This is a genomic window from Cohnella cholangitidis, from assembly GCF_014107495.1.
GTDB classification, from domain to species: domain Bacteria; phylum Bacillota; class Bacilli; order Paenibacillales; family Paenibacillaceae; genus Cohnella; species Cohnella cholangitidis.
Window position 1 is genome coordinate 6,310,996 of sequence record NZ_CP041969.1, and the last position, 54,005, is coordinate 6,365,000.

A 54,005-nucleotide genomic window follows, 5' to 3' on the forward strand; every position below is an offset into this window, starting at 1 on the left:
AACCGGTCCAATAATTACTTCCATACTTCATATTTCGTCCAATAGTTATCGGTGTATACATGGTCCATCACCTCAAATAGCCTTTCATTTTTTTACGATAGATCGGTATTTTAATTAAATCAATACATTCGACAAAGCTTCCTAGTATATCTGTTAATGCGATTAAAAACACAAAAAAACGCCATTATTGGCGGCCTAAGCAAGTTGATATTAGTTATCGAACACTTCTTTATGGATATTTATCATTCTCTGTATCTCACGCTTGTTTTGAAGCATTAGTTTTGAAATATAAGTGTTAATGAGTTGCGCCTTCTCAACGTCAGGACTATCAACACTAATATCCCCGAAGTAAAAAAACTCTGGCAATTTCATTTCCAACGCAACAATGATTTTTTCAAGAGTATCTAAGGAAATGTTCCGTTCTCCCCGTTCGACTCCACCAATATATGTACTTTGAAGTTGGGCCCGTTCTCCAAGTTGTTCTTGTGTTATCCCACGTTCTTTTCTTATTTGCCGGATTCTTGCTCCAACTAGATTGGATAGTTCCGCCATTCATACCACCACCTGAAATAAGCGTAGGAAAGTATTAATGCGAACGACAGATCACCATACTATATATTCCATTGATAAAACCACTTATAAGTTTTATATTTGTGTAATAAACACATCATGGAGTGAACATCAATGGATAGAACTATGCCTCAACAGATAGTAATTGAAAACGTAATACAGAGCAAAATGCGAGGAAAAGTAATTTATCAGAGTAGTGTACCTGCAGCAGTAGCACTAAGTCTGACCGTAGTTAAACCGTTTGATGATGCTTCTGGTAAGGGGTATCAAAGACCAGTTGACCCAAAAAGGTGTCATGATTTTGCCCTCTACCTTTCTAAAGGTGACGATGCACTTTTCACACCAATTCTTCTTAATGCAAGTGCGAATTGGGAGTTTAATGCCTACGATAAGCAAAGGTTAAACATTGGTAGATTATTTTGCAAAGGAAAAGCATCTCTAATGGATGGACAACATCGAGTCGGTGGTATTAAACGATATGTTCAAGAAACCAATGCGGATATCATGGTTCCATTCCTCGCTTTTCACTCGCTTGATGAAGACGAGGAAATTCAATTATTTGATACAATTAATACAAAAGCAAAAGGAATCGGCCCTTCGCTAAGTAAATATTTGCGTAGAGATTCCGATGAATTAAGTTGGATCGCTACTGAGCTATTGGTTCGTAAAGACAGTCCTTTTTATAACATTGGAAGTATTATTGGTAGACGTGTTAAAGGACGTCACATTACTTTGCAAAACCTGTATCGAACTCTTCACTTTTTGTTCAAAAAGGAAGAAATCACCTTAATGCCTAAAGAGGAAAAATTAAACATTGCCCTCTTTTACTACAATTCTATAAAAGAAACATTCACCTATGAATGGCTAGATTATAGTGGTCATAGAATAACACACATTGTTTGTCTTGATGCTTTGTCTATTGCGGGTGGATCGATTCTAAATGAGTTTTTTTCGATTGAGAATAAAAAAAGTGATTATAACTCAATGACTAGAGCAATATTTCAACTAAAGAAAGTTGATTGGGGATCTAACGGACATCTACGGTATTTAAAAGGGTTGTCTGGTTCAAAAACACTGGCAAGTGAGCTTACAAACATTATGCTAAGTAACAAATGAAAGAGTTGAATTTCAAATAGTCACATGAAATATTAGCAAAAAGAGCAATCTTATTGATCGCTCTTTTTTACTTTGAAGTTAACTTAGTTTTCAAGGAAAATAAAGTATTAGACTACAGGTGTTGACCCTACGCGGTTTTTCGAAATCACAAAACCATCTGACTTCGAAAAAATAAGTAATAGATTGACCCAAATAATAGAAAAAGCGGCAGCCAGAGATGTGAAAATAAAGTCCTAGATTACCGCTGTTTTATTGAACTTCATTTTCCGTTTAGCTTAACAGGGTTTTAGTATGACGTGCTCCAGGTATCGTTGCAAGGATCCGGTCACGTAACCGCTCGCCAAGTTCCTCAACAGACCTCCAGACGATATGATTCATCTGTCTCGTGTCAAAGTGGCAGTTCTTAATATCGTCTTCGTGGACAGTCCAGATGACTTCCAGGCCGAGTCCTTTCGCATACCCGGCCTCGTAATATACACCGTGTTTTTGCTGCGTAAAATCCGCTACTACGAACCTAGAATTCTTAATCTCGTAAATGATCCGGTCCACGATGTTTTCATTATGCTGAACGATGTCGACGGTGACCGGTTCAAAGCCCGTCTCGCGGATCCTCGGCATGACATGTTCCTTGAACGAATGTAGCAGATCAAGTGAAAAAGACATTGCGATAAAGCATTGGGTTGACTTAATTCGTCGGTTAAGAAGGTCGTATCCTATCTCCAACCCTTCTGGAGTCATGATAGTACCCCGTGAAGAGATGTCTACATAACCCTTCGGATCTAAATACCCTTTGGATTTCAAGTAGTCCAATAATGAATATAATTCCGTTGACTTTGGTGAGTATGTCAGATTGAAATCTGTTTCGCTTAAGTAGACCGGTTCCCCGATAACCGCAGTGTTTCGGTACAGATATACGATCAACTTGTCCACCTTATCACGAACGTGTTTCGGAATGAGCGGAGAACGGACGATCTGGTCAATATTGTCCGCGTCAATATGTACACGTTGAGCATCTTCGGATAACTCACGTATGTAACCAGAGATGATGTGCTCTTGGTACTGTCCCATCTTATAGTCGTCATAACAATTACGATCAATCGTATACCAGCCCTTCCCTGCGGTGCAGAGACAGGAGAAATACAAAACTTCGTCTTTAATTTGGGTTTGGCCGATTGTTTGACAGAACAGACATGGCAAGTTTTCAGGCAAGATCATATGGTGAAGTCCTCCTCGATAATATCAGCCTATAGAGCACAACACCGTTCTCAGTACATGTGTCGACGTTCCATCAAATCTAAATACGTTTATATGTACCAGATTCATAATGTAATTCAACTTCTGCCCATTACCTTAATGGCGCATTATTAGTCTCACTCTATAACTTTATTTTTCAGTCTTATACGGTATTTTCTTTCAACACTTAGAATATTAGTTTCCTTCAATACTTGGTCCATTTGATAGAAAATCTACTAATCTGATTGCTTTCTTTGCAGCTGTATGAGCTGGAATATAAAGTTCTGTGCTTAATACTGCTAGTAGACCAGGTAGATCTTCCTCATCATAAGCAGACTCAGCCAAAATTCTAATCCAGTACAATTTAGATCGTGTATCATCAATTTGAACTCTATTCTCAATAATATCTATTAGCACGTCCCCAATGCTTATGTTTCCTTCATATGCTTCAGTGATAACAACCTCAGCATCTCTAGATAACTCCCTATAAGATCCTTTACTTCTTTGTATTGATTCATTTAAGTGCTCTTTCTTAGATTCTGCGCTTTCATGGGCTAATAAGAGTTCCTGAACAAATGGCGTTATTTCAGATAATGGAGTATTGTTAATGATTGAATCTAAGCCTTGAATTATTTCAGTCCTTCTATTTCGTAAATAACCTGAACCAATTTCAATTACCCTTAGAATTTGAGCCTTTAATTGATTTAAGTCAACAGTTGCTCTTACTAAAAACCAGAATGGTCCCGCTGTTCCGTTTACCGAGAGACTGGAGACAATAAAAGGCCATGATTCATGTGGAGTTAAGAATTGACCAGTCTGTATAACGTTCAGATTGTTCAATCGTAATACAAATGCATCGAGAACAAAATCTGCAGGTGGAAGATCTAATGTACCTTGTGTCAATCTACCGTTTGCATTACCTATATCTGCGAACCATTGATCACGAATTTGCGTGAATTCTCTCCTTAGATATTGTGGGGCTATGGGTAATGCATTTGGGTCATTATTTCGAACAACAACAGGAAGCCCTTCCCCCCCACCATTTACTCTTAAAAGAGTAGCCGGTACTGCATTCTCAAGAACATTTAGTAAATAAGCAATATCTCCTTCACGTGGTGAAATAGAAATTCTGTCAAACGCATTTAGCCATTCTGGCTGTTCTTCTGGTATTTCTGGCAATACTAAAAATACTGAAGATAATAGTCGTGCTTGTTCATTCAGATTCGTGGTTTCTCTAATACTACGTGCTATATCTTCAACTACAAGTGTCCTATCCCTAACTATGTTAGGTGTTTGAGGGATATTGGGAAGGTATGGTTTAATTCTATTTGACAATGCTAGTTCATTTAGAAAAGAAATAACATCATTAGCTGCAATTAAACTCACATCAAATGAAGGTCCGTTTCCTGTATGAAGACCACTTGCTCTTAAAGTTATTAGCAGTTTAAATCTGCGGGTGTGCTCATAAATCTTGGTAAGGTGCTCTGTCGGATTTTGAATCCCTTTTGAGATAAAACTTAATCGTGGAACTGGATTTCTTAATAATCTTCTGAATTCTTCTAATATTGTTGCACCAGACTTAAAATGACCATTACTTAGTTGTAAGGCATCCGGACCATTAACTTGAATTAACATCGAGCTCATAGCTAATTCAGCTGAAACTCCAATAAGTCCAATTGGAGCTGCATTATTTACATTAGCATCCCTTAAGATTAACCTTCGCGGTAGTCCTAAACCCGCAATTGCTAGACTGAGAGATTCTGCACTTGCTTCAAGTAATCGAATCGAATCTTTTCTTAAGTAAGTTGGCATTCAAGTATCCTCTTTTTGTTAATATATTGTTTTACGATACTTGTTTAAGTAGTAACTTGAAAGCAGAAAGAATGCTATGATAGACAGCTTACTGCTTAAGGATCAATTAATTAGCCTCAGTGAGCTTTCCATAAGTGGTTCTAAGCTATTAGTCTTTTGGAGAAGTATTCAATCCTTTTTTTCCCTAACAGACTGAATAATAAAATAAGAGTTTGAAAATTACGTCCTTAAAATTATTCACTTGACTGTTTATACATGGATAGCATTGGAACAAGATTCTCATATGGACGAATTCTAGTATGAAGTAGGAACTCATCCGTTTTAGTTAGACTGTCTCTAAACAACTGGATATTCCCACCGAACAATTCAACGATCAACGACCACTGTTCTTCTAACATTGCTCCATCTTGTAGTAAGTTTTCGAGCAATGGTCTAAAACCCGACCTCCATGTATAACATCCAATGGGTGTCCAAGGCCCCAAATAATGCTCGTGGTGTCCAATATAAATCACACTTAGTAACCACTCAAACAGATCAAAAGAATCTGTATACTCTTCAATAGTAGGTAGGATGGACTTTAAATATGGTTGTAGTGTTTCAAATAAATGTTCACTTGCAGGTGTATATGCATTGGGTATTCTTCCCGGAAGAATCTTTTCACTACTACTGAAAACTGAATATACATGATGCTCTGAAATAAAGGTGACTAAGGAGCGCTCATTTGATTTATACCGGCCCCTATGAAGTAAAATGGTTTTTAGCCAGTCATAGCGTTTATATGCGATTGCCGAGATACCTGCAGCATACATGGTTAGTAGTGCGGGGTAATGTCTTAACTGAATAAGCCAAGTTGAACCGCCCTTTAATGGTAAGGATCCTCCTATTCTAGAAAGTGCGTTTTTATATATTTCATGGTGTAGTGGATCATCTCCAAAAGCAGCTAGTGGGATGATTAAGCCCAATAACTTAGATGTAATGTGAGGATATTGTTCCACTTGCATTAAAAATTCATCTTGCACACCTGATAAAGACATATCTAAAATTCTATTTCTAACGGTTGCGCTTTCCTCATTGATAACATCTTGCAAAAGTATATTTTGATTGGTTGAAACTAACTTCTTACTTAAGGCTAAGGCTAAATCAAATGTTAGTGGATGATTCTTTTGGGCGTTTGAGATACCCTCAATCTGGTTTCTGAGTGCCTCAAAGAAGTTATCCGCCCCGTCCATTCGAATCACCTTTGCATGGCGATGTTGAATTAGCCTCTCCGCAGCTTCTGACACACCCCCAACTGCGAGCCAAAACCACGAATAGCGCCTATTGATGGCGCGATACATAGCTTTTTTCAATGCTTCATCCCATTCCCCCGACCAACCTGCTACAATTAAACCAAATTCATCAAGGATTCGATCTAAAACTGTATTTACTTCATCTGGATAAACACTTAATTCTTCTGGTGTATTTCTAATCCGTGTATCCCGGTAATCACCATGAATTTTAATGATCGTGCAATTTGAATGTATAATTGGGCGAATGCCTTTTAGCGCGTCTTCCGTGCTAGCTACGTCAAAAGATACCCCCTCTTCTTGAAGTGCCATTTCCATAAGTGGGTCAAAATTTGTTGTAAGAATTACTCTTATGTATCCCATTTTAACTAGCCAAGCAATCGCTTTATGTGCAGGCGTTGGTAGTTTATGCCCTGATTCACGCGTTGCCTCTGTCTGTTCAAAGTACTGTTTAAGTAATGCTTGCCGTTCGTCGGGCGTACTGCAGATCGTTTCGAGTAAATCATCATATCTAACTTCTAGCCCGAATTTCTCTGTATACCATCGGTCAGGAGAACCTTTTGTATTTTCCCCATGTGCAGCTGCTAATTTCTCGCATAAATCAAGAACAATTTGCCAGCCAGTAGGTATTTGTGCGCTGCGGGAAACACCAGAACCTAATAAAACAGCATAAACCCCAGGAGTAGAATGAATTGAAAAAGCTAACGAAATCATAGGATCCACGATAACACCCCCATATTTTTTCTAATATATCATAATGCTACCAAAACATCTGTAACGAAGAAATGTGTAACCTCAGGATTTTTTGAAAATAATATTTCTAAATGGTAACATCAGTTCCGCGGAGAATCCTCTAAGCAAATACTTTCAAGCGATTTAATATGTAGCAGTCCATTGCTAGTCCACGAAAATTTTGATATGACATAACAAGGGGTTAAAAGGATTATTCTGGTGATCACCCTTTATCGAAATTGGTATAGATTATATAGACTTCCTAATTAGGATTGGAGAATTATGGATGGATGAACTAATAGTAAAGATAAAATCTATGGATGTTTATCACAATACAAGTTATTACACTTGTCATTTAGAATTGCCACTATGGCGCCACTTTAGTGGAAGTGAATGGAATGGTATTCCATTTTATATTAGTTCATTGTGTAAAGAAACAAAGCGTTTAATCATTGAAAGCCGTTTGTCTCAAGAAGAAATATTGTATTTCATCGCAAATTCAAAGGGTAATACCTCATATTTTTTTGTTGCGCAGAACATTCTTGTTTATGGTATTTCAAAGAATTTAAATGATATAGAGAGATTTTCTATAGTCTCAGGAGAAGTTCGTTTACCAAATGACATTATAATTGATGTAGATATTTTATCTTGTGCAGTTGCTTGTTTTGTGCTGGATGGGAATATATATAAAGATTGGAATTTTGATAGTATTGTTCCGAACGAACGATTTACTTATCCTATCACCGACTACAGACTTACTAAAGTAAATAATGTTGATTTTCGGCAGAATGGTTTTATATTCGATAATAAATATTATCTTTATAATATATTTATAGATAGAAATCGAATTGAATTATTTGACAAAATGCCAGCTGTGTTTCAGATAATATCTGACAATATAGATTTGAAAAAAGCAGATTTTTATTTGAGATTAGATGAACGATTAGCAACGCCATTAGCAGAAGCAAATATTGCTCAACGTCTAGCTTTTGAAAAGTTTAGAGGCCCATCATTTCGATTTTCTAATACAAAAATAGAACAAATAAAAAATATTATCGTGCATTTCGACCCATCAACATATAACAAAATTCTTATGGTAATTAAAAAGGACTACGACAGCCTTCACAATGAAGAATTTTGGCATATTGAAGTAGAACAACTACCATATGTTGATAGAAGCAAACAGGTTAAAAATATAATTACCACTTTTATTCATGGAAAGTATTATCCATTCCGGAAAACATTTAGGCATATTGATTTTATAAAGAATCAATACCCTATTGATAAGTACTGTGATAAACAGGATGACCGTTCAAAAGAAGATGTACAAATTGATTACTATACTACAAAGGACTGTCATTATAAGATATGGTGTGTTGAGAATATAGATATTTCTGAAGAAACCTGGTATAAACTTGTAAGTATATCTTTACCAGAACAATATAGGATATTATTTGATGAAATTCTTGAAATTAAATAAAGAAATCAGAAGCAAGAAGTTATTAAAATAATTGGAGGGATTTTTTAAATTTTGGCATGCCAATCGATCACGAGAATTCGAAGAAATTCTTGTGAACGCACTTTTCCGTATTACATGTTGGGTGTCAAGAATTTGTACCGATTAATGTCAAGAATCAATAAAACTGTGTTGTGAACGCTTATGCTTCTTTTGTACTTAAAATAAAACAAGACGCTCTATTTTGGCGTCTTGTTTTATTTAGTTGTAACCCAGGAAAATATAAGCATCACTATTGGTATGTCTGTGACGGCGTTTCTTGACTTTATCAAACGGACATGAGCATTTTAGTTCGCTTAGATCATACTCAATCCACTATTACATTTGAACTTTTGGATTCACTAATTAACAAACCAGTCGCGTTTTGAATTGCACCCGAACATATAAATATTCCCTCCCTATTATGAGGGAAGCATAGTAGTGTATGTGGTCATCTTATGCCTAAAAGAATCAATACCGCCTTCAAGATAATTCATAATATGTTTTATTATTGGATCTGATGGATAACCACATCTCTCAACCCATCCTTTCTCATTGTCGGATGCCATTACTATAACTTGTTCTGCATCGGCATTCGTAACAATTGTTGAGCTATGAGTTACAACAATAACTTGTCTAGTATTTTTAATTTCACGTAAACTACCAACAAGATTTTTATAAATATATTGATTATCTAAATTGTCTTCCGGCTGATCAATTATTAATGGAGTATTATCATTGACATGGTATCCAAACTTAAACACAAATGATAAGATTGCTACTACTTTTTGTCCTAGAGATAAATCAGTTATCCTTTTCATAACAGGCCTAGACTGTTTAACGAACTCCCTTGAGTTTACATTGAATTCAAGAGTAAATTCATCAATCACTTCAAACCACTTTTCTAAACTAAAAATTAATCTTTCGAAATGCATAGTTAATACTGAGGCAATCTGATCGTATACATCAACAAGCCTATCATCAGTTAAATCAAATAATAATCTATTTACTGATACACGTTCGTAGTCAATCAAATCTTTTAGACTAATGTACGTTTCCAATTCACGATACTTCCGTGATAATAATTTTTCGAGAAAGACTATAAAGTCAATTTTTGTACAGATTAAATGAATATAACGTTCTACATCGTACCAAGTAAGATAAGTATTTAATAAATTTTCTTTACTTGAAATTGGTTCTAAAAGATTATCTAGAAAATAATCAGTTAATTTCTCTTTAGGTGAATAAGTAATTTTAATAGTATCCCCATAAACTTCATTGAATCCATTTATTTTTGTTCAACGAACTCTCTTCTTCTCTCTATTTCTCCTGTCATTTTCATAAGATTTGAACGCAAAAACTTTAATCTTGACCTTTTATTAATTCGTTTCAATTCAATCATAAAGTCAGAAATTACAGAATACTTAACACCATAAAAAATAGTTTCTTTAATAAAATCACTGATTTCTCCAGAGTCAATTTTTTTAATAATGTTATTAATTGAATACCCTTGTCTATAGATTTGCTGCAAGATTTCAATAGACTCCCTTCTTGAGATTGGAATGAAGCTTTCTTCATCTTTCACTCGAAAAAGGTTGATCCAATGACTTTGTAATTTATCTTGCATTTCTTCATCCTCAAATGCACGATCTAGAAATCTTAGTTGACTAAAATGATATTCAACCTGTGGAATAAATTGAATAATGTAATCATTTCCTAGTAAATGAAATAATATATAAATCATATCGTGACTTGAAACAAACTTTAGAGTATCAATATTATCTGTTTCTAGTGTTAAAATCGTTTCAATTGTATTCAATACAGTACTCTTTCCCGTCCCCCTTCCACCTATAATGCAGTTAAGATCTTTAGAAAACTCAAGTACAAAATAACTATTCCCTTCTTGAGCTTTGAGAAACCCTTTAAGTCCAGATTCAACAACAATTCCTTTAATATATTTATTAGATATTTGTGGCTTTTCTGTATAAACACTAATACTAAAATTGAAAAATGCCTTTTTTAAAGATTGAAAGTTGATTTCATTGAATTTTATCCATGTATTTTGAATGCCTATTGTTTCTAATTCATGAGAGTCACTCTCATAGATAAATCCTAATGATTTTGAAGCCTGTTTACTATATTCCATTATTCTTTGTCTCACATTTTTCTCTTTCGAAAGAGTTGAAAGTCCAGCGATTAGCATTTCTTTCATAGAGAATAATGTTTTATTATAACCATAACTACCTAAGAGATTGGAAGAATTTAGATGAGCTAAATATGCAATACCATCGTACTCATTCACAATTTTCTCAATTAGATAATGACTTGTATAATAGGTTCCCTCTTGTTCACTAATAATTATTTCACTTAAAAATGACTGAATCACGGAAAATTTATTTTCATCAAATATTGCTACTAAGTGGTTTTTTTCAGAGCATGTTATTTCAACACCTAAAAATAAAAAAACTGCTTCCCTATCTTTTGTGTTTTTAACTCTATCTTTAAAATATTCATTAATGGCATATTTTAGCTTTCTATACCCCTTGATAGTATTATGGTCAGTAATTACCGCGACTTCTACATCACTTTGATAAAGTTTATGTGCAATTAACATATATGTTATGTATTCCTTAAAGCTATCAAATGGTTTGCCGGACTCTTTTAGTTGTTGTACATATTTCTCACTAACATATTCAGTTATTTCATTTTTGATAGTTTGCGCGACTTCATAGCTTAAATAATTTTGATCTACTGCTACATCTAATATGTACCCAACATCTAATCGTTGATATTCTGTTTCTAAAGAAAATCTGTAGTCGTATGAAGCAGGAGTATGAAAATGGATTTCACATTTTTTTAACTTTCCATATCTACTTCTAGAGTTTTCGACTGCATTATATATATCCTTTAACTTTATCTTTCCATCCATCACACTTACCCTCCATTATGCTTACTTACATTGTTCTCCTAATTTCGACCAATGTATAGAAAATTCCTCTTGAAGATGAAGCAAAATGTGCAACTGTTACATAAATAGAAGCAGTCAATAAAAGTTAATAACATTTTACTGTTATTACTTTGGATTGGAGTTTATTGTAGTATGTTCTTTACGTAAAAAGCTTATTGTAGTATGTTCTTGTCGCTAATTCTGGACAAGAACATACTACAATAAGCTCGTTATTCCTTATATTTATGCGGTTTTTTTATTGTAGCATGTTCCTGTCGCTACACATTGTTCAATTGTCTAACGACACAAATGTACAGACATAAACGACACAAATGTCGGGACATAATCTTCTGGTCTCCACTCTTCAACATCTTCGCTTTCCTGCCAATACTTGCTTGAGCTTCGCCGATTCAAAAAAGCTTGCTCGATCCAACCCAATATAAAACAAAACCGGATCATATTATCATCCAGTTTTTGTTTTATTTATTTTTTGATTTCCAAGTTAGTTGAAGACTTGGCGTATTCTCTCCGGTGAATCCGCCATAGATGCTTTCAAAAGAATCTCCGATATTGTTCTCTCGACGTTAATTCGATAGTAGAAATTCAACCTCACCTTGGATGGTGAAATAGTCCTTATCTTCAATCGATGAATATCGTATATTCAGCTATGTTAGTTCTCAAAATCATGCGGTTATCTACCGATTCCATCAGCGTCAACCCGGCTACCGGGATCTCGTATGCGTTTTGCGGCAAGGGCAGCGATTGTCCATCGTTCAGGACGGTGCCCACACCATGCAGTCTCAGTGCACTCTCGTCCGTGTATCCATCAATCGATGCCGTCTCCGGTTTGAAATCGACGCCGCTCAATTGAATTCGCACATGGTCGGAATCGTCTTGCTCATGCTTATGAATGAGCAGCGATTGGTCGCGATGATCTTCAAGCCAGCTCATCAACGTATGTACAACAGCGTTCAATGCCATCATAATGCCGCCTCTCGGTTGAAATCAGGTTCGAATTGGTCAAAAGCCCAGGTATGCCGCAAACAGGGGCACGTTTCATTGTTTCTGTTTGTTTCTCAACATCACTTAGGTTGGCGGAATTCGGAGTCTAATATTCCAATACAATACAGCCGCGATTTACGCGGACTTTATTGGGCCAAATGTTCTTGCCACCCGAATCTGCAGCTAACAATAAACCCCGGCCAATTGGCTGGGGTTTATTTGGACTTATTTATCTTCTTTCTCATCTGGCACATCATATTTATTGATATGCGCAACCATTGCTTCAACGGCTTCGCCGCCCTGCGTACTTTGTGGAACGGCTTTCACTTCGTCCTCGGTATCATCCAGGAAATTTTGGGAGTCGGCGCGTATCGCATCTATACTGTTAGACATAAATGTTCCTCCTTTATTGCTTGAAGGTGCGTGCGTATTATTGTGTCCGATTTAATCAGAAATATGAGAATGCGGACAATGGATCAATCCGCAGCAGAGTTCGTGCATATTCTCGGCAGTATCCTGAAAGGCTAATTGAAAAAGCTGCGTTGAGGTGACATGAAGTTGCAAAAAAATGATGATGAGCCGACGATTGCACCCGGTATGAACATGAACGATGAATTAGAAGAAAAAGCGACCCAAAAGGAAATTGACCAGGGAGATAACACCACGGTTACCCGCCTTTTTCTTGATAGGACACCGAAAGACTGATCCTTGGGAACCCGCGTTTTTCTCTGCAAAAAACTCTGACCTCATACGATCAGAGTTTTTTGGGTTGCCCTACGTTTCTCTTCGCTGTCTATGCTGCGACTGATCCTCGTGATTATTCATTCATAAACATTTCCATCTAAATCCGCTTCTGAACGGCATAGGGAGCCAGCTCATGCTCCTTAACCAGTTCGTTCAGCAAGGCCAGCAGTAAAAAGCGCCGCGGCGCTGGCCTTGTTTTGTGATACGGTTCTACCGAGTTGTCTGTAACGGCAAGTTTGAAGGCCATCCTTTACTGCCCGTCAATGTCTACCTCTAAATCGTTTAATCGCATCCTCGGTCACCGGCTCGAAGAAGTTAAGAAGGTTGCCATCGGGATCGCGGAACAGCATAGAACGGTTCCCCCACGGCATCGTGGTCGGTTCCTTTACCCAATTATCGACAAATGGCTTCAAGCGCACATATTCGGCTTCGACATCGTCAACGCGAAACTCAATAATGACAGTGAGATTATTGGCACCCACTACTGAAGCGGCGCCGAAAAGCTGTGCCGTCTGGGAGTGGCCGATTGCAAGGGTGCATGATGGCACAACGAGTTCGGCAAATACGGGCGCGGGTCGCTCCGCCGAAATCCCCATGACTTTCTCATAGAACTCGACGAGACGATCCACGTCGTCAGTAATTACATGTCCAATTATAAAAAAACGCTACTAACAACGTTATGTCAGTAGCGTTTTAGAATTTTTTGGGCTTCCTCACGAATTCGATTTCGGAATGATTCGGGTTCCAACACTAATACGCCCGCTCCCCAGCCAAGTACCCATTGCAACAATTCATCCAGCTGACGAACGCGTAAGACCACATCCAATCCATCTTGATGCTCTTTCATATCCTCTATGTAATGATAGTTCGATTCCTTCACCTTATCCGCGATGTCGTGATTAAATCGAAGGCAGACTCGCAAGTGGCGATCATCTAAAGGGGTATACTCCCTTAAGTCAAAATGCTCCGGGAGTTCGAATCGTTCGTCCAGTTCGATAAGTTCAGCCATTCGGGACAACCGGAAATGGCGGATGTCTTGGCGAAGATCACACCGGGCCACAAGCATCCAAGCCCCTTCAACGAGTACAAGACCATAGGGAGCGGCGGTACGTTCGCTATGGCGGCTCCCCGTGGAATCCGTAAATCTTTTCGAATAATGAAAACTGATCTTTCGCCCATCTAATAGAGCTCGGCGGATCTTATCGAGATTTTCCCTTTCGTTTGACGGAGCTGCCTGTTTGCCAGGATCGAGCAATCGCAGCGACTTGCGTATACGGGAGGTCTCGCTATGGACACTGTCTGATAGAGTGACCTCGATTTTCCTCCTAGCCACATTAGCTCTATCACGATAATCATCATCAAATCGTTGCTCGATAAATTCTGTTCCTATAAGCAAGGTCACGGCTTCCTCTATTGTAAAACTGATCGGAGGTAGAAAATATCCCTCCATTAAGGAATACCCTGTTCCTGTAGTGCCTGTAATCGGAACGCCTGCTTCGCTGAGCGCCTGAATGTCGCGATAGATGGTCCTCACGCTGGTTTCAAATCGTGCGGCCAAATCTTCGGCACGTACCACTTTCCTGCCTTGCAGCTCCAGCACGATGGCCAACAAACGATCTGTTTTGTTCATTGACTGCTCCCTTGAAACGTAATACTTTACAACAGAAACTTGCCGCTACTGATGAAACGGTTCACCGCAATGTATCTAAGCAGAAAGTATGCTTGTCCACAAGTTTTACATATCAATATTAACACAAGACCACTCCTTTGACGGAGTGGGCTTTGAATTAAACTTACATTCGGGAATGGGATCAAGTTCTTGACATCGTCCAATGACAAGAACTTGATCCCATAACTAAAAAAAAGCCGCGATTTCCGCGACTTGTTATGGGGCAATGTTCATGTGTCCGATTGAACGCAAACGGGCCTTTATGTGCTCATGATTGATTATTGGGCTTAGAGTAAGAAAAAACGCTTAGCCGGCCACATCCGAAGGCTTAGCGTATTTTTCGTTAAAATGTTGTTGGAATCCCTTGTTAAACTAAAGCACCTGTTACTAAACTATCTTAAAAATTTTCTTGCCATATATTTTGAGAGAATGTTTTGATCTTTAATTTTTTTAAAATCTTCATTTTTACTAAATACACCTATAATAAACAATCCTATAAAGACATTAATATATACATCTTTTAAATCAAACGTAAATAGACCATGTAATAATATGTAATCTAAACTTCCATCCCAAAACACCTTATCAATTAATGAACATGTTGCGCCACCAATTATAAAAGAAAACATTACATGAATTAAATTAGTTTCAAACTTTAAAGACTTATTTAAAAATCGATAGATCAAATAAATTAGACTAATTACTACTACAACTAGTGCGATATGGATAGTCTTCCCAACTCCCAATTGAAGCATGGAGTTAAACCAAGAGTAATCCTTATTGAACATCGGATCGAAATATATAAAAGGAGGAATAATAGGCACGCTTTTATCAAGGAATTTACTATTGATGATAATTTTAATACCTTGCTCAATAGCAATTAAAATCAAAGTTAAAATCCAAGTCATTCTATTGATCATATTTAGTTTCAATACCTCCCTCATCATTTATAATATATGTGATTGATTGTCTATAATCAATATGGCGATCTTCTGCCATCCCCCCTCCTCGCTAAGCTTTACATCACACTCAAATAGGTATTCTAGTTCGTAAAGTTCAGGAATATTCAGTGTTTGCGCCCAACTACTAATTCATCTAACCACTCACTCAATATTAGCATATATTGGAAGTGTTCTGATTGTTATTGGAATTTTAGTTAACAATCGGTACACATTCTTGACATCCGAGATTTTCTGTCCGATTTACAGAAGTTAACTTACGTTCCCCCTTATTACTTATACAATAAAAAGCTGATCCTCGACATGGGATCAGCTTTTTTGAATGACTCTGATTGAAATTTTCAGACGTGACGTTAGCATTAGTTTGATGAACCTGATGATTTGTTCCCCAACAAAATCTGCTTCTTTAATCGCTACGAGAGAAATTACGATAATAATGTATCCATAATAACTATGAACTGGACCAAGCAAAGCAAGAACAACGCCTTCCATCTGAGCGGCTATTTATTCGTTCAGAGCCTTAATCAACCCAGTTAGGTTATTCTCCATAATTCCAATGTAATCAAGCCCTTTACTTATATCTTCATCCGTTAGGCCTTCGATCGGATTGAGCACGCCTGTTTTAGCGTTTATTTCATCCGCGATCGTTTGGGCGATATTAGGATCAACCAACGTTTCGAAGAAGATTGTCTTGACATCATGTTCTTTAGCGAATTTGACCACTTCTGCCATTTCTTCAGGAGACGGCTCCTGTTCGGGTGACAGACCTGCAATCGGAATCTGAGTCAACCCATACTCTTTTGCCAAATATCCGAATGCCGCATGTTGGGTCACAAACTCCTTATGCTTGGCTCCGCTCAATTCTTTCTTGAACTTCTCGTCCAAAGCTTTAAGTTTCTCAATGTACGCTTCGGCGTTTTTCTTGTAGTCTTCTTTGTTGTCAGGGTCAGCCTTCTCAAGTCCTGCTTGAATATGGCGCACTTCTTGTTGCGCTAGCTTCGGTGACAGCCATACATGAGGATCGAGAAGGTGCTCGTCTTCGGCATGCTCGTCTTCTTGTCCTTCCTCGTGCTCTGCCGTTCCTTCCATTAAAGATATGCCGTCGGTTGCTTTCACATCAACCCGTTTATTGTTCTTCGCGCTCTCCAGCGTTTTATTCACCCAGCCTTCTACCACACCGTTATATACGAACAAATCGGCTTCTTGAATAGCTGCTACGTCTTTCGGAGTAGGTTCCCAATCGTGCGGTTCTGCTCCGGAAGGAATAAGACCGACCACTTCAGCGTGATCTCCCGCGACTTGTTGCGTAAATTCTACCATGGGATAGAAAGTGGCTATCACTTGCAATTTATTCCCTTTACCCTCGCTATTCCCGCTCGAATTTCCGCATCCCGATAATACTAATACCGCAATCGCTGCCCCAGCCAATCCTTTTGCTAATTTCATCTTCAATCTCCCCCTTAATTCTTGTCAATACATTAATGAACAACCGGTGTTTCTTGGCTTAACCTTGCTTGCTCGCGATCCTTGCCCTGCTCGTCTATGCCGTCTGTTCCTTCCATCTTGCTGCGTTGCTTCCTCCCATGTACGACAGCTTTCTTGACGCTTATGCCGACAATTAGAAAAAGAAGCAATGTCAACGCGATCGTTCCGCCCGGAGGCGTGCTGAACGCGTAAGATGCTGTCAGTCCTGAGAAAACGCCGGTCAGCCCGATTAGCATCGCAAGCCATAAAGCCGCGGCAAAGCCCGGCGCTAATCGAATTGCCAGCGCTGCGGGAAGCACGATCAAGGAAGACACGAGCAACACGCCTACGATCGGCATCGCTGCGGCGACAATCATCCCGGTTATGATACTGAACAGCAACGAAATAAAATTTACCGGTACCCCATTCGTTTTTGCTGTTTCCTCATCAAAGGTGATGAGATACAACGGTTTTCTCAACCCATAGAAGAAAATTGCTCCAACGAATGCTACAGCAGCAATCAGGTAAATTTCGGTCTTCTGCACGGCCACAACAGATCCGAACAAATATGATGAAAAACCGCGGCTGATACCTGGATTCATCGACATGAGCACGACAGCCGTCGACAACCCTCCAATCATAATGATGGCGATGGACACCTCGGAATAGGTTTTGTAAGACCTTCTGACGGATTCAACGACGACGGCACCGATCAAAGCGATAATGAAACCGAACAGCGATGGATTAAATTTTAGCAATGCCCCTGCCGAGACACCCGCAAGCGATACGTGAGACAGCATGTCCGCCATTAAAGCCTGCCTTCGCAGCATGAGATACACCCCAAGAACGGAAGCAACCAGTGCAATCAGCCCACCGGCGAAAAATGCCCGTTGCATGAAGTCGTAGTGCAGCATTTCCATCCCCCAGCCTCCTTCTTCTCAAGTCTGATAATCCGATCCAAGTAAGGGCTTGCCTCGGCTAAACCATGGGTTACCATCAAGACGGTGATCCCGCGATCCTTGACTAGACCATGCAGTAATGAATAAAGCCTGGACCGGCTTTCGGTGTCCATCCCGTTCGATGGCTCATCTAAGACGAGCAAGTCCGGTTGCTGAGCCAACGCCCTCGCAATGCATATCCGCTGTTTCTGGCCCCCGGAGAGTTCGCCGATCTTACGATTGCGTTGTTCCCACATACCGACCTGCTTCAAGGATTGCTCAGAGAGTTCCTGATCGTCTCGACTAACAGATCTAAACCAAAAGTTACTCATGTAAGTGCCCGAACGCACGAATTCCAATACTTTACTGGGGAATCCGCTATTAAAAGCAGCAATATGTTGCGGGACATAGCCGACAACGAGCCTTTTCCCGTCTTCACGTCTAAACGCTCTTGTAACCGCACCGCTCCAAGGTTGCAACAAACCAAGAGACAATTTGAGCAGCGTCGTTTTGGATGCTCCATTAGGTCCAGTAACGGCTACAAACTCTCCGCTATGGATTTCGATATCGACATCTTCCAAGCATGGAGTGTCCCCATAACCGAAAATGACGTTTTTCATGGATGTAAGTATCATTTCTTCTCCCCTTTCTATACGGATCAGTTCCTCATAAATGGCTACAATCCGGACAGTAGCCCAGAACCTCTTGCCTAAACTTGACGGCTGTAAATTCAGCAGGTAGTCGTGGCATATCGGTCGATGAAGCGGACTCAAACGGGTATACATGATCACAAGTCATACAAACAAAATGTTGCTGAAAATCGGACGGACTACGCGTGACAGCGAATTTTACCCCATCCTTATTATAGAAGGGCTCTAGCACCCCCATCTGCTGTAATAACTTCAAATTTCGATATACCGTATCAAAGCTCAATCCTAGATGCTTGGTACCGAGGTCATGATAAACCTGCATCGGCGTTAACAAGTCTGAGGTTTCCGCGAACAAACTGGCTATCGACTTGCGCTGTTCTGTGACCCGTAAACCTTTGCGGGCAATCATCTGAATGATCTGCTCAGTGTCCAGCCTTGCTATACGAGCTTTTTGATCCGTCACTAGATTCATCTTTAGGATGCACTCCTTAAATGAGATCTTTAAATAAGGTTTAATCGTAACTATTACATTTACTAAAAGTAACATTTACGATTAGTGACGTCAAGAACGTGTTGCAGACGATGTCTGTGTTATATGAATCGTCGGATTCAGTTGCTCATCCTTCAAATCAATCCTTCTTTAGTTTTTTCGATGACCTACAATAATCATTCGAGGAGATTCCTGATCGTTATATTCACCCTCGTCATAATTTCCATAGACGATGTCTAAGGCCAGACCTGCCTCGTCCAGCATTTCTTTTAACTTATCGAGCGAATATAGCTTGACTCGTTCAACATACCGACGAGTTGGTTTTCGGGTTCTTGAACGATAATCTCTTTCTTGACGAACCCTTCTTCTATTGAGCGAAATTCATGAATTTCGTTTCCTTCCACTATACGTTCTGAAAAGGGGACAAGATGTCCGGCAACGTAACGTGCATTCATGAAGTCAATGATGAACCGTCCTTGCGGTTTTAGTGCCTGATGGATTTGCATCAATACTTTTAATTGTTCTCCGTCCTCCTCGAAATAGCCAAAGGAAGTGAATAAATTAACGACGGCATCAAACACACCTAATAAATTCTCTTCGGACGGCAAGCAGCGCATATCGCTTTCGATCCAACGGATTCGATTATTGGGATCGGCAGTTCGCGCCTCCCTTAGCAGCACAGGAGACAGGTCTATGCCCGTCACATGGTAACCCATTTCCTCGAGCGCTTGAGCGTGCCTGCCTGCCCCGCAGCATAGATCTAGCACATGGCTTTGTATTGGTAGTTTTAGCCATTCGATCATCTTGCGAACCTCAAGCACCGCTCCCTTCATATCGCGGTGTTTATATATAAGCAAATAATCCTCATTGAAGCTCTCCTCGTACCATTTTTCCATAACTTCCTCCGGAGGATGACTAATATATTTTCAAAAAAAAGCGTAATCATTACGATTTGAGCACGTGAATAGCTACTTGGCATTTCCTTTCACAGAAGTTCCGGTTGGCGTGGCATAGGGACCGAAGGAATAGATAAGTCGGCTTTCAAGTTTCTTCCCCTCGATCAGGTTCTGGATTAACTCCTTACCTGATTCAGGAGTCATATCCTTGTACCATGACCCTTCCGGGTAGGCAATGACGACGCAAGCATCCACGCATCTTCCGTTGCAACGCGTACGAGTGGTATGTATAAAACGATCGGCGCCTAGTCTTGCGATCTCTTCTCTGATTGCGATGGTCACTTCTTCACCTTGGCGAAGCATGCAGCTCTCGCCGTTGCAAATCAGCAAATGGGTCTGTAAGCCTTGCAAATCCCATGTGCTCACAGATTTCCTCCCCCCTTAACTAATAGTAATTGTTACGATTATAGTGTCAAATAAACGAAATCACAAGTACTTGAGCTTCATTTGACTTTAAAAAATTATAATTTTATACTCAACTAAGTGTAATGATTACTATTAAAGATGAGGTGAAGACCATGGCAACGATACAAGAAGTGGATGATCGAATTCCGGTCACCATACTAACAGGATTTTTAGGCGCAGGTAAAACAACGTTGGTTAACCACGTTCTAACCGCGGATCACGGACAGAAAATTGCCGTTATCGTTAACGAATACGGCGAGATCGGCATTGACAATCAACTGATTGAAGGCGCAGACGAGGAAATCATTGAAATGAACAATGGCTGCATTTGCTGTACGGTCCGTGGAGACTTGATTCGGATCCTAACCGAGCTAATGCAAGCGAAGCTAGGCCATGGAGACCCTCGTAAAGGCGGCTTTGATCGTATTTTAATCGAAACGACCGGTTTGGCTGATCCTGCTCCCGTTGCCCAGACTTTCTTCGTGGACGAGACCATTGCTGATTTCTACCGACTGGACGCAATTGTCACCGTCGTAGATGCAAAGCACGCCGGACAGCATCTCGACGAAGGGCATGAAGCGCAAGAGCAGGTCGCGTTCGCGGACGTCATTCTTCTGAACAAGACGGACTTAGTGGCTGAAACCGATCTTGTTCAGCTAGAGCAACGTCTTCTTGCCATGAATCCTGCTGCTAAGCAATACCGAACCCAACAATCGAAAATTGATATCACTCATATCCTCGGCATCGAAGCGTTCGACTTGGCCACGAAGCTGGAGATCGACCCTGGATTCCTAGAAGAGGAAGACCATGATCATGACGACGATGTTGCCTCGTTATATTTCCGAGAGACCCGCCCTCTTGATATAGACAAGGTGAACCGTTTTTTAAGCGATTGGCTGCAGGACCATGGAACGGACACCTTTCGTTATAAAGGCGTACTCCAAATCAAGGATGTCGACAATCGCGTCGTATTCCAAGGCATTCACATGTTGTTCAGTTCCTATGCCGATCGCGCTTGGAAGAGCAACGAAACCCCGCTTAGCGAATTCGTCATAATTGGGCGTAACCTCGATGAAACCTGGTTTAGGGAACAATTCGCGGGCTGTGTTGCTTCTTAAGCTGCTTAGAATCCGATAAGATCGAGTAACGTTTCATTGAACATGGACAGAGCTTCAAGTTCCCCGATGACGACAAGGACTTCTTGTACGGTTTTCTGAGGCCGAATATGCATCATCTCCAGTTCGTTATAAGCGTATTGGATGAGATGAAGTCCCTTCTTGTCTTCGAACTGGACGATTCCTTTCATTCGATGTAAACCCTTGTGTAGGGATACACAAGCGGACTGGAACGATTTCCGATTGATGGGCTCGCCCAAGTAATAAGTTTTTACTGCTAAGGAGGGGTGGGAGTTCTCTCCCTCCTCCTCCCAAGTAGCCATTTCCTTCTCCGCTCCCTTCATTTCTGATCGATGAAATGGAGCTTGCAGATTAACATGTAGCTCTGAATCCAAGAAACCTAATCCTTCGCTCCCTCTTATCGTCGCTAAGAGAGGGGAATATCCATTATACTTACGAATCCACTGCTCTAATTCAGGTAGAACTTCTATAGGCACACGATCAATTTTATTGAGTATCAACCATCCGGCCACTTGGATTTGGCTTTTGTAGAGCCGGGTCTCCCGATTGGATGAATGTAGATAGGTATCCAGAAGCTTGCGCGCGTCAATCACGTTTATGATCGTGCTCAGCTCGGTTCTCGAATTTACACGGACTTCAATCGGTCTATGTTCTTGTCACCCGACATTTTGCGCAATGATCCCAATTGGTAGCCTGTTCCGTAATTTAAAATTGCGAGGTGACGAACTTCACCTCCGGAAAACGGCTATCCGCTCCTTTCATTAAGATTCCGCCTTGATTTTTCAGATACATATCGAAGAAATCCAGCATATAGGCATTGATAACGGAGTTCGCTCTTTCTGGCGCTATCTTTCCTGTAATGCCCAGTATCTTAAAAATCGGAGAAATGAACTGTACGTCAGCAAAATTCAAATGCTCCGTATTATCGATATAGAGGACTTGTCCCCCTTCCTCGACCGTTTCGCGTGTCCGTTCGAGCTCCACCTTTTTATCCGCCGTTACTTGATCCTCCCACTCTCTTGTTGAGCCCATACGGTTAATCTCTGCATCCGTGTAGACCCGGTTATCCATCACCATTGTTAATTGTTCGAAATAGCTTTCCGAGTTGATGAACAAAAATGGCTTTCGCAGCCCCTCTTTGTCACTCAGACGATAAAGCCCTCCATCAAGGTCTATTCCCACCGCAATACGCGGATCGTAAGAAGCATCATAAGCCGTCGCTCCGCCGATGGAATGACCGAACACCCCGACATGACCGAGATCAATCCTCCCTTGTAGATGACTTGGAATCTGCCCCGATTGGATGAGCTCGAATTGGTCCAGCGCAAACGTCACATCGTCGGTTAACACTTTACCCAACTTGTCGCGATTCCCTCTTTCCGTCGGGTAATCATGGTCGGGCGAGAATAAATCGTCGGTTGTGCTGGTCGTGATTCGACCGTCCGGAAACTCGGTTGCAAATGTATTGTAGGTGTGGTCGATCACGGCTACGATATATCCGTGGCTCGCGAGATTTTCGGCTAGCGACGTGTGGAGGAACCTACAAGAGCCGTTGCCGGGATTCGCAAGGATCAGCGGGTATGATGTCTGTGCCGAAGATATTTCAGCCTCCGAATAAGCATGACTGGATACATACTTCAGGTGTTGAAATGTAAACCCGGGAAGGCCATAGTTCGCAGCCATATAACGTAAAATCGAGGTATTGGGAATAAAGGGAGCGTATTTGCCAGTGCCTGCTTGAGCCGGATACCATACCTGAACCATCAACTCTCTCTTACTATCTCTAGCTTCGTCGAAAATCTCTTCCCTATTTGTATCCACGAGATGAAAAGTTTGCGTTCCTACCTTAAAATTGCCAGTCGGCTCAGGTAGCTTAAACACCGGAAAAGCGTACATGAGACCCGCTGTGACGACCAGCATGATCGCTATAGCGGTATAAACTGAACCTAACACGAATCGCGGGATTTTTTTGTGGCCTTTTTTATTAAAATAGCAATAACCTGAAATGGCAAAAAACATGATCGTTATACAATATGGGAATAAGAGCTGAACTCTGTATCCTTCCACCGTCCAATGAATGACCAGTAAAAGCGTGGCGATCCCGCTTACAACGAATACTGGAATTCTACGCCGTCCTTCTTTCAATAGGACTGTTAAGACAAACAAGCCGATGTTTGACAACAAAAGCAACAGTTCAAACAGCCTCATCTCGATTCCTCCTTTAGAAAATCCCTATTTGCTCTAAAGTTATCCTGCCAGGCTGGCCTAAGCTATCGATTTCCCTTACATGACCTTACAACTTTGTAAGGTGCTTATCCTGCCATTTAATAAATTGAATACTGGTTGCTCATTTAACGCAAACATAGGTCCGTCCTGTTGTTCTGTGTTCTAAGCCTCGTGAGAAACAATACATGTTCTTGTCCGCGCCCATGCCGGGCGCACTAAAAAAGCCTGTTGAAGGTTTTCAACAGGCTGAGCTTGATTTCTCAAGCTTTCAATAGTTAACTTAAGTCCCCGCTTTTTTGCCCTTTTACAGCACTTAATCATCTATAAAATAGCGATGTTTAAGCAGCGTGATTGAATGAGGAGGGAATACATACCTTCGCTCCGAGTCATACCGAGCATCTGTCTTTGCCATGCGCGTCACCTGGTCTGCTATAGCAAAGCCGTTAACCGTCTCCCACGATGGGCAATTCAATTCAATCGCCTCGCAGATCTCCAAGCTTTCCGGGCCGACAAATGACACTGCCGCAGTCACAGACTGTTCTGGGTGGCGATTGACTACGGCAATGATCACTTCGCCTTTTTCATCATGATAGGTAGCCGATATATCAAGACAAGCACTTACTGCTGATTTTCCATCTCCATCCAATAACATCGTTGATTCTGCTTCGCAAGACAGTTTCCAATTCCCGCTGTGTTCCCGATAGAGTTGCAACGGATGATAGATCGTTTGACAAAACGAGCCGTTCTCGTTCGTTAAGATCGGTGCCAGAATGTTGACCATCTGCGCAAAAGTCGCCATCGTCACCGTGTGACTCTGCCGCTGCATTACGTTCAATAAACTAGCGACGAGCAGAGCCTCCTTCCAGTTGAATACAGCCTCCATATCTGCCTCGTAGTCATCTGAACTCTGATTTTGCCAGATCCCCCATTCGTCAATCGCAATCTGAATTTCCCGCTGTCTTGGCGGAAAGCGATACCAGCGATCGAAGGACTCGACACTTGCGGGATAACGATCGAGCAGTTTTTTTGCATCGACGATCATGTCTTCCATTCGGACCGCATGATCGAACAAGTTGGCAAAGTGATCGTTCTCCGAGCGGGCATAATAGTGAAGCGAAAGGTAATCGCATATCGGATGAAGCTCATCCAGAATTGCCTTGTTCCACTCCGGTTTTTCCCCTACTATCACCAGCTTAATCGAACGGTCGGCCAACTTCATCTGCTTCGCGAATTCCCAAGAGGCTTTAATGTATTCGCGCGGATCGTGAAGATAGCCGATATCGGGAACCGCAGCTTCCTCGTTGCCAAGTCCCCAGTACTTCACGTTATGCGGCTTTTCGAATCCATGGCTTCTGCGCAGATTAGCATAGTAAGTATCGCCCGTTCCGTTGCAATATTCCACCCAATTGGCCGCTTCTTCTGCCGTCCCCGTCGTCATGTTAACGATGATGAATGGCTCTGCTCCGATTTCTCGGCAATATTGAATAAATTCGTTCGTACCGAATGCGTGGTCGATGATCCCACCCCAGATCCGATTGCTCTGGCGCTTGCGCCCCTCCTTCGCCCCGATGCCGCCCATCCAGTGATACAATTTCACCATGGTGCCGCCGGGAAATCTAAGAAGCGGAGGCTGCAGCCCCTTTACTTTCTCCAGAACGTCTTGACGAAATCCGTTTTTATCGGACAACGGAGAATCTGGGTGATAAATACCTTGATCAATACACCTTCCCAGAAATTCAATAAACTGCCCGTAGACAAGATCGTGAATAATATTCTGCTTCTTCGTAAGATTAACGTTGATTCGAGCTTGCATAACAAACACTCCTTGGTGGGTTAGACTACTGTTAATGCATTTTGAACCAATTTATAAAGAAGCGGCCTCTTGGCCGCTTCCCTCTATGATGTGTTCTAATTCCTTAAATGCCTTAAGCGACTTAATTTTTGCTTTTTTTCCATTCCTCAAACTGCCGTTGATATTCGGCAACGACCTTGTCCAAGCCTGCAGCTTTCATCCTCTTGAGTGCTTCCGGGAACATCTTGTCGTAATCGAGTAAACCGAGTTTTAGCGGGTAGATGCTTGTCTTAAGCTCTGTCAGAGTGTTCGAATATTCCACCCCGACCTTACTCGCGTCGAAGTTAAAACCTACCGTGACGCTATTGATCGCATTCTCATCGATCGTCGTCTTGGTTTTAACAAAGGTCGGATGCGTTTCCGGAGTCCAGCGACCCAAATTGATGTTCCCCAACATCCAGTATTGCAGTTGATAAGCAGGGGCATTATTATTGTCTCTTTTTAGCAACTCCATCTTGTTAGGTCCAGCGTCTTTCCAATGGACATCCTTGATACCGTACAAGACAAGATCGAAGTTCTCCTGCTTGCTGTAAAGCCAGTTCAGGAACTCGATAGCCGCTTCAGGATGCTTACTGGTCGCAGACACACCGTTGGAGTTGCGAACGCCGTAAGATCGGAAATTGGGCTTGTCATTAAGGTAGAATGTATCTACTGATCCTCCCGGGACTTTATTTGCCAAGTCGCCGATAAGCGCCTCTGCTTCACGATAAAGGAACCTGCCATTAGATTCTTCCTTGCTTTCGACCTCTTTCGGGACTGTAAGAATATCCGGATTAATTAGTTTACGGGTGTAGGCTTCCCGGAAAAACTTAGCGTCTTGTTTAAATTCATCCGTCTCGATCCATGGTCTCACGTTACCTTGTTGATCCACATAGATCAAATCTTGGAACACTGTAAACGGATACGTATCGTAAGCCTTGTGCAGGTATGCCGGGGTCTCTTCTTTTAATACTCGGATGTACACATCCTTGTTGTCTTCCGGCCAATTTTTCTTCAATACCTCCGACATCGAGAGCAATTCCTCTGGCGATTTCGGCGGTTCCAGATTGTTTTGTTTGAGAAGGTCAGTGCGAATGGTGATCATTCCGTCAGCATAGGCGGTGTCGGTCCAGAAGTCCGGAACGAAGTACGTCTGCCCATTGATCTTGGCCGCATCCCATACCCAGTCGGGAAGCGATTTTTTTAAGTCGGCACCGTATTTGTCCAGCAAATCGTCAATCGGAATGATACCACCATTACTCGCGAGGATATTCGGCCCCTTCAAGTCGTGCATAATATGGATCAACTCGAACTCTTCGCCTGTTGACATCATTAAGTTCGTCTTCTGATCCCAGACATCCCAAGGGATGTAGATTGCTTCGAATGTCAGATTAAGTCCGTCCTGCTCCAGCTTCTTATTAATAGCTTCTTCCGCCATAGCCTGATCTTGCGGCGCCGTGCCTGGCATGACATAACGAACAGGTAACTTTTCTCCGCCTGCACCGCTATTGGCGCTAGCTGTGGATGCCGGCTCAGCTCTTCCCTCGGATGCATTGCTCTCGCTCTTCGAATTAGAACAGGCCGCAAGCGCGGACGTCACGAGCGCAACTCCAAGTAGCAGCGTCAGCGGACGTTTGAAACCAAATTTCTTGTCGATCATACGATCCCCTCTCCTTTAATCGTGTTTTGAAGTACATGCCCATAATAGGACCGCACCTGAAAGAACGTAAACTTCGAAATCCGGAGATCGCTTCGATTTAATGGTTTTTGCCAGCAGCAATTCAGAGTGTTATTTCAATTAATCGGGATTATCGGTTTTCTCTCCTGGTAATTTCAACCGCGCTTCCGCACGGTACTGGGCCGGCGATACGCCATATTTCTTTTTGAAAATCGTATAGAAGTACGTCGTGTTAAAGATGCCGATCAGTTCGCTAATCGTATTGGCAGAGTCGTCCGTCTCCAGCAACAATTCCTTCGCCTTTTCCAACCGTATGTTTTTTAAGTAATCATTGAAAGACAATCCGCTTTGCGCCTTGAATATTTTTCCAAGGTGGCCCGGTGTCAATTGAACCTGATCGGCGATGAAATCCAACGACAGATCCGGTTTCGAGTAAGTCTGCTCGATGTATGCTTTGATTTCTTCGATAACCTCCCCTTGTCTACCTTTCGACTTGGATCTAATTGCCTCAGAGACTTGTATACAGATCCGCTTCAACTCAGAGATAATCTCCTCCAACGTCTCATATAGCGTCAAGCTTGTAGCCATGCCCACTAGCGCGGTTGCTTCGCTCTTACAAGCGGGAACTATGGCAAAGCTCCTATACATCGATATAACCAATTGATTCAGACAGAGCAGGGCCTGGTCATACGGAAGCTCGGCTACATAGACCGCCAATGAATCGAACTCTTTAACGGCGATATCGTCGTGAGAAGCCAGAATCGATTCCACCAGCGCCTTCTCAATTGCAGATGGGTAACGAAGCTCCTCTGACGATTCATTGTCGTCATCGCCGTAAAAGATTCTGCCTGCTCCGGCAAAGAACCTGTTTAAAAGCGACTCCTTCGCCTTCTCGTAGGAATCGCGAATCTCAATGTCCGTATTTACGATCGTACCGATGCCGATGGATACCGTTATTTTGAAGTACTCCTCGACAAGCCGCTGAACGTCCTGCAGTCTATCATGCAACGTAATTGGAGGAGTCGGAGAATCCAGCTTACCAAGTATTCCGATCTCATCTGCACCGACAACGATTGCTTCCATTCCCGTCAATTCCTGAGCTATGTTACAGACGCCGAATCGGATTAGCGACTGCGATTGCTCTGAGTGCATATGGCTGAATGCGGCGAAGCGATCGATCTTAAGAACAATCGCGACGAAATCGTGGCCCTTTAGCAGCTCCCGATAACGATTCGCAAGGTCAATCTGGCTCCCTTTAAAGTAATTCAGCAGGTGGCTCTTCTTTGCGATTTGCAATGCCGGGCTTATGGACGCAATTTTGTTCGTGATATCTTGAAACGCTTCGCCGAGCAATGAATACTCGTTTATTTTCCGGCTTTCTCCGTTCCCCCCAACAGCGTAAGTTGAATTCAGCTTGCGCAGCAGCTTGTCGAGCGGGTCGTACATATGGTTTGTCACCCAGATTGCCGCTGCAACTCCGATTAGAAGCATCGCTAATGCAATAGACAGCACAATGGAACGGAGTCTTCCGAGATTCGATAGCAAGTCTTTGTAACGGTTTACGCTAACGAATGACCAATTCAGCTCTTCGGACTTGACATAGCTGACCAGATACTTCTCGTGGGCAATGTTTACTGTGTAGCTCCCGCTTGTCTCTTTTGAAGTCAGCATCCGATTAAGATAAGCATTGCTGTCGACGTTTACAAGCGGAGATTCGCTGTCGCTTTGCATGAGGATGGAGCCTATATCGTCGGCGAGGACAATAAAATCGGAACGATTGCTACGCATTTGCTGAACAAGCTCTTGGATGTAGCTTTCGTTGATATTGATGACGATGGCTCCCTTTTTGGGCAGGTAAGAGTTGAACCCCGGTTTGAGCACGAAGGTGAACACCTGCTCGCTGGTCCCCGTGACGGGATTTTCGAATGTTCGCGGGTAAAGGCTACTATACGCAGTTTCGGTAGATTCCGAAATTCGATCCAGAAGTTCCGTCTCAGCTTGGCGGCTAACTCCCTTATTATTGATATAACGTTCTGTGTAACCGTTATAGATGCCGATGAAATTCAAAAACGGGTAGCCTACCTGCACATCCGTCAAGGCGCGTACGACGCGATATTCTTGCAGACGATCGGTTTCCGGATTAAACATACCCGTTACGATTTCACGATTGTTTAACAAATTGTTGCCGATCTCGTACACTTGCTGGTTAACGATGTTCGCCACATAGCTTGTCTGACGGAGCATCGACTGAGAGATGCCGGCAACCTCCTTTACCGAGTTGGCTGAAAAGAACGTATAGAGAGCGGTGCAAACTATTCCGATCGTGAAGGAGAGCAGTAATAAAAAACTCAGGAACAACTTGCGATAGGTTGCATAAAAAAATATTTTATTACGAATCTGCATATACGCCCCCCTCCCCTGATAATGCAATAACATTTTGATCTCAACATTGTAGCAAGTAATTAGTACGCTTCATACTCAATCGCCGGAAATCGAAGTTAATTTAAAAAAGCGAAATATCTAGTAGCGGAAAAGTGTTGGGGAAGCAATAATTCAAAGTTTAATCCGAAATGACGCGGGGATAGTATAGATATAGAGTCTTAGTTATAAGCCAATCCAGAGGAGAGGAATTTCGAATGAACCTGAGCAACATCCAACGACCAATCAAGGAACTAAAGAAAAATTATGTGGCTTACTCGCTCGCTTTACCAGCTGTTATCTATACGTTCATTTTCGGTTACCTGACGCTGCCTTATATCTTGATCTCATTCCAAAAGTTCAACTACAAGCTTGGTATTTGGAAATCACCTTTTGTCGGCCTAGATAACTTTAAATTCTTCTTCTTGTCAGATCGCGCTTGGCAAGTCACATTCAATACGATCCGTTTGAACTTCCTGTTTATTGTTGTCGGAACAGCTGCAGCCTTATTGCTCGCTATTTTGTTTACCGAGTTAAAAGGCCGACGCTTCTCCAGGATCATGCAATCCACAATCCTATTTCCCCATTTCCTGTCCTGGGTCATCATCAGCTACGTCGTTTATAGTTTCTTTGCTTCAAATTACGGACTGCTTAATCAGACTCTGGATTGGCTAGGCCTTCCGCAGAAGAACTGGTATTCTGAACCGAGTTATTGGGTGCCGATTCTCGTCACCGTAAACGTCTGGAAAGAGGTCGGCATCTCGCTCATCATCTATCTGGCGGCTATTGCAGGTATCGATTCCTCCTTGTACGAGGCATCGACGATAGATGGCGCGAATCGCAGGCAGCAGGTCCGATTCATTACTTTGCCTTTGCTCATGCCTACGGTAATCATTCTTTCCTTACTCGCGCTAAGCAAAATAATGTACGGCAGCTTCGATATGATTTACGCAATCATTAAGGATAACGGCTTGCTATATCCGACAGTCGACATCATCGATACGTATGTATTCCGGGCTATGCGCACGATAGGCAACCCTGCTCAGGCGATGGCCGTAGGGCTCTACCAATCCATTGTCGGATTCATTCTTGTTTTTGGAGTAAACATGTTCGTGCGCAAAGTCAGTCCGGATAATTCCCTATTCTAATCGAGAAAGGAGTCTATATGCGAACCTACAACCTATTTGATCTCGCCAACAAAACGTTTATTGCCATTTTATCCTTCGTATGTACATTGCCTTTGCTACTGGTGCTCATTGTTTCGATAACGGATGAGCGCTCGATCCAGAGTCAAGGCTATAGCTTTTTCCCAAAGGAGCTGTCCTTCGACGCTTACCGCCTGCTCTTCTCAGGCAATTCTCCGTTATTGCAGAGCTACATGATCTCCATCACCGTCACTGCGCTGGGAACTTCGCTTGCAGTAATAATCACATCAATGGCAGGTTTTACGCTGGCTGCGCGGCATGTTCGGTACCGCAACGGCCTTGCCATGTTTTTCTTTGTAACGATGGTATTCAACACGGGGTTAGTCCCTTGGTATATGATGAGCACCAAGCTTGGTCTCCAAAACAATATATGGGCGTTAATTATCCCTTCGCTTATTTTCAATCCATTTAATCTGTTCCTGGTTCGGAATTACATGAAGCAGATTCCCGATACGCTGGTCGAAGCAGCCAAAATCGATGGAGCGAATGATGCTTTTATCGCTTTCAAGATTTTTTTTCCGCTTAGCCTGCCTGTACTAGCTACCATCACGCTGTTTTATGGTATCGGCTACTGGAATAACTGGTTTAATGCCATAATGCTCGTCGATCGCCCGAATTTATACCCACTACAGTACTTGCTATTCAAACTCAATTCGGAGATCAGCATGATTCAACAGATGCAATCAACTTCAAACTCAATGTCGACGTCGCATCTTCCGACCGAATCCATAAAGATGGCGACAGCGATCGTCACAATCGGTCCGATCGTTCTGTTCTATCCTTTCCTTCAACGATACTTTATTAGGGGGTTGTTGATCGGGTCGGTTAAGGAATAGCTTGCTGTAGTACAACTAAAATTTCTTTGGAGGGCGTATGCCCTCCTGGTAAGTTTAGACCTTCCTTAACACCGTTAAATTTTCTTTTTTTTAGAAACCGGCTTTCCCCTTCCGTACGTCGTTCCGTTGTTAAATCGCGAAAAAATTGAGCTGCCCTATCACTGAAGTGTACTTCGGGATTTGCATAATGATCGTACATAAGTTTAATAGCTGCATTCGGAACACATTCTTGGACCCATTCGGCAATCGGTATAGATTCCTGTCCTCCAACAATTTCCCAATGGTAAGAACTTGATCCGTTAGATGAAAAAAACCGCGGACTTCCAATCGGACGAGATTCGTTCACTTTATTGTCAGTCCGAAACGAAAAACCCGCGTCGCATATGGCGGCACGGTTTTTAGCGACATCCTAACTCCTAGCAGTGTAAGCGCTCCTCCAAATACTACTCTTGTGAAAGCAGAGGGATGACACTTCACGAAATCCGTGTTTCGTATGCAGTCGAATACTCGCTGTATTCTCTGTAAAATTTCCAGCTTGCAATGTCCAGAACCCGTTTCGTTAACGTCTTTTTGTTCTTTCTATGTCTCTATCTGACTTAATGTTCTTGTAATCTTGGTCCGCTATTCGTATTTTGGGCCTGCTGATTGATCTTTTATTTTGGTTTCTGGAAGTACAATGTTCAAGAAACCGTCAGGATTCATCCTGATGGCAATTTCTTAACCCTATATTGACTGCCTTGACCCATTCAGCAACATACACCGATCGGCGGTCCGCGGAGATACTCGGATCGCTCCCTTATCGATATTTTATTATTGATGCGAATTGTTCGTACGGCATCTTTTTTTAAAAAAACGCAATCGCAAATTTCAACATAATATTTAAATTAATGGTTTTTTAGGACTATATTGTAATTCAACCTGTCATTCAAGTCATCCTTGTTTGGAAATGCGATGATGACGGGGGTAACTGGTCAAATGACAACGATATTCGGTACGATACAGTTGCAAGACCAACCATTTCCGGAAAGGAGATTTAAGAATGTCAATCATGAAGAAAAAGTGGAGGGAGACGTTGTTCATTCTGCTCAGTACCCTCATGACGCTAACTGTTTCCTCGGCTTCGGTGTTCGCATTGCCCCGTGAGGGCACAGATAATCCGCCTCCTCCCGTCGAAGAAGAGAGCGATTATCCTTCGCCTGAACTCGTACTGCCTTCCGAGCAGTCCGTTCGATCGGCTTGGCCTGGTGCACTATGGCTGAACGACCCTCTCCCTTCAGGCAACAAGACCCGGGTAATCGTTGTCCTGAAAAGCATCACCGTGTTCGAAGATAACGAAAGCGGCAACGACGAATGGCGTTACAAGGTAAAGATCGGGAACCACACATGGCACTTACCTCGACAAGACCTCTACTACACGTACAAAGATAACATTACATACCCTTACACACATAATTTCAACACAGGCTTATTCAACGAAACGTTTGATCTGACAAACGGGAATACCCTTGGTATCTACTTCGAGGTAGAATCAAGGGAAATCGACACGTTGTTCGATGATGTCAGCAAAGCGAACGGCGCTCTAGGATTCGTCATTCCTGCTGAGAAAATCTGGTATCACATCGACACGGGCGGAGACGCACCCGTTCGATTTACATTCGAGATATCCGCCGTACCCGGAAGCACTCCGTCATCGTTCTAATAATTTCCGAGCGCTTCTTATACAGGCAGCAAGACCGTAAGAGTTAATGCCTGTTTGTTTGCAAACTCTGGATTACCTTTGTGATACGGTTATTGCCTGCCCGTTAGCTTAATTACCCTTGCCCCAGTGCAATTAATTTCCCGTCGGGAATGGGATCAAGTTTCTTGTCACTAGTCCATGACAAGAACTTGATCCCATTAGACAAAAAAGCCGCGATTTACGCGACTTGTTATGGGACATTGTTCTTGATCTCCGACACGAAGACTCTTTTAGATGATTGCCTTCCTAGCAACAATGAAATATTCTTGAGAACTCTTCTTCAAGCAATCTGTTTCGACAATTGACAAATTCCCTTTCTCAATGGTATGGACCAGATTACGTATTTTAAATGGTCTTATACTCGGCATTAAACCAACTCTGCCCGCAAAGCTTAACAAGTTTCTCAGAAGCATCTTTTCTCCCACGCAGGGTGTTGCAGAAATGAATAATCCTCCTGGTTTCAACAGTTCATTTATTCTAAGTAGCACGATATGCTCATCTTCCAACAAATGCCTCTTCCTTATACCTATCATCAAAAATGGTCGTATGGGCATAGTTGATATTTGCGATGTTGCTCTCTTTTGCCTTCTTTTCGGCAATTGCGATCATGTTAGAAGATATATCTATCGTATGAATCTCGTTTACATCTTCGGCAATTTCATTGGATATTAATCCAGTTCCGCAGCCGAGATCCAACGCCAAGTTGCTTATTTTGAGATGCTTTTTCGTTCGTTGTATGATTTGGCGGTAAGTCTGTTCATCCTTCATCTCGATTTGATCATATTGGCTTGCGGTTTTGTCCCAGAAACGTTCGGATTTATTCATTTTCGTTCCTCCGGTTGAATCCTTGAATGATTAGCCATAGAACCAAAACTAATTACTGACAGGCTATTGGAATATTCAAATCCTAGAAGTAGCGGACGACGTGAAACCGATTTCCTGAAGCGGCTCCGGACGCAGAGAATAGATGCTTTTTTGAGCAACCGATCGTACTGCAACCAAACCGGCTTCCCTCAAGACTCGGAGATGCTTGGAAACTCCCGGCTGACTCAATTGGCAAATGTCCACAAGCTCCCCCACCGTATTGCTGCGTCATTGGCTTCTCAAGTCGATGCTTCGGCACTGCGCCATATGTAACTCCATGCTCCAGGTAATATTTTAGCAAAGTCAAAGTCTCGCCTCCACTTAATTATGGTAAATTCACCCGCAGAAATAATCTCGAATATATGTTCGCTTGTAAAGTTTAAGACATTCACCAAGCATAACTGCCAGTGAGTTGAGAAACGGCAGCCGATCGTTCAGGCCGGCTGCCGTTATGTATTAATTGAGCTATTGTAGACTATTTCTCCAACTCATAACGGGTCGCGATAATGCCCGACTTGAGCGTTAGGCTGGACAGCAGCTTGAGCTTGATTTTCTCGACGCTCCCGTCGAATACCGATATTCCGCCGCCCAGGACGACCGGACAAATCGTCAGTAGGAATTCGTCGATCAGGCCGAGCTCAAGCAGTGTCTTCGCAGCCCCCGGGCTGCCGAAGATAACGAGATTTTTGCCAGGTTGATCCTTGAGAGCCTTGATTTCCTCTGCAATATTGTCCTTGATCACCATCGTATTGTTCCATTCCGCCTTGTCCATCGTGCCGGAAATGACGATCTTCTTAACATCCTGCAACCATTTAGCATGCTCCATGCCGTGCCTCGACGCATTCGGATCATCCAGCACCGTGGGCCAGTAGCTCTCCATCATCCGATACGTCGTACGTCCGTATACGGGTGAGCCGACTTCGGCTACGACCTCCTCCGCGTATTTCTCTAATTCCTCGTTGTACGGAATCCAATCCAGTCCTCCGTTCGAATCTGACGCATACCCATCCAGCGACACATGCATGAACAATACGAGTTTTCTCATGTCCGTTTCTCCTCCGACTTCGAATTTATTTGTTTTTTTTGGCCGTTGGCCAGTTTTTCGTCCTGCTGTTACGTTCATAATAAATCATTACGTTACGTAAGGATCAAGGGGGAATATGAATTTTTTTGCAGACAGCCATGCTGAGCAAAACTGCCCGTTAGCTTATTGAAATATCGGGAATAGGTACATATTCTTGTTATCAAGCAGCAATCAGTACACATTCTTGACATCCGACAATACCCCATAAATCTATACACATTCCTTTTAGCAAGGTCCCAAAAGTAGTTTTTCTAAACAGTCTGACCGCTTTCCCTGTTTCGGGAAAGCGGTAATGTTGTGTTTACACGTTATTTATAGCTCTCGTGAAGCTAACCACGAACGAGATAACAAAGGCAAGTACATTGAGAGCCGTTGCGACGATTCCGCATACCAATCCTGCGATTGCCATACCGCGGCCTCGCACCTGTACTCGCAAACGGGAATGGGATCAAGTTATTGTCACCAATCAAGGAGAAGAACTTGATCCCATCAATAGAAAAAGCCGCGATTTACGCGACTTTTAATGGTGGGACTATGTTTTTGACACCCGACACTTGCCCAATTCGGAGCTATGTTAATCAGGTATGTCGAAATCGGCGCGGGTAATCTTTAGCCTCAATCTCCTACGATCCTTATGCTGTTTTAAAGCCCATCTTAGCGCGTGTCCGCACCTTCCCACCGCCGTCCAAGTATAACCGCGCCTCAACCGCCAGCATGCCGGCAAATTCCTTGCCATTACCGGTGTAGGATTAGTTTTCAGTTCCGCAATGTGCGAATGGGAAAAAATACGCTAGAAGATCCTAAGCCTTCAGCACCTGCTCCGCCCACAGGCGCATTCGCGCAGCATAAGGCGCCAGCTCGTGCTCGGTCGCCAACTCGTTCAGCAGCGCCGTGACGAGGAAGCGCCTCGGCTCGTCCTTCCCCCCCTCTTCCCGAAGCAACTCCAGGATCTGCTCCAGCTCCCGCTTTCGCACATTTGGCACGCTCAGCTCGCGGATCGTGGAGGCCGCTTGCTCGAGTATCACGGCGCCGCAGCGCTCGATCGATTCCCGCAGCGTCTCCGGCTGCTCGGACTCGAATTCCTTCATCAAGCTGGCCGGAAGCATCGGCTGCGCCTTCCGGGCGAGCAAGCCCGCAACCAGATCGTCCATCCGGTCGGCGAAGTACGCCGCAAGCGCCGGTATCGATAGAGGTTTAGCGAACGTCTTCATCAAGTGAAGATACTCCTTCCCGATCGAATTCAGGATTATGACCGCATCCCAGACGTGGGGCTCGAGCGCCTCCCCATAGCGGCGTTGCAGCACCCCGCGATTGAAGTTGAGGAGTCTGGCGCGCTTGCGGAAGAGCAGCGGACCAAGTTTGTCGCCAGAGATCGGCGGCTTCTCCTTCAGTGAATTGGCCACGAACAAGCCGTGATTGAAGAAGTAGTCGAGCTGATGGCGGATCTCCTCGACGAACAATTCGCGCGGTGTCAGCTCCGTACGCTCGCCGATTCGCTCGGATTCCTCCATGATTCGTGCGAAATGTACCTCCATGATCTCGATGTACAGGTCCTCCTTAGATGGAAAAAACTTGTATAACGAGCCCTTGGCAATACTGCAGTCGTCCGCGATATCCTGGATGGAAGTCGCCTCGTAGCCCCTCTCCGCGAACATTCGCTCTGCCGACTCTACGATTTTGTTTTTGAGAATACTCATAGGCCCTCCAGAAAAATAAAGATTGACAAACGTTGCTTAACGCGATACAAATAGGCCTGTAGACTTTTTTGACTGATCGGTTTTTATTAAAACTGCATAGTCAAAACGTTAACGGAAAATCAGGATTCCGTCAAGGTTCAAGTCCGTTATTTCGGAAAGGATGAAATCAATTTGGAAAATTCGCGTTCGGCCTCACCAGACGTCGCTGTACCCTTCTCGCTGCTCAAGCTACTTCCGCCGCTCCTCGCCGTTATTATCGGCATGTTTATGGTTATCCTTGACACAACTGTCGTCAACGTAGCGATCCCGACGCTGGTCGACGACTTCGGTACGACCCTGCATCAACTGCAGTGGGCCGTCACCGGCTATACGCTGGCGCTGTCGGCCGTTATCCCCCTCGCGGGTTGGATGACCGACAAGTTCGGCTCCAAGCGCATCTTCATCGCGACGATCGTACTGTTCTCGCTCGGCTCCGCGCTCTGCGCGCTCGCGACGAACACGGAACAGCTCGTCCTATTCCGCATCATTCAGGGGATCGGCGGCGGAATGGTCGCTCCGATCGGCATGGCACTCGTCTTCCGCATCTCGCCGCCCGAGAAGCGCGGTGTCGTCATGGGAGTTCTCGGCATCCCGATTCTGCTAGCGCCCGCGCTCGGACCGGTATTGTCGGGTTACTTCGTCGAATATGTATCTTGGCACTGGATTTTTCTGATCAACCTGCCGATCGGCATCGCCGCCGTGATCGTCGCATGGCGCTACCTGCCCGTATTCGAACGAGGCAAACCGCCGGCGATCGACATTCTTGGGATGATCCTCGGCCCTGTCGCTTTCGCCATGTTAGCGTTCGGCGTTAGCGAGGGCGGCACGGACTGGGGCTCCTCCCGGACGTTGACCGGCCTGATCGTTGGCGGCATCGCACTGCTGCTGTTCATCTTCGTCGAGTTGAGGCACCGTCAGCCGCTGCTGGAGCTGCGCGTTTTCCGCACCTTCGCGTTCACGCAGGGCATCATCTTGTCCTGGATTCTGTATGCGGCGCTGTTCGGTTCCATCATTCTCTTCCCGCTCATGCTGCAGCAAGTCAAGGGCTACACACCGCTTGAGACCGGCCTCGTCCTGCTGCCGCAGGCGCTGGGCTCCATGCTTTGCATGCCGATCGGCGGCCGTCTGTTCGACCGTATCGGTGCGAGACCGATCGTGATCACCGGTACGTTGTTCATCTCTTCAGCGCTGCTAATCATGTCGCAGATCACGCTCGACCGTCCGCTGTATGTCATCATGCTGAACCTGTTCCTGCTCGGCTGCGGAATGGGGCTGTCGATGATGACGATGAACACCTATATCCTCAATACAGCGCCCAAGGATCTGGTCGGCCGCGTCACCCCGCTCACTAACTCGGCCCAGCAGGTCATCGTCTCTTTCGCGGTAGCCGGTCTAACTGGCTATCTGTCCACGCACAGCGATAAAGTCATGACAGCCTACAAAGGCCCAAACCCGCTCGAAGCAGCTGTCGGCGCGTTCGGCGACACCTTCCTGCTGACCTCGGGCTTCGCGATCGCCGGCTTCGTGCTCAGCCTGTTCATCCGCCGCGTCAAACCGGTCGCGCAAAAAAGCGGATCCGGCGAAGTGCGGGCGGAGGAGAGTATGCTGGCCGGTCACTGATTCTGCCCGATAGTTTAATAAAAACCGCAGCCGATCTCTTGGTCGGCTGCGGTTGCGTCTTAATGAGTTCACTATTATCATCCGCCGGGAATGGGATCAAGTTCTTGGCTTCCGACAAAAATGAATCAGGGATTCTTACATGACGTATTCAAGCATTATAATATTTCAATGTACCCTTCCGTCCCATTTACGCGAATTCGTTGCCCATTTTTGATTAGTGCGGTCGCATTTACCACCCCAACAACTGCCGGCAAGCCGTATTCACGCGCGATAACTGCTCCATGGGTCATCAGTCCGCCAACTTCGGTGACTAGACCTTTTATAGATACAAATAAGGGTGTCCAGCCAGGGTCGGTAAAAGCGGTGACTAATATATCTCCGTCTTCCAGATCGGCGTTTTCCATGTCTAAAATGACCCGAGCTCTTCCTTCTATCGCTCCGGAAGAAACAGGTAAACCTACGATCGCGTTAGGCGGCATATTTTCTCGATTATACTTACCCTCAATGATTTCGCCATCAGACGTGATGACACGCGGGGGAGTTAGTTTTTCGAAAAATTCGTAATCCTCTTTTCGCTTGTTGATGATTTGATCCTCAAGTTTATTCATGCGTACGACTTCGTGAAGTTCTTCAAAAGCGAGATAGTACATATCTTCTTTGTCTTGGAGGACCCCAGCTTGAACGAGTCGTTCGGCTTCTTTCAGTAGAGCCTGCTTATAAACGAAATAGCGACTGACGATGCCGTATTTCGGATATTCCCGGTAGCCGATGAAATTTCGGATGAGATCGATCATTCGTTTTGTTTCTTTGGCTTTTTGTTCCCCATCCGGTAATTGTTTCAATCGATCTAGTAACTCTTGTTCTTTTTCCAAGGCTTCCCGGCGTCCTTGCTCAAATTTTCGTTTTCCGGCATTAGGCTCAAAGTTCTTGATGTTGCCAAGAATCATGGGGACAAGCGTAATTGGTTTTTCACTCCAACGGGTTTTCGTAATATCGATTTCTCCGGGACAGCGCATTCCGTATTTGCTGAGGTAATCATAGATGGCGTCTTGGGCCTTACTTCCCCCCTCAAACTGAACCAGATCAACCAAAAAGTTATCTTCTTTTGCATGCTGCAAATAATCAATTACTTCCGGATAAGGGCGAATGACATCCGCGACATCCAATAGCGCGAGTCCCATTTCCGAAGTAATATTGTGGGGTACAGATTGAGAAAGAATATCTGCCGCGTTTTTTTCGCCTAGCCACTCGTTCATTTTTTCATTGATCCATGATGAAGCGTTCATAGCAGCCATAAACACAGCCGAACTTTGCGGGTCAAATAAGATCTTCTTTAATTGCTGGATATCTTCCAAAATAAAATCAAATAAATCCAATCCCGATTTTGTTTGGATGTTCTGTTTTAACTCCTCTATCGATGCTTGACTTCGCTCAATGAAACGAGAAACGATTGTCGGATCGTCCTCGAATTGCGCTGGTAAATCTGTATGAATTCTGCCCGGAATCGGTGTTGTTTGATCATTGGGTAACAATTTTATAAAATCCCGCTCTATTAGGGTCTTGAGTGCTCCTTTAATGAGCGGATCGGATCCCACGGTATTTAATAAAGTTTCCCGGCCGGCAGATGTAGTCAGCCTAGATGCAACATCAACGAACAACCTCCCACCGGCTTTACGCATAGGTGCAGGAGTAATCATCAAATAAAAAGACAATCCCAATGGTCTTATGGGATCTGTCATCATTTGTTGGTGACCAACGGATAGATAGACGTGTTTTGCTTGATCATTTGCTTCGGGGATCGGGTATAAAGTAGTGATCGGCCGACTCTGGACAATATAAAATGTTTCTTCAGCCAAACACCATTCGATATCTTGCGGGCAGCCAAAATAAGCTTCGATCCGTCTTCCTATGCGTGCCAGTTGTAAAATTTGTTGCTCAGTGAGCGTTTGAGACATCTGCAGGTCAGGATCGATCTTCTTTGTCTCCGTTCCGCCTTCTTTCCTTCCATAGATAGCGAATTTTTTGGATGAGATCCTCTTCTCGACGATTTCCTCTTCCTTCACTTGATAACAATCGGCAGAAACCAAGCCTGATACCAGGGCTTCTCCCAGTCCAAAACCGGCATCGATGGAGAGCAATTTTCGGTTAGAAGTAACGGGATCGGCGGTAAATAAAATCCCTGAAGCCTGAGGGAAAACCATCTTTTGAACAATAACGGATAAATAAACTTGCCCGTGATCGAATCCATTCTGCATACGGTAGATGACCGCGCGCTCCGTGAACAGGGAAGCCCAACATTTGCTGATATGCTGCAAGATCGCGTCTTTCCCGATAATATTTAAGTAGGTATCATGTTGACCGGCAAAAGAGGCATGCGGCAAATCTTCGGCTGTCGCGCTAGAACGCACTGCATAAGCATTTTCCTCGCCATATTGGGAAAGATAGCGAGCGACTGCTTTCACAACATCGGTAGGGATATCTACTTCCGTAAGGGTTTGTCGAACCTTTCTGCTGATTTCACCAATTTGAACTCGATCCTCTAGGTCAAGCAGAGTTAGTCGACCCAACAAATCATTATACGTTTCGTTTTGTTCGATGGCTTTTTGGTACCCTAATGTGGTAACACAAAATCCTTCCGGTACTTGTATCCCTTGAATTTTTGATAAATCCCCTAAATTCAACCCTTTTCCGCCAACGAGCCAAAGCTGCGTTTTTTCCAATTCCTGAAAATCGATAACCAAAGTACTCATCCAACATCGCTCCTCACTATTAAATTGAGAAAAACAATTGACAAGAGCTCACCGGAGTGGTACGATAAGAGTGTAAGATAGGATAATTTTGTGCATTTGTCTTAATTTAATTGGAATCTGATTATAACATCATGTCTGTTTAAGTGCAATATATAAAGAACCTGGACAGCCGTTCTAGGTTCTTTTTTTGTTTTCTACTAACACGTTACAAAAAAAAAGACGCCAATAATCAGCGTCTACTTGTACTGAATATGTTCTACAGAATTAAAACCTAATCCCAGACTTTTGGGCGTTCTATTCCCGCTATCCTCAGGTAATCCAACAATTGACCAGTGTGAACAGATTCGTGGTATGCAATCCTCATTAACATATCTCCTAATGTCCGAACGTATCCCACATCGCTTCGATCAATCCGTACAGTTGACAAGTCATCTTGAGAGAACGATCTAACAGTATTTATGAATTGATTTCTATAAGTTTCGGCGAAGGCCAACTCAACTTCCACCGAAGAAAATAAACGATTATCAAAAGGAGAATCATAGGAAGGTAAACTTCCCTTGTTAATCAAAGCCAGATGATAATAATGTTCACTATCCAAGACATGACGTATCATTTCTTTAATGGTCATGGCTTTATTATCGGGTTGCCAATCCAAACGGTCTTCAGGAATTCCACTCCACACCTTTATACTTCTACGGCGAATTTCTTCAAAATTCAATATAATGATCTCTATAGCATTCACTGTCAATATCATCTCACTTATTAAAGGGATTGTTCTTACTATGAAGTTTAAGGCTCAAGATAATCAAAATCAACTCACGGAAAACATTTCCTCATCTCATCTGCTACTTGATCCCATTTCCGATCTATATGTAAATCGGGAACTCCAGACGAAACTTATAATGCCCTTGGTCGTGGATAAGCGTGAGATCGCCGCCATGCAATCGGGCAAATACTTTGAGAAATGGCAAGTCCTAGCCCGGTGCCCGATCCAAGCGGAGCGTTGTCCGAGGCGCGACCGTAACGCGCACCATTTACCGATATTGCTCCATTAGTTTGTCCAGCATTTCTCTCATAATATGGATCAACTCGGTTGGCGCTTTTACCTTTGCATCCGTACCCAATCCAATAAAAAATTGGCCGAAAAATGGAAGGCTGCTCGCGGGGACTTGATGGCCCAGCCATCCTGTGCCGTCTTCTCGAACATGAATTTGCATCTTGTGCGCCGGCCACATTTCGGACTCGAATCTCTGCACCCCTGTTGCAGTAAGCTCTACATAAAGTTCAATTGCCGGACTTTCCTCTTCAAGATAAGACTCCCAGTTTCCTGTATGCACTTGCGTCAAATCGACCGCTTTCTGTTCGGACAGTTCAACGGATCTAACCCGGTCACAGCGAAACAAGCGGATATCGCGGCGGTGAAAGCAATAGGCCGGGCAATACCAGAACCCGTTGCTGGCATAAATTCCGATCGGCTGGACGTCTCTTGTTCGCTTATGCTGTTTCGATTCGTACTCCATGCGCACTACTTTTTGATCGATCGCAGCATCCAGCAACATGCTCAAATAAGGCGTGCTTGCATGTCTCATCGGCGTAACCAGATCAAATCGTTCCCGCATCCGGTCGATTCGGTCCCGAATATCTTCCGACATATAAGAGTAAAATTTCCGCAACACGGAATCTGTTTCCGCCACAAACGGAAGATACGCGTAGTGCCTCAATGCATGGCTGGCAAAAAATACGGCAAGCGCTTCGCCTTCCGTAAAAGCAACCGGGGGCAGCATTCTCTCGTTTAGCATTTTATATCCCCCATGCTGACCGACCTCCGAATAAAAAGGAACCCCCAGCGCGCTCAACTCCTGCATATCCCGCATAATCGTCCGCGTGGAAACTCCAAATTCACTGGCAAGCTCTTTGGCGTTGAAAGACTTCTTTTTGTTGATGGCCATCATAATCTCGATCAGTCTTTTGGACTTTGCCATTATAAACTCCTTTTCATGTATTACGACAAGAATTGTCACTATTGTACGATACGATGCTAATGAAGTCCAAAACAATAAAAATTGGACAATTAAAATTAAAGGGAGATGTTTAAATGTCAATGCGCACAACGCCGTTTATTATGCTGGATGGACAAGCTGCGGAAGCGATTGAGTTTTACCGGGAAGCTTTGAACTCGAAATTGCTGTACAAAACTACGTACGGGGAAGGCAAGGATGCCGATGGTTTGCCTGAAGAAGCGAAAACCCGCATTGCCCATGCCGTGTTGCAAACCGGAGAAAACGATATGATGGTCGCCGACCTCTTTCCGGGGCAACCTTATGTTGTCGGAGATCAGGTGAATATTTGCATTACGGCGACGCAACAAAGCGATATTGAAGAAATGTTCAATAGATTGAGCGAAAAAGGGCAAGTGGTGTTCCCGTTGCAAGAAACTGATTTCAGTCCCTGCTTCGGAATAGTGAAAGATCGATTTAACATTACGTTCCAATTGTTCATGAATGATACAACTAGCAGTTGGAGCTGAATATAAAAGGCCTTGTCCGGCGGCAGTCTGTAACAGAAAATGATCAACCTTTTGCAGAGAGACCATTCCTAAGCTAGGAATGGTCTCTCACGATTTAATAGCAGCCCCTACTGTTGACAAAACGACCAAAAGGGCTCAACTTTTGTCCGGTAAAATTCACTAATCGAGCCTTTGCAGCGATTCGAATAAACGTCTTAAATGATTAGATAAGCCGCTTTTTTCCGCCAGAGTCCAATCAGCCAAAGCTTCACGCATTTTGCGCTCACGGGCGAGGCTAATCATTTCGTTGATTTCCTCCCCGTAATTCGTCAACTCAGACACACGAATCCGAGAATCCGAACTTGATGGATAAGTATGAACCAGCCCGGTGGTCTCTAACTTATCGATTTGCCGACTAACGCTCGAATAGTTTTTCCCCATCATGGCAGCCAAATCACCGACGCTTGTCGGTTGGAGATGCGCGATGCCAACGAAGACGCGAAAAGTAGCTGCATCCAGATTTACGCCAGCAGCTGCAATCATTTTCTTATCACGGTCTGGCCGATTGATAATGGAAACTAAATCAATCAGCGTTCTAAAAATCTCGTTTTCCATTTTTTCTATTTCACCCTTACAACTGGACGAGGCGTCAACGGGGCATTCCAAGCCTCTTCGATTTCTTCTAGAGCAAACTCCGTTGTGTCCATTTTTATCTTCCCCTCGGCTGTCATTCCGAAAACGCCTTTAACAGAGGATAACATATCAGCTTTAGAAACGCTCTTATCTCCGCTGCCTACGAGCTCGATTGTTGATGAGCGTAAAATAGATGAAGGTAAATGAATGTTCTCTTGTCCTGATGAAGTTCCAATACTTACAAAACGGGTAGCACGATCCGTATTCGACTTAGCAAGTGCCGACATGATGGCGAATGCGCTGTCGCCCCAAAGGTAATCCAATATCACATCGACACCTTCGGCAATGACTGGCATTAGGGCGTTTTCAAACCTATTTTGTCCGTTGTCGGCTGTCATATCGAATGCAATGGCCTCATCGGCTCCAAGTGCTTGCAGCTTCGATTCGTTGCGTCCCGTTACAATGACCTTCTTGGCCCCCAGGCCCTTAGCAATCTGAACTGCCAAGCTACCGGATGCCCCAGTGGCGCCATTAATCAAAACCGTTTGACCAGAGCTGAAACGTGCTCGAAATACCAATGCAGCCCATGACGACATAGCAGGGTTGGCGATCGCGGCAGCAGTAAGATCATCTATATTATCCGGTAACCGGACAGTCAGCTTTTCATTGACAATGGTTTGCTCAGCCAAACTGCCGTATGGTGCAGTAGGCAGAGCAAAGTAAACACGAGTCCCATCTTCCAAAGTTCCAACACCGTCGATACCGGCCACTATCGGAAAGTTAACTTCCGATGAGTAGTGCATACCCATTGAACGGAACTTGCTAACTCGACTCAAGGCTGTTGCCGATACGTGAATTAAAACTTGCCCATCTGACGCGACGGGGAAATCAAAACGACTCATTACGGGAATTGTTCCCTTCTCCTTCACGACTGCTGCCTTCATAGCGTTTATGCCCTTCTTTCACCTAAGGTTTATGTGCATTTTGCACACAATTAGTATAGCATAAATTATGTGCAAAATGCACATTCTTTTGCCAATGTTACTGAGACAGTTCCATTCCCTCCCATCTATGAGGCGTTGTTAATGGAAGAAACGATTGAGCTTCTCAGGGAAGCAGGCGCAAGGCTTACAACAAAGATCGGTCAGACCATTGGTATCATCGGTGGTATCGGGGCCGCGCCGTCAGCGCGTGACTTACTCATAGGTCATTTCAAAAAAAATTCCGACCTGATAACAAAGAAAAGAGCCTTAGCAGCGGGCGAAGAAACAGTCACGAATGCAAAGGATAAAAGTCATTTCCAAACACATACTACTATACGGTTACAAATCAACTTAGGAGGAATTTAACAAAAATGACTTCCAAAAAAGACGAGGTATTAAAATCCACGGCTCAATCGGTAGTGACGGCGGAAATCGCGGAAACCGTTAAGACGGAAGTAGCGAATGAGCTTTCTCCATTAGAGAATCAGCTTAAACAAATGCAACAAATTTTGTCTCAAGCTCAGCTATCGTCTAATCAAAGCTCGAGCTCCGCTTCGTCGGGATCGACAAGCCAAAATCAACAACAGCTCGATCAACTAGTCAGACAAATGAACCAATTCAGCACTGAAATTCAAAACCAACAGAAACAATCCATCCAACAGCTTCAACAGTCTATCCAACAAGCGAACCAAACCTTGAATCAAGCCAATCAAACCGTTCAATCTTTTCAAATGTTAAGCCAAATGCAACAGCTTATCCAGCAATCCCAACAACAAGCCAATCAAATGACGCAACAAAACTCCGGCTTCCAAAATATGAACCAAAGCAACATGAACCAAAACAGCATGAATCAGACAACAATTCAATAAACCACAAGGGGTTGCGTAGGCTTACGTAGCCCCTTTTTAAAGAAAGGGAAATGGAAAAATGCTCATAACCATCCTGATCGCGATCTTGCTGGCGTTAGCAATTGGAGTCGTTATTCCGAGATCCCTTTCTAATAAAAACTCCGCCCTCCCAAAACAAGCTCCTTCTCCGTTAAGAAATCGGTTACAAGCAAAAACGGATATCGAGGCTGCTCTCGAATTTGAAGCGTACAAACAAAAAAAAGAAACTTCCGTCAACATGCTTCAAGATGAAATGAAAGAAATCCAAAGAAAGTTCGAGAAACAATACCACAACGATTTTGAAAAATTAAAAAGCGAAATTCAATCAGGAGTTATTCATTCTCAAAAAGAAAATCAAAAACACTTAAAAAAAACTAATGAAAATATGCAAGATTGGATTAAACATTTATTGCATGCGCAGCGAAAAGAGCTTCAGGAATCTTATCAAAAAACAAATGACAAAATCAAGCAAGATATACAAAGTGAAATTAAAAGCACCGGGCAACAAATTCAACGCGAAATAAGGATAGCGAGACAATTCGTAAAAGAAGAAATTCAAAAAGCAACCTTGAAAGCTTCACCAAAAGCGACACCAAAAGCTACGGTAGCTGAAAAATCGAAAGAGCCTATAACGGAAAACCTCGAAAAACAATTAAATGAAATCGAAATTACGGAAAATCAACTTCAAACGAATATATTTAATGAACTAAATCATCAATTGGCCGACGCGCAAAAAACAATGGCGCAAATTCAAGCCCAACTGGAAATGCTGCATTTGCTCCATGCATTAGAATGCGAATTTAAGAATCAGACCGTATCCATGACCGAATAATGCCTTGGCTGTCGAGAACGTCTCGGCGGCCGTTTTCATTTTCGCTGTCCGGAATATCATCTTCCATTCAATATTTTAAAGTAAATTACGAGCGGCATTAGTACAAAAACAGCGGCAGTCCAGGACTTTTTTTCTCGTCCTTGGCTGCCGCTGCACTCGACCTGAATTTCCGTCTTCACTTCGGTTGACAATCGCTCGGCGGTCTCGATCCCTTCCAGATAACGTTGTCGCCGTAACCTTTTCCCCAGTCGTACATCATTCGCAGTATCGGAAACAGGCTTTCGCCATATTCGGCCAAGGAGTATTCCACTTTGGGAGGCACGACGGCGTATACCTTTCTTACGATCAACAGGTCTTCTTCCAATTCCCTCAACTGATTCGTAAGCATCTTTTGCGTAATGTTGGGAATCAGCTTCTTTAACTCGCTGAATCTCTTGGTTCCTTCAAGCCCAAGGTGCCATAAAATGATCAGCTTCCATTTGCCGCCGATCACGGCAAGCGTAAGCTCCTTCTCGCAATTGATCTCCTTCAGGTTAATGCGATCTTTGATGTCAACCGGCATGCGCTCCGTCCCCTTTCGATCCAAGTATGAAAGTCCCCACCGCATGCGGTGAGGACATCGTTCAGGCTCATGTCAGACTTCTATTGTACCCTATTTTACTCCAGATTGGCATGATTGAGAAACATGCGGCCCGAATCGGACCGCTGCTTGTCCATCAAACGGATTACGATCGAGTCGTAAAAGATGAGCAGCGTCTGTTCAAAAAGGGAAGCCATCGGTTGTATCGTGCCATATTCGGCTTCGGTTTTGTCCTTAGGCGTTCCGGGCAGCTTGACCGCAACATCCGCCAGCGAGCCCAATGTGGATTCGGGATGGATCGTAACGACGGCCAAAGCCGCGCCGACGCTTCTCGCCTTGTGTGCCATCGACACGAGGCTTTTCGTCTCTCCCGAGCCGGAACCGATAATCAGCAAGTCCCCTTCGGCGATGGCTGGCGTTATCGTTTCCCCGACTACGTACGTCGCGATGCCGAGGTGCATGAGACGCATGGCGAACGCTTTGCCCATTAATCCCGATCTTCCGGCACCCGCCAGAAAGATTTTCCTCGATTGCCCGATGAGGGCGATCAATCTGTCCGCTTCCGCTACGGAGATCAAAGATACGGACTGTACAAGTTCGTTTACTATTCTTTTCGCGTCGATCACGGCTAGACCCCGCTAACCAATCTTTTCATTTCGGCTGCAGTAGATTTTTTATCCGCTTGTCCGGTGATTCCTCCGCCCACGATGACCAAATCCGGTTTCGCGCCGATGACTTCCGGAAGCGTGTCTAATTTGATCCCGCCAGCGATCGCCGTTTGGGCTTGCTTCACGACGCGTTTAATCGCCGCCAGCTCCTCGAAGGAGTTTTTCCCGTCCGCTTGATGATCGTAGCCGGAATGAACGCAAATGTAATCCACCCCGAAAGCGTCGATCTCTCTCGCCCGATCTTCGATATCTTTAACGTTGATCATGTCCACCATGATCTTCTTCCCATGTTTTCTTGCTTCGGCTATGGCGCCCTTAATCGTCGAGTCGTCGGATACGCCCAGAACGGTAATAATGTCCGCTCCGGCTTCGGAAGCTTTCATGACTTCATAACCGCCCGCGTCCATGATTTTCAAGTCCGCAAGCACTCGTAGATTAGGGAACGCTTCCTTAATTTCCTTTACGGCTCTTAACCCTTCGTTAATGACAACCGGCGTTCCGATTTCCACGATATCGATATGTTCCGCCACTTCCGCGACCAATTGTTTTGCGCCGGGAATGTCGACGAGATCCAATGCTAATTGAAGTTCCATAGGTGCACTCTCCTCATGTACGGGTTGTTGTCGTTGCAAGCCCCATTGTAAAGGGGTACGCCCGATTCGGAAAGTAGGCACTTTGGCGTGCGATAGTTACCCGGAGGATACCGTCAAAACTAGAAATCGTTAGTTTCTAAAGCTCCGCGGTGCTTATTCAGCTATTGTTCATGAGCAAGAATATTGATAAGTTTGCCAAACGGGTCGCGGACATAGAATCGTCGAACGCCCCAAGGCTCATCAACAGGTCCATATTCTATCGGAAATCCAGCTCTCTTCATCCCTTCTAAAGCATCATCGACATCATCGACTTCAATCGATAGATCAGGCGTAGGCGTTTCTGAGCCACCTTGCGAGGCGAAACTAATTTGAATGCTCATCTCCTCGTTCGAACCATAAGTTCTGATCCAACCATGATCCATCCTTAAATCAAGGCCGAGCACATCCTGGTAGAAGCTTTTAGCTGCCGTGATATCCTTCGTATTTATATTGGCGACGATTCGTTTGACCTTCATTTCAAACCTCCCAAACATAAAACGGATTAGTCGTGAATTGGAACGAACCTCACCGAATCCGGGTTGACTAGGTAGTACCGCCGAATCCCTGTTTCAGTCGCCTTTTCTTCCGGCAACAATTCCTCATACCCGACAAAAATGCCCGAAAGCCGCCCGATAACGGCCGTGCGCGCAACGCCGCCTCGAATCTCCGCCTCTCTTCGGATAAAACCTTCATCGACCGGCTTTTTAAAGCTTGGCCAACCGGTTACGGATTCAAAGCGATCGGCAGTCGAGAAGAGCGGATCTCCGTTCACGACATCGACGAAAAGCCCTCGAAGCGACATGTCCCATGCTTCGTTCTCAGCTATCTTGGCAAAGACGCGATGCTGCGTCGCCTCAAATTGCCGCTCCGTAAGCCGCTTGCGCAAGCTCTCCAAGTCCTTTTTCGTCATCCAATGCCTTTCCGTGAACGACTTGCGTCCCGATCCATCCATATACATCTTGTATTCGTAAGGATTTTTTCGATAATAGCGCTGGTGTTCTTCCTCTGCAGGATAGAAGGCTCCAGCCGGCACGATCTCGGTTACAATCGGTTTCTTGAATCTTTTGCTGGCCTTCAGCGCCTTTTTCGAGGCTTCGGCGGCCCTACGCTGCTCGTCCGTATGATAAAAGATCGCCGTTCGGTAGGAAGAGCCTCTGTCATAGAACTGCCCTCCGGCGTCGGTCGGGTCGATGAGCTGCCAATAGATGTCTAACAGACGCTCATAGGGGAATAGTTCCGGATCGAACGTAATCTGCACAGCCTCCGTATGGCCAGTCGTCTCGCGGCCTACTTCCTCGTAGGTCGGATTGTCTGTCTGCCCTCCTGTGTACCCCGAGACGACGGACCGGATACCGGGCAGCTCGTCGAACGGCTTCACCATGCACCAGAAGCAGCCGCCTGCGAATGTGGCGATTTCAACCCGAGGATTAATGTAATTAATCATCTTGCCCCCCCTTCTCTTCCTTCCTCTTAGTATAGGGGCCAGCGGCTTGACTTCAATAGTCGCCGTCAGACGATCACGCGGTAGTGGAGATGAACAACGCCGCTTCGGAAGCGTCTCTCACCGAGCAGCTCGAGCCTCATGCTGAGGTTGTCCGGGAATGCTCGCTTACCTCCACCCAGGACGATAGGATTAAGAAGTAGATGACACTCGTCGATCAGACCCGCGCTCATCGCCCGCCCAGCAAACTCGGAGCCGCCAATCGTAATGTCGGCTCCTGAAGACTCTTTCAACCTCCGGATCGCATCAGGATCGAATCCGCGTTCGATCCTAGTCTTGGCGCTTGACACCGTTTGAAGCGTCCGGGAATACACGATCTTCTCAGCCGCTCGCCAGATTTGCTCGAATTCCCGCTTTTCCTCCGGTAGATCGCCGCTGGCGTTCGCCGTCTCCCAGTACGCCATCGACACGTACATTCGACGCCCGTATAGGTAGGTGCCAATCGTCCGCTGGAAGTCAGTCCAGAACGCATACGTCTCGTCATCGGAGATCGACCACTCGATATTGCCGCGCTCGTCCTCAATGTATCCGTCCAAAGATACGTTAACAGGGTAGATCAGTTTAGCCATTCAATAACGCCCTCCAATTTTCAGTTTCCAACGAGACCAAGGCCTGCTTGTTCTGCCGATTCATATGGTGATGAACGATTCGTTTATGGAGCTAAGTATCATCCAATTTTATCCAACTTCCACTTGTCCACCAGAGTATACCCAATCCCTGAAATCGAGCTAAGAAACATCCATTCTTATATTAACACATATTGGAAGTATCAGAGTTCTTTCCCTCAGTGACTGACAAGAAAATGGTATGCGGTCCTGCCGGGTTCCTTCCAAGTTCACTTAAAAAAAACAGCCGCCTCATCCATCGATGAAGCGCGCGTTCGACAACTAATACGGCAGCAATTGACCGTAGCCTGTGCTGTTCGTCACGTGACCTTCGTTTCTCCCGTATACGAATCCGACGAACTCGTTCGAGCGGCGATATATATTGAACTCGGCTTCCGATTTCTGGACTTTCCCTCCTATCTTGTTGTCCCCGACAATACCTCCGACGTAAGCCGGCCCAGTGGTAGCCGCGTAGATAACGCCTTTAGCGGACGATTTCTTAATCTTACCGGAGTTGACGCCCGCTATGCCGCCGAGAAGAGCATCGCCGATGATCGACACTTTGTCGGTCGAAGATTCATTGATAACACCATTGACATCATTGCTGCCGACGATGCCACCGCCGCCGGAAGTTGTGGTGACCCATACATAGAACAAGGTACGGCTATTTCGAATTATGCCGTTATTATATCCGGCTATTGTTCCGACGTGCTCCAATCCGGTTATGCTTGTCCCTTGAACTTCCACATTGTCTATGATCCCGAAATTTAGCCCTGCGATGGCGCCGACTTTAGAATCTCCTCTAATGGAGGCGCTCTCTATCCTCAAATTTTTCACAACGCCGCCTGCTTCGATACGACGGAACAACCCGTTCCCCATACCACGGAAACCCAAGATCTCGTGATTATTTCCGTCAATGACGCCAGAGAAACTGTCAATAGGAACCCATTCCAGGAAACTAAGATCGAGATCCTGACCCAGCTCGAAATATGCGGACGGATTCAAACGAACCAACTGGAAGTCCCCGTAATTGCATATCACAAAAGGCAATTTCTTTGATCCATCACCGGTTTGCTCGCATGTATTATCTGCGTTCGGTGCTGCTGCAATGGCTTGGCTTGCTAATGAGGAAACCAGAACGATTGCCATAATGAAAGTCAATAACCTCTTCACGCGATCAACTCCTTTTCATTTTATAAAACCTCGATTACAATAATTTCAATCCTCTAAGGTATCCCCCCCTTTGCGGCGACCAGTTACAGGACTAATTATATAATGTTGGAAATTTAAGGTTACAGGGTATATTCTGAATATTTATGATAATATAACAACCTTCCTTACTATCTCATGGTTTCGCAGAGGAGTACGTTGAAGCTTCAAGCGGTTCAGAACTCCATAAATAGAAAAAGCCGCGATATTCGCGACTTGTTATAATTCTCAAGCTTCGGCGTATGCAATTTGGTCAACACTTTTGGCTTCCTAGGACGTCTATACCGAAAAGGGAATTTCATATTGTCCTATGAACCGGCGAACAGTTATTTAACGGGCCTCCAATCGTAATATTTCGTCGTTTCGTCTTCTTTTTCCGGCATGCCCGGGAGGATTAAACCGCCGTCCACCTTTAGGCTTACGCCGGTAATATAGGATGCGGCATCGGATGCTAACCAATATACCGCTTCGCCAATGTCTTCCGGTTTACCGACCCTCCGGAGCGGTATTTTTTGACCTAGTTTTTCGTAGTATTCATTATCCACCCGTTCTAGCTCCGTCGCGCCGGGCGCCACATTGTTGACGCGGATGCCATTCATGGCCAATTCGATCGCGATAGATTCGCTAGACCGTTGAAGAGCGGCCTTCATTCCACCGTATAACGAATCATGGGGATAGGCACGCGACGCTCTCGTCGAGGTAATGTTGATTAGATTCCCCTTAATGCCGGTCTCCAGCATATGGCCGCCGACGATTTTCATCATAAGAATAGGGGCGACGAAATCAACATTGATAAAAGAAAGTATATCTTCCGCCTTCATCTCAGTCAGTTTTGCCGCATATCCTACCCCAGCATTATTAACGAGAAGGTCAACTTTCCCTAAGGCATCTATCGCTTCCCTTGCATAGCGCTCTACGAAGCAAGGATCCGATAAGTCTCCCTTGACTGCATGCAAACGACTTCCGTAGCTACCCGTTACAATCCCCCTTAGATCACGAATCCCTTCATCGTTCGATCGGTAAACGGTAGAGAGAACATACCCCTCGCGTGCAAGCACGATGGCGATCCCTTTGCCTATACCGCTACTGGCACCGGTAACGATCGCGGTTTTTCGGATGTCATTGTGCATGCTTTCCTCCCTTATTCGATGATTCCGAGATTTACATAACTTGAATCGTAACGATGCCGTCCGGCTGCGTGCGTTGTACGCAATGAAATGATTTGACGGCGGCAAAAGCAAATTTTCCGATGGAATCCGGACGGTTCTTACCTGAAGCGTCGTGTGTTTTTCCACGATGAGTATGTTTTAGCAGAAGCATTAATTTTATGCATGAAAATTTTTAGTTTCATTCAGCACCAAATTTTATGGGACGCGATA

General features: G+C 44.1%; 50 protein-coding genes and 3 pseudogenes (1 of these 53 running past the window's edge). 12 read left to right on the plus strand and 41 right to left on the minus strand.

Annotated features, from left to right (window positions below):
* Together FPL14_RS29020 and FPL14_RS29025 are read right to left on the minus strand one after the other, a co-directional pair.
* On the minus strand, window positions 1-61 hold the 5' end (the start) of the coding sequence (locus FPL14_RS29020; RefSeq protein WP_182301019.1) for a TnsA endonuclease N-terminal domain-containing protein. 614 nt of this gene lie to the left of the window's left edge; the window shows 61 of its 675 coding nt (coding positions 1-61); the start codon lies at window positions 59-61; its stop codon lies off the left edge, out of view.
* 149 nt (window positions 62-210) lie between these two features.
* Window positions 211-552, minus strand: a complete 342-nt coding sequence (locus tag FPL14_RS29025) for a helix-turn-helix domain-containing protein (RefSeq protein ID WP_182301020.1) — start codon at window positions 550-552, stop codon at window positions 211-213.
* 132 nt (window positions 553-684) lie between these two features.
* Between FPL14_RS29025 and FPL14_RS29030 the strand changes: the two genes are divergently transcribed.
* Entirely contained in the window at window positions 685-1,686 is a 1,002-nt protein-coding gene (locus tag FPL14_RS29030; protein WP_182301021.1) for a DGQHR domain-containing protein, read from the plus strand.
* Window positions 1,687-1,956: 270 nt separating this feature from the next.
* On the opposite strand, the gene FPL14_RS29035 is transcribed toward FPL14_RS29030, so the two are convergent.
* From FPL14_RS29035 to FPL14_RS29045, 3 genes are all read right to left on the minus strand, one after another.
* Window positions 1,957-2,901 (minus strand): hypothetical protein, encoded by a 945-nt coding sequence (locus FPL14_RS29035; RefSeq protein WP_182301022.1) that lies wholly within the window; start codon window positions 2,899-2,901, stop codon window positions 1,957-1,959.
* Between the two features lie 213 nt (window positions 2,902-3,114).
* Window positions 3,115-4,731, minus strand: coding sequence for a hypothetical protein (locus FPL14_RS29040; RefSeq protein WP_182301023.1), 1,617 nt, complete (start codon window positions 4,729-4,731; stop codon window positions 3,115-3,117).
* A 233-nt stretch (window positions 4,732-4,964) separates the two neighbouring features.
* The gene (locus FPL14_RS29045; protein WP_229264031.1) at window positions 4,965-6,731 is read right to left on the minus strand and encodes an SIR2 family protein; all 1,767 of its coding nucleotides are present in this window, start codon (window positions 6,729-6,731) and stop codon (window positions 4,965-4,967) included.
* 304 nt (window positions 6,732-7,035) lie between these two features.
* Between FPL14_RS29045 and FPL14_RS29685 the strand changes: the two genes are divergently transcribed.
* Window positions 7,036-8,229 (plus strand): hypothetical protein, encoded by a 1,194-nt coding sequence (locus FPL14_RS29685; protein ID WP_220471196.1) that lies wholly within the window; start codon window positions 7,036-7,038, stop codon window positions 8,227-8,229.
* Window positions 8,230-8,666: 437 nt separating this feature from the next.
* Here the strand turns inward: FPL14_RS29685 and FPL14_RS29060 are convergent.
* The 3 genes and pseudogenes from FPL14_RS29060 to FPL14_RS29070 form a co-directional block, all read right to left on the minus strand.
* Window positions 8,667-11,176: pseudogene (locus tag FPL14_RS29060) on the minus strand (Spaf_1101 family AAA-like ATPase).
* Between the two features lie 654 nt (window positions 11,177-11,830).
* Window positions 11,831-12,175, minus strand: coding sequence for a protein YmzB (locus tag FPL14_RS29065; RefSeq protein WP_182301026.1), 345 nt, complete (start codon window positions 12,173-12,175; stop codon window positions 11,831-11,833).
* 243 nt (window positions 12,176-12,418) lie between these two features.
* Window positions 12,419-12,586 (minus strand): hypothetical protein, encoded by a 168-nt coding sequence (locus FPL14_RS29070; protein ID WP_182301027.1) that lies wholly within the window; start codon window positions 12,584-12,586, stop codon window positions 12,419-12,421.
* A gap of 165 nt (window positions 12,587-12,751) precedes the next feature.
* On the opposite strand from FPL14_RS29070, the gene FPL14_RS29075 reads away from it, so the two are divergent.
* Complete coding sequence (locus tag FPL14_RS29075) at window positions 12,752-12,898, plus strand: hypothetical protein (protein WP_182304233.1); 147 nt, start codon at window positions 12,752-12,754, stop codon at window positions 12,896-12,898.
* A 136-nt stretch (window positions 12,899-13,034) separates the two neighbouring features.
* Here the strand turns inward: FPL14_RS29075 and FPL14_RS29080 are convergent, their stop codons facing one another.
* The 10 genes and pseudogenes from FPL14_RS29080 to FPL14_RS29125 form a co-directional block, all read right to left on the minus strand.
* Window positions 13,035-13,184 carry a hypothetical protein gene (locus FPL14_RS29080; protein ID WP_182301028.1) on the minus strand — a complete coding sequence of 50 codons (150 nt, stop codon included), beginning with the start codon at window positions 13,182-13,184 and terminating at the stop codon, window positions 13,035-13,037.
* A 13-nt stretch (window positions 13,185-13,197) separates the two neighbouring features.
* The gene (locus FPL14_RS29085) at window positions 13,198-13,593 is read right to left on the minus strand and encodes a VOC family protein (protein WP_182304220.1); all 396 of its coding nucleotides are present in this window, start codon (window positions 13,591-13,593) and stop codon (window positions 13,198-13,200) included.
* A gap of 26 nt (window positions 13,594-13,619) precedes the next feature.
* Entirely contained in the window at window positions 13,620-14,567 is a 948-nt protein-coding gene (locus tag FPL14_RS29090; protein WP_182301029.1) for a helix-turn-helix transcriptional regulator, read from the minus strand.
* Window positions 14,568-14,998: 431 nt separating this feature from the next.
* Entirely contained in the window at window positions 14,999-15,526 is a 528-nt protein-coding gene (locus FPL14_RS29095; protein WP_182301030.1) for a signal peptidase II, read from the minus strand.
* Window positions 15,527-16,069: 543 nt separating this feature from the next.
* Window positions 16,070-17,011 carry a metal ABC transporter substrate-binding protein gene (locus FPL14_RS29100; protein WP_182304221.1) on the minus strand — a complete coding sequence of 314 codons (942 nt, stop codon included), beginning with the start codon at window positions 17,009-17,011 and terminating at the stop codon, window positions 16,070-16,072.
* 32 nt (window positions 17,012-17,043) lie between these two features.
* On the minus strand, window positions 17,044-17,949 hold the full coding sequence (locus FPL14_RS29105; protein WP_182301031.1) for a metal ABC transporter permease: 906 nt from the start codon (window positions 17,947-17,949) through the stop codon (window positions 17,044-17,046).
* Window positions 17,895-18,602 (minus strand): metal ABC transporter ATP-binding protein, encoded by a 708-nt coding sequence (locus FPL14_RS29110; RefSeq protein ID WP_182301032.1) that lies wholly within the window; start codon window positions 18,600-18,602, stop codon window positions 17,895-17,897. Before FPL14_RS29110 ends, FPL14_RS29105 begins: the two co-directional genes overlap by 55 nt.
* 31 nt (window positions 18,603-18,633) lie before the next feature.
* Window positions 18,634-19,089 carry a Fur family transcriptional regulator gene (locus tag FPL14_RS29115; RefSeq protein WP_182301033.1) on the minus strand — a complete coding sequence of 152 codons (456 nt, stop codon included), beginning with the start codon at window positions 19,087-19,089 and terminating at the stop codon, window positions 18,634-18,636.
* 168 nt (window positions 19,090-19,257) lie between these two features.
* Window positions 19,258-20,003 (minus strand): annotated as a pseudogene (locus FPL14_RS29120) (class I SAM-dependent methyltransferase).
* Between the two features lie 72 nt (window positions 20,004-20,075).
* On the minus strand, window positions 20,076-20,429 hold the full coding sequence (locus FPL14_RS29125) for a (2Fe-2S) ferredoxin domain-containing protein (RefSeq protein WP_182301034.1): 354 nt from the start codon (window positions 20,427-20,429) through the stop codon (window positions 20,076-20,078).
* A gap of 152 nt (window positions 20,430-20,581) precedes the next feature.
* On the opposite strand from FPL14_RS29125, the gene FPL14_RS29130 reads away from it, so the two are divergent.
* Entirely contained in the window at window positions 20,582-21,586 is a 1,005-nt protein-coding gene (locus FPL14_RS29130; protein WP_182301035.1) for a CobW family GTP-binding protein, read from the plus strand.
* 5 nt (window positions 21,587-21,591) lie between these two features.
* On the opposite strand, the gene FPL14_RS30910 is transcribed toward FPL14_RS29130, so the two are convergent.
* The 5 genes from FPL14_RS30910 to FPL14_RS29155 all read right to left on the minus strand — a co-directional run bounded on the left by FPL14_RS30910 (window position 21,592) and on the right by FPL14_RS29155 (window position 29,742).
* On the minus strand, window positions 21,592-22,245 hold the full coding sequence (locus tag FPL14_RS30910) for a GTP-binding protein (protein ID WP_407644689.1): 654 nt from the start codon (window positions 22,243-22,245) through the stop codon (window positions 21,592-21,594).
* Window positions 22,246-22,309: 64 nt separating this feature from the next.
* Window positions 22,310-23,812, minus strand: a complete 1,503-nt coding sequence (locus FPL14_RS29140; protein WP_182301037.1) for an alpha/beta hydrolase family protein — start codon at window positions 23,810-23,812, stop codon at window positions 22,310-22,312.
* A 331-nt stretch (window positions 23,813-24,143) separates the two neighbouring features.
* A complete protein-coding gene (locus FPL14_RS29145; protein ID WP_182301038.1) occupies window positions 24,144-25,643 on the minus strand; it encodes an alpha-L-arabinofuranosidase C-terminal domain-containing protein in 1,500 nt (499 codons plus the stop codon).
* Between the two features lie 121 nt (window positions 25,644-25,764).
* On the minus strand, window positions 25,765-27,321 hold the full coding sequence (locus tag FPL14_RS29150) for an ABC transporter substrate-binding protein (protein ID WP_182301039.1): 1,557 nt from the start codon (window positions 27,319-27,321) through the stop codon (window positions 25,765-25,767).
* A 138-nt stretch (window positions 27,322-27,459) separates the two neighbouring features.
* Window positions 27,460-29,742 (minus strand): helix-turn-helix domain-containing protein, encoded by a 2,283-nt coding sequence (locus tag FPL14_RS29155; protein WP_182301040.1) that lies wholly within the window; start codon window positions 29,740-29,742, stop codon window positions 27,460-27,462.
* Window positions 29,743-29,975: 233 nt separating this feature from the next.
* On the opposite strand from FPL14_RS29155, the gene FPL14_RS29160 reads away from it, so the two are divergent.
* Together FPL14_RS29160 and FPL14_RS29165 are read left to right on the plus strand one after the other, a co-directional pair.
* The gene (locus FPL14_RS29160; protein WP_182301041.1) at window positions 29,976-30,905 is read left to right on the plus strand and encodes an ABC transporter permease; all 930 of its coding nucleotides are present in this window, start codon (window positions 29,976-29,978) and stop codon (window positions 30,903-30,905) included.
* A 17-nt stretch (window positions 30,906-30,922) separates the two neighbouring features.
* Window positions 30,923-31,798 (plus strand): carbohydrate ABC transporter permease, encoded by an 876-nt coding sequence (locus FPL14_RS29165; protein ID WP_182301042.1) that lies wholly within the window; start codon window positions 30,923-30,925, stop codon window positions 31,796-31,798.
* Here FPL14_RS29165 and FPL14_RS29170 read toward each other — a convergent pair.
* A complete protein-coding gene (locus FPL14_RS29170; RefSeq protein ID WP_182301043.1) occupies window positions 31,788-32,144 on the minus strand; it encodes a hypothetical protein in 357 nt (118 codons plus the stop codon). The two genes, FPL14_RS29165 and FPL14_RS29170, sit on opposite strands and share 11 nt — an antisense overlap.
* Window positions 32,145-32,837: 693 nt before the next feature.
* On the opposite strand from FPL14_RS29170, the gene FPL14_RS29175 reads away from it, so the two are divergent.
* Window positions 32,838-33,497 carry a hypothetical protein gene (locus tag FPL14_RS29175; RefSeq protein ID WP_182301044.1) on the plus strand — a complete coding sequence of 220 codons (660 nt, stop codon included), beginning with the start codon at window positions 32,838-32,840 and terminating at the stop codon, window positions 33,495-33,497.
* 534 nt (window positions 33,498-34,031) lie between these two features.
* Here FPL14_RS29175 and FPL14_RS29180 read toward each other — a convergent pair.
* The 4 genes from FPL14_RS29180 to FPL14_RS29195 all read right to left on the minus strand — a co-directional run bounded on the left by FPL14_RS29180 (window position 34,032) and on the right by FPL14_RS29195 (window position 37,181).
* Window positions 34,032-34,361 carry a methyltransferase domain-containing protein gene (locus tag FPL14_RS29180; RefSeq protein WP_182301045.1) on the minus strand — a complete coding sequence of 110 codons (330 nt, stop codon included), beginning with the start codon at window positions 34,359-34,361 and terminating at the stop codon, window positions 34,032-34,034.
* 75 nt (window positions 34,362-34,436) lie between these two features.
* The gene (locus FPL14_RS29185) at window positions 34,437-34,616 is read right to left on the minus strand and encodes an ArsR/SmtB family transcription factor (protein WP_182301046.1); all 180 of its coding nucleotides are present in this window, start codon (window positions 34,614-34,616) and stop codon (window positions 34,437-34,439) included.
* 259 nt (window positions 34,617-34,875) lie between these two features.
* The gene (locus tag FPL14_RS29190; RefSeq protein ID WP_182301047.1) at window positions 34,876-35,445 is read right to left on the minus strand and encodes a dihydrofolate reductase family protein; all 570 of its coding nucleotides are present in this window, start codon (window positions 35,443-35,445) and stop codon (window positions 34,876-34,878) included.
* 839 nt (window positions 35,446-36,284) lie between these two features.
* Window positions 36,285-37,181: a TetR/AcrR family transcriptional regulator gene (locus FPL14_RS29195; protein WP_182301048.1), complete on the minus strand. Its 897-nt coding sequence runs from the start codon at window positions 37,179-37,181 to the stop codon at window positions 36,285-36,287.
* A gap of 171 nt (window positions 37,182-37,352) precedes the next feature.
* Between FPL14_RS29195 and FPL14_RS29200 the strand changes: the two genes are divergently transcribed.
* Window positions 37,353-38,840, plus strand: coding sequence for an MDR family MFS transporter (locus tag FPL14_RS29200; protein ID WP_407644633.1), 1,488 nt, complete (start codon window positions 37,353-37,355; stop codon window positions 38,838-38,840).
* Between the two features lie 155 nt (window positions 38,841-38,995).
* Here the strand turns inward: FPL14_RS29200 and ppsA are convergent, their stop codons facing one another.
* The 3 genes from ppsA to FPL14_RS29215 form a co-directional block, all read right to left on the minus strand.
* Window positions 38,996-41,590, minus strand: a complete 2,595-nt coding sequence (gene ppsA, locus FPL14_RS29205) for a phosphoenolpyruvate synthase (protein ID WP_182301049.1) — start codon at window positions 41,588-41,590, stop codon at window positions 38,996-38,998.
* Between the two features lie 271 nt (window positions 41,591-41,861).
* On the minus strand, window positions 41,862-42,332 hold the full coding sequence (locus tag FPL14_RS29210) for a DinB family protein (RefSeq protein WP_182301050.1): 471 nt from the start codon (window positions 42,330-42,332) through the stop codon (window positions 41,862-41,864).
* Window positions 42,333-42,624: 292 nt separating this feature from the next.
* Window positions 42,625-43,572, minus strand: coding sequence for a helix-turn-helix transcriptional regulator (locus FPL14_RS29215; RefSeq protein WP_182301051.1), 948 nt, complete (start codon window positions 43,570-43,572; stop codon window positions 42,625-42,627).
* A gap of 113 nt (window positions 43,573-43,685) precedes the next feature.
* Between FPL14_RS29215 and FPL14_RS29220 the strand changes: the two genes are divergently transcribed.
* On the plus strand, window positions 43,686-44,117 hold the full coding sequence (locus tag FPL14_RS29220; protein WP_182301052.1) for a VOC family protein: 432 nt from the start codon (window positions 43,686-43,688) through the stop codon (window positions 44,115-44,117).
* Between the two features lie 159 nt (window positions 44,118-44,276).
* On the opposite strand, the gene FPL14_RS29225 is transcribed toward FPL14_RS29220, so the two are convergent.
* On the minus strand, window positions 44,277-44,711 hold the full coding sequence (locus FPL14_RS29225; RefSeq protein ID WP_182301053.1) for a MarR family winged helix-turn-helix transcriptional regulator: 435 nt from the start codon (window positions 44,709-44,711) through the stop codon (window positions 44,277-44,279).
* Between the two features lie 5 nt (window positions 44,712-44,716).
* The gene (locus tag FPL14_RS29230; protein WP_182301054.1) at window positions 44,717-45,673 is read right to left on the minus strand and encodes a quinone oxidoreductase family protein; all 957 of its coding nucleotides are present in this window, start codon (window positions 45,671-45,673) and stop codon (window positions 44,717-44,719) included.
* 60 nt (window positions 45,674-45,733) lie between these two features.
* On the opposite strand from FPL14_RS29230, the pseudogene FPL14_RS29235 reads away from it, so the two are divergent.
* The 3 genes and pseudogenes from FPL14_RS29235 to FPL14_RS29245 all read left to right on the plus strand — a co-directional run.
* Window positions 45,734-45,901, plus strand: a pseudogene (locus FPL14_RS29235) (spore germination protein); the annotation flags it as partial.
* A 182-nt stretch (window positions 45,902-46,083) separates the two neighbouring features.
* Entirely contained in the window at window positions 46,084-46,581 is a 498-nt protein-coding gene (locus FPL14_RS29240; RefSeq protein WP_182301055.1) for a hypothetical protein, read from the plus strand.
* A gap of 58 nt (window positions 46,582-46,639) precedes the next feature.
* Window positions 46,640-47,431, plus strand: coding sequence for a hypothetical protein (locus tag FPL14_RS29245; protein ID WP_182301056.1), 792 nt, complete (start codon window positions 46,640-46,642; stop codon window positions 47,429-47,431).
* Window positions 47,432-47,606: 175 nt separating this feature from the next.
* Here the strand turns inward: FPL14_RS29245 and FPL14_RS29250 are convergent, their stop codons facing one another.
* From FPL14_RS29250 to FPL14_RS29285, 8 genes are all read right to left on the minus strand, one after another.
* Entirely contained in the window at window positions 47,607-47,993 is a 387-nt protein-coding gene (locus FPL14_RS29250; protein WP_182301057.1) for a winged helix-turn-helix transcriptional regulator, read from the minus strand.
* Window positions 47,994-48,088: 95 nt separating this feature from the next.
* Window positions 48,089-48,637, minus strand: coding sequence for a 6-phospho-3-hexuloisomerase (gene hxlB / locus FPL14_RS29255; protein ID WP_182301058.1), 549 nt, complete (start codon window positions 48,635-48,637; stop codon window positions 48,089-48,091).
* Window positions 48,638-48,639: 2 nt separating this feature from the next.
* Window positions 48,640-49,272, minus strand: coding sequence for a 3-hexulose-6-phosphate synthase (gene hxlA / locus FPL14_RS29260; RefSeq protein WP_182301059.1), 633 nt, complete (start codon window positions 49,270-49,272; stop codon window positions 48,640-48,642).
* 161 nt (window positions 49,273-49,433) lie between these two features.
* Window positions 49,434-49,787 (minus strand): VOC family protein, encoded by a 354-nt coding sequence (locus tag FPL14_RS29265; protein ID WP_182301060.1) that lies wholly within the window; start codon window positions 49,785-49,787, stop codon window positions 49,434-49,436.
* Window positions 49,788-49,813: 26 nt separating this feature from the next.
* The gene (msrA, locus tag FPL14_RS29270; RefSeq protein WP_182301061.1) at window positions 49,814-50,755 is read right to left on the minus strand and encodes a peptide-methionine (S)-S-oxide reductase MsrA; all 942 of its coding nucleotides are present in this window, start codon (window positions 50,753-50,755) and stop codon (window positions 49,814-49,816) included.
* A 65-nt stretch (window positions 50,756-50,820) separates the two neighbouring features.
* On the minus strand, window positions 50,821-51,381 hold the full coding sequence (locus FPL14_RS29275; RefSeq protein WP_182301062.1) for a dihydrofolate reductase family protein: 561 nt from the start codon (window positions 51,379-51,381) through the stop codon (window positions 50,821-50,823).
* 318 nt (window positions 51,382-51,699) lie between these two features.
* A complete protein-coding gene (locus FPL14_RS29280) occupies window positions 51,700-52,590 on the minus strand; it encodes a M26 family metallopeptidase (protein ID WP_182301063.1) in 891 nt (296 codons plus the stop codon).
* 362 nt (window positions 52,591-52,952) lie between these two features.
* The gene (locus FPL14_RS29285; protein WP_182301064.1) at window positions 52,953-53,756 is read right to left on the minus strand and encodes an SDR family NAD(P)-dependent oxidoreductase; all 804 of its coding nucleotides are present in this window, start codon (window positions 53,754-53,756) and stop codon (window positions 52,953-52,955) included.
* Between the last annotated feature and the right edge of the window lie 249 nt (window positions 53,757-54,005).

Excerpts from the sequence above, each read along its gene's own strand:
- ppsA (WP_182301049.1), bottom strand. The coding sequence starts at position 41,590 with ATGAGTACTTTGGTTATCGATTTTCAGGAATTGGAAAAAACGCAGCTT.
- msrA (WP_182301061.1), bottom strand. The coding sequence starts at position 50,755 with ATGATTAATTACATTAATCCTCGGGTTGAAATCGCCACATTCGCAGGC.
- FPL14_RS29220 (WP_182301052.1), top strand. The coding sequence starts at position 43,686 with ATGTCAATGCGCACAACGCCGTTTATTATGCTGGATGGACAAGCTGCG.
- FPL14_RS29080 (WP_182301028.1), bottom strand. The coding sequence starts at position 13,184 with ATGGCCTTCAAACTTGCCGTTACAGACAACTCGGTAGAACCGTATCAC.
- FPL14_RS29035 (WP_182301022.1), bottom strand. The coding sequence starts at position 2,901 with ATGATCTTGCCTGAAAACTTGCCATGTCTGTTCTGTCAAACAATCGGC.
- FPL14_RS29070 (WP_182301027.1), bottom strand. The coding sequence starts at position 12,586 with ATGTCTAACAGTATAGATGCGATACGCGCCGACTCCCAAAATTTCCTG.
- FPL14_RS29190 (WP_182301047.1), bottom strand. The coding sequence starts at position 35,445 with ATGAGAAAACTCGTATTGTTCATGCATGTGTCGCTGGATGGGTATGCG.
- FPL14_RS29685 (WP_220471196.1), top strand. The coding sequence starts at position 7,036 with ATGGATGAACTAATAGTAAAGATAAAATCTATGGATGTTTATCACAAT.
- FPL14_RS29045 (WP_229264031.1), bottom strand. The coding sequence starts at position 6,731 with ATGATTTCGTTAGCTTTTTCAATTCATTCTACTCCTGGGGTTTATGCT.
- FPL14_RS29130 (WP_182301035.1), top strand. The coding sequence starts at position 20,582 with ATGGCAACGATACAAGAAGTGGATGATCGAATTCCGGTCACCATACTA.
- FPL14_RS29145 (WP_182301038.1), bottom strand. The coding sequence starts at position 25,643 with ATGCAAGCTCGAATCAACGTTAATCTTACGAAGAAGCAGAATATTATT.
- FPL14_RS29110 (WP_182301032.1), bottom strand. The coding sequence starts at position 18,602 with ATGATACTTACATCCATGAAAAACGTCATTTTCGGTTATGGGGACACT.
- FPL14_RS29100 (WP_182304221.1), bottom strand. The coding sequence starts at position 17,011 with ATGAAATTAGCAAAAGGATTGGCTGGGGCAGCGATTGCGGTATTAGTA.
- hxlA (WP_182301059.1), bottom strand. The coding sequence starts at position 49,272 with ATGGAACTTCAATTAGCATTGGATCTCGTCGACATTCCCGGCGCAAAA.
- FPL14_RS29090 (WP_182301029.1), bottom strand. The coding sequence starts at position 14,567 with ATGAACAAAACAGATCGTTTGTTGGCCATCGTGCTGGAGCTGCAAGGC.
- FPL14_RS29030 (WP_182301021.1), top strand. The coding sequence starts at position 685 with ATGGATAGAACTATGCCTCAACAGATAGTAATTGAAAACGTAATACAG.
- FPL14_RS29265 (WP_182301060.1), bottom strand. The coding sequence starts at position 49,787 with ATGAAGGTCAAACGAATCGTCGCCAATATAAATACGAAGGATATCACG.
- FPL14_RS29175 (WP_182301044.1), top strand. The coding sequence starts at position 32,838 with ATGTCAATCATGAAGAAAAAGTGGAGGGAGACGTTGTTCATTCTGCTC.
- FPL14_RS29040 (WP_182301023.1), bottom strand. The coding sequence starts at position 4,731 with ATGCCAACTTACTTAAGAAAAGATTCGATTCGATTACTTGAAGCAAGT.
- FPL14_RS29240 (WP_182301055.1), top strand. The coding sequence starts at position 46,084 with ATGACTTCCAAAAAAGACGAGGTATTAAAATCCACGGCTCAATCGGTA.
- FPL14_RS29215 (WP_182301051.1), bottom strand. The coding sequence starts at position 43,572 with ATGGCAAAGTCCAAAAGACTGATCGAGATTATGATGGCCATCAACAAA.
- FPL14_RS29160 (WP_182301041.1), top strand. The coding sequence starts at position 29,976 with ATGAACCTGAGCAACATCCAACGACCAATCAAGGAACTAAAGAAAAAT.
- FPL14_RS29180 (WP_182301045.1), bottom strand. The coding sequence starts at position 34,361 with ATGAATAAATCCGAACGTTTCTGGGACAAAACCGCAAGCCAATATGAT.
- FPL14_RS29245 (WP_182301056.1), top strand. The coding sequence starts at position 46,640 with ATGCTCATAACCATCCTGATCGCGATCTTGCTGGCGTTAGCAATTGGA.
- FPL14_RS29230 (WP_182301054.1), bottom strand. The coding sequence starts at position 45,673 with ATGAAGGCAGCAGTCGTGAAGGAGAAGGGAACAATTCCCGTAATGAGT.
- FPL14_RS29155 (WP_182301040.1), bottom strand. The coding sequence starts at position 29,742 with ATGCAGATTCGTAATAAAATATTTTTTTATGCAACCTATCGCAAGTTG.
- FPL14_RS29275 (WP_182301062.1), bottom strand. The coding sequence starts at position 51,381 with ATGGCTAAACTGATCTACCCTGTTAACGTATCTTTGGACGGATACATT.
- FPL14_RS29140 (WP_182301037.1), bottom strand. The coding sequence starts at position 23,812 with ATGAGGCTGTTTGAACTGTTGCTTTTGTTGTCAAACATCGGCTTGTTT.
- FPL14_RS29150 (WP_182301039.1), bottom strand. The coding sequence starts at position 27,321 with ATGATCGACAAGAAATTTGGTTTCAAACGTCCGCTGACGCTGCTACTT.
- FPL14_RS29195 (WP_182301048.1), bottom strand. The coding sequence starts at position 37,181 with ATGAGTATTCTCAAAAACAAAATCGTAGAGTCGGCAGAGCGAATGTTC.
- FPL14_RS29025 (WP_182301020.1), bottom strand. The coding sequence starts at position 552 with ATGGCGGAACTATCCAATCTAGTTGGAGCAAGAATCCGGCAAATAAGA.
- FPL14_RS29285 (WP_182301064.1), bottom strand. The coding sequence starts at position 53,756 with ATGCACAATGACATCCGAAAAACCGCGATCGTTACCGGTGCCAGTAGC.
- FPL14_RS29165 (WP_182301042.1), top strand. The coding sequence starts at position 30,923 with ATGCGAACCTACAACCTATTTGATCTCGCCAACAAAACGTTTATTGCC.
- FPL14_RS29065 (WP_182301026.1), bottom strand. The coding sequence starts at position 12,175 with ATGATGGCATTGAACGCTGTTGTACATACGTTGATGAGCTGGCTTGAA.
- FPL14_RS29105 (WP_182301031.1), bottom strand. The coding sequence starts at position 17,949 with ATGGAAATGCTGCACTACGACTTCATGCAACGGGCATTTTTCGCCGGT.
- FPL14_RS29225 (WP_182301053.1), bottom strand. The coding sequence starts at position 44,711 with ATGGAAAACGAGATTTTTAGAACGCTGATTGATTTAGTTTCCATTATC.
- FPL14_RS29115 (WP_182301033.1), bottom strand. The coding sequence starts at position 19,089 with ATGAATCTAGTGACGGATCAAAAAGCTCGTATAGCAAGGCTGGACACT.
- FPL14_RS29095 (WP_182301030.1), bottom strand. The coding sequence starts at position 15,526 with ATGATCAATAGAATGACTTGGATTTTAACTTTGATTTTAATTGCTATT.
- FPL14_RS29250 (WP_182301057.1), bottom strand. The coding sequence starts at position 47,993 with ATGCCGGTTGACATCAAAGATCGCATTAACCTGAAGGAGATCAATTGC.